At 37.5% G+C, this 57,671-nt stretch carries 51 protein-coding genes, 1 pseudogene and 1 riboswitch (1 of these 53 running past the window's edge); of the genes and pseudogenes, 13 read left to right on the top strand and 39 right to left on the bottom strand.

Features of this window, described 5'->3' with window-relative positions:
- Nucleotides 1-123 carry the beginning of a TetR/AcrR family transcriptional regulator gene (locus tag ACFCYJ_RS07605; RefSeq protein ID WP_376072851.1) on the bottom strand. It extends 711 nt beyond the left edge of the window, so the window shows 123 of its 834 coding nt (coding positions 1-123); its start codon is at nt 121-123; the stop codon falls past the left edge of the window.
- A gap of 99 nt (nt 124-222) precedes the next feature.
- Between ACFCYJ_RS07605 and ACFCYJ_RS07600 the strand changes: the two genes are divergently transcribed.
- Both ACFCYJ_RS07600 and ACFCYJ_RS07595 read left to right on the top strand, forming a co-directional pair.
- Nucleotides 223-3,312: an efflux RND transporter permease subunit gene (locus ACFCYJ_RS07600; protein WP_376072848.1), complete on the top strand. Its 3,090-nt coding sequence runs from the start codon at nt 223-225 to the stop codon at nt 3,310-3,312.
- A gap of 165 nt (nt 3,313-3,477) precedes the next feature.
- Nucleotides 3,478-4,038 (top strand): GNAT family N-acetyltransferase, encoded by a 561-nt coding sequence (locus ACFCYJ_RS07595; protein ID WP_376072845.1) that lies wholly within the window; start codon nt 3,478-3,480, stop codon nt 4,036-4,038.
- Nucleotides 4,039-4,079: 41 nt separating this feature from the next.
- Here ACFCYJ_RS07595 and ACFCYJ_RS07590 read toward each other — a convergent pair whose 3' ends face one another.
- From ACFCYJ_RS07590 to ACFCYJ_RS07565, 6 genes are all read right to left on the bottom strand, one after another.
- On the bottom strand, nt 4,080-5,075 hold the full coding sequence (locus ACFCYJ_RS07590; RefSeq protein ID WP_376072842.1) for a S66 family peptidase: 996 nt from the start codon (nt 5,073-5,075) through the stop codon (nt 4,080-4,082).
- Nucleotides 5,076-5,093: 18 nt separating this feature from the next.
- Nucleotides 5,094-5,591 carry a GNAT family N-acetyltransferase gene (locus ACFCYJ_RS07585; RefSeq protein ID WP_376072839.1) on the bottom strand — a complete coding sequence of 166 codons (498 nt, stop codon included), beginning with the start codon at nt 5,589-5,591 and terminating at the stop codon, nt 5,094-5,096.
- Nucleotides 5,592-5,657: 66 nt separating this feature from the next.
- Entirely contained in the window at nt 5,658-6,623 is a 966-nt protein-coding gene (locus ACFCYJ_RS07580; protein WP_376072836.1) for a S66 family peptidase, read from the bottom strand.
- A 574-nt stretch (nt 6,624-7,197) separates the two neighbouring features.
- Nucleotides 7,198-9,720: a bifunctional lysylphosphatidylglycerol flippase/synthetase MprF gene (mprF, locus tag ACFCYJ_RS07575; protein ID WP_376072833.1), complete on the bottom strand. Its 2,523-nt coding sequence runs from the start codon at nt 9,718-9,720 to the stop codon at nt 7,198-7,200.
- A 327-nt stretch (nt 9,721-10,047) separates the two neighbouring features.
- Nucleotides 10,048-10,752, bottom strand: a complete 705-nt coding sequence (locus ACFCYJ_RS07570) for a response regulator (protein WP_376072830.1) — start codon at nt 10,750-10,752, stop codon at nt 10,048-10,050.
- A complete protein-coding gene (locus tag ACFCYJ_RS07565) occupies nt 10,753-12,354 on the bottom strand; it encodes an ATP-binding protein (RefSeq protein WP_376072827.1) in 1,602 nt (533 codons plus the stop codon).
- Nucleotides 12,355-12,798: 444 nt separating this feature from the next.
- On the opposite strand from ACFCYJ_RS07565, the gene ACFCYJ_RS07560 reads away from it, so the two are divergent.
- A complete protein-coding gene (locus ACFCYJ_RS07560; protein WP_376072824.1) occupies nt 12,799-14,061 on the top strand; it encodes a dicarboxylate/amino acid:cation symporter in 1,263 nt (420 codons plus the stop codon).
- A gap of 78 nt (nt 14,062-14,139) precedes the next feature.
- Here ACFCYJ_RS07560 and ACFCYJ_RS07555 read toward each other — a convergent pair whose 3' ends face one another.
- The 4 genes from ACFCYJ_RS07555 to ACFCYJ_RS07540 form a co-directional block, all read right to left on the bottom strand.
- Entirely contained in the window at nt 14,140-14,619 is a 480-nt protein-coding gene (locus ACFCYJ_RS07555; protein WP_376072821.1) for a hypothetical protein, read from the bottom strand.
- 5 nt (nt 14,620-14,624) lie between these two features.
- Entirely contained in the window at nt 14,625-15,287 is a 663-nt protein-coding gene (locus ACFCYJ_RS07550; protein WP_376073193.1) for a potassium channel family protein, read from the bottom strand.
- Nucleotides 15,288-15,697: 410 nt separating this feature from the next.
- Entirely contained in the window at nt 15,698-16,150 is a 453-nt protein-coding gene (locus ACFCYJ_RS07545) for a TlpA family protein disulfide reductase (protein WP_053483465.1), read from the bottom strand.
- A 91-nt stretch (nt 16,151-16,241) separates the two neighbouring features.
- Nucleotides 16,242-16,784, bottom strand: coding sequence for a peroxiredoxin (locus tag ACFCYJ_RS07540; RefSeq protein WP_285397472.1), 543 nt, complete (start codon nt 16,782-16,784; stop codon nt 16,242-16,244).
- A 406-nt stretch (nt 16,785-17,190) separates the two neighbouring features.
- Between ACFCYJ_RS07540 and ACFCYJ_RS07535 the strand changes: the two genes are divergently transcribed.
- From ACFCYJ_RS07535 to thiW, 7 genes are all read left to right on the top strand, one after another.
- Nucleotides 17,191-17,733: a helix-turn-helix domain-containing protein gene (locus ACFCYJ_RS07535; RefSeq protein ID WP_079559677.1), complete on the top strand. Its 543-nt coding sequence runs from the start codon at nt 17,191-17,193 to the stop codon at nt 17,731-17,733.
- 17 nt (nt 17,734-17,750) lie between these two features.
- The gene (locus ACFCYJ_RS07530) at nt 17,751-18,857 is read left to right on the top strand and encodes an ABC transporter ATP-binding protein (protein ID WP_376072816.1); all 1,107 of its coding nucleotides are present in this window, start codon (nt 17,751-17,753) and stop codon (nt 18,855-18,857) included.
- The gene (locus tag ACFCYJ_RS07525) at nt 18,847-19,659 is read left to right on the top strand and encodes an ABC transporter permease (RefSeq protein WP_376072813.1); all 813 of its coding nucleotides are present in this window, start codon (nt 18,847-18,849) and stop codon (nt 19,657-19,659) included. The genes ACFCYJ_RS07530 and ACFCYJ_RS07525 overlap by 11 nt, the downstream gene beginning before the upstream one ends.
- Nucleotides 19,656-20,453 (top strand): ABC transporter permease, encoded by a 798-nt coding sequence (locus tag ACFCYJ_RS07520; protein ID WP_376072810.1) that lies wholly within the window; start codon nt 19,656-19,658, stop codon nt 20,451-20,453. The genes ACFCYJ_RS07525 and ACFCYJ_RS07520 overlap by 4 nt, the downstream gene beginning before the upstream one ends.
- A complete protein-coding gene (locus tag ACFCYJ_RS07515) occupies nt 20,450-21,523 on the top strand; it encodes an ABC transporter substrate-binding protein (RefSeq protein WP_376072807.1) in 1,074 nt (357 codons plus the stop codon). Before ACFCYJ_RS07520 ends, ACFCYJ_RS07515 begins: the two co-directional genes overlap by 4 nt.
- 223 nt (nt 21,524-21,746) lie before the next feature.
- Nucleotides 21,747-22,943: an MFS transporter gene (locus ACFCYJ_RS07510; RefSeq protein ID WP_376072804.1), complete on the top strand. Its 1,197-nt coding sequence runs from the start codon at nt 21,747-21,749 to the stop codon at nt 22,941-22,943.
- 67 nt (nt 22,944-23,010) lie between these two features.
- Nucleotides 23,011-23,118, top strand: a riboswitch (TPP riboswitch).
- Between the two features lie 101 nt (nt 23,119-23,219).
- The gene (thiW, locus tag ACFCYJ_RS07505; protein WP_376072801.1) at nt 23,220-23,720 is read left to right on the top strand and encodes an energy coupling factor transporter S component ThiW; all 501 of its coding nucleotides are present in this window, start codon (nt 23,220-23,222) and stop codon (nt 23,718-23,720) included.
- Nucleotides 23,721-23,785: 65 nt separating this feature from the next.
- Here thiW and ACFCYJ_RS07500 read toward each other — a convergent pair whose 3' ends face one another.
- The 20 genes from ACFCYJ_RS07500 to ACFCYJ_RS07405 form a co-directional block, all read right to left on the bottom strand.
- Nucleotides 23,786-24,265: an EVE domain-containing protein gene (locus ACFCYJ_RS07500; RefSeq protein WP_376072798.1), complete on the bottom strand. Its 480-nt coding sequence runs from the start codon at nt 24,263-24,265 to the stop codon at nt 23,786-23,788.
- A 15-nt stretch (nt 24,266-24,280) separates the two neighbouring features.
- Nucleotides 24,281-24,604 (bottom strand): hypothetical protein, encoded by a 324-nt coding sequence (locus ACFCYJ_RS07495; protein ID WP_376072795.1) that lies wholly within the window; start codon nt 24,602-24,604, stop codon nt 24,281-24,283.
- A 108-nt stretch (nt 24,605-24,712) separates the two neighbouring features.
- The gene (locus ACFCYJ_RS07490) at nt 24,713-25,123 is read right to left on the bottom strand and encodes a MarR family winged helix-turn-helix transcriptional regulator (protein ID WP_376072792.1); all 411 of its coding nucleotides are present in this window, start codon (nt 25,121-25,123) and stop codon (nt 24,713-24,715) included.
- A gap of 169 nt (nt 25,124-25,292) precedes the next feature.
- Nucleotides 25,293-27,890 (bottom strand): VWA domain-containing protein, encoded by a 2,598-nt coding sequence (locus tag ACFCYJ_RS07485; protein ID WP_376072789.1) that lies wholly within the window; start codon nt 27,888-27,890, stop codon nt 25,293-25,295.
- Nucleotides 27,874-29,622, bottom strand: coding sequence for a vWA domain-containing protein (locus ACFCYJ_RS07480; protein ID WP_376072786.1), 1,749 nt, complete (start codon nt 29,620-29,622; stop codon nt 27,874-27,876). Before ACFCYJ_RS07480 ends, ACFCYJ_RS07485 begins: the two co-directional genes overlap by 17 nt.
- A gap of 11 nt (nt 29,623-29,633) precedes the next feature.
- Nucleotides 29,634-30,509: a DUF58 domain-containing protein gene (locus ACFCYJ_RS07475; RefSeq protein ID WP_376072783.1), complete on the bottom strand. Its 876-nt coding sequence runs from the start codon at nt 30,507-30,509 to the stop codon at nt 29,634-29,636.
- The gene (locus tag ACFCYJ_RS07470; RefSeq protein WP_376072780.1) at nt 30,506-31,501 is read right to left on the bottom strand and encodes an AAA family ATPase; all 996 of its coding nucleotides are present in this window, start codon (nt 31,499-31,501) and stop codon (nt 30,506-30,508) included. Before ACFCYJ_RS07470 ends, ACFCYJ_RS07475 begins: the two co-directional genes overlap by 4 nt.
- 11 nt (nt 31,502-31,512) lie before the next feature.
- Entirely contained in the window at nt 31,513-32,940 is a 1,428-nt protein-coding gene (locus ACFCYJ_RS07465; protein WP_376072777.1) for a hypothetical protein, read from the bottom strand.
- 12 nt (nt 32,941-32,952) lie between these two features.
- Nucleotides 32,953-33,801: an ABC transporter permease gene (locus ACFCYJ_RS07460; RefSeq protein WP_376072774.1), complete on the bottom strand. Its 849-nt coding sequence runs from the start codon at nt 33,799-33,801 to the stop codon at nt 32,953-32,955.
- Complete coding sequence (locus ACFCYJ_RS07455) at nt 33,798-34,733, bottom strand: ABC transporter ATP-binding protein (RefSeq protein WP_376072771.1); 936 nt, start codon at nt 34,731-34,733, stop codon at nt 33,798-33,800. The genes ACFCYJ_RS07460 and ACFCYJ_RS07455 overlap by 4 nt, the downstream gene beginning before the upstream one ends.
- Nucleotides 34,733-37,126: a hypothetical protein gene (locus tag ACFCYJ_RS07450; RefSeq protein ID WP_376072768.1), complete on the bottom strand. Its 2,394-nt coding sequence runs from the start codon at nt 37,124-37,126 to the stop codon at nt 34,733-34,735. The genes ACFCYJ_RS07455 and ACFCYJ_RS07450 overlap by 1 nt, the downstream gene beginning before the upstream one ends.
- A gap of 422 nt (nt 37,127-37,548) precedes the next feature.
- Nucleotides 37,549-38,436 (bottom strand): transcriptional regulator CcpC, encoded by an 888-nt coding sequence (locus ACFCYJ_RS07445; protein ID WP_376073190.1) that lies wholly within the window; start codon nt 38,434-38,436, stop codon nt 37,549-37,551.
- A gap of 68 nt (nt 38,437-38,504) precedes the next feature.
- Nucleotides 38,505-38,945 carry a cyclic-di-AMP-binding protein CbpB gene (gene cbpB, locus ACFCYJ_RS07440; protein WP_376072765.1) on the bottom strand — a complete coding sequence of 147 codons (441 nt, stop codon included), beginning with the start codon at nt 38,943-38,945 and terminating at the stop codon, nt 38,505-38,507.
- Between the two features lie 250 nt (nt 38,946-39,195).
- A complete protein-coding gene (locus ACFCYJ_RS07435) occupies nt 39,196-39,435 on the bottom strand; it encodes a short-chain dehydrogenase (protein ID WP_376072762.1) in 240 nt (79 codons plus the stop codon).
- 68 nt (nt 39,436-39,503) lie between these two features.
- Complete coding sequence (gene fadH / locus ACFCYJ_RS07430) at nt 39,504-40,271, bottom strand: 2,4-dienoyl-CoA reductase (protein ID WP_376072759.1); 768 nt, start codon at nt 40,269-40,271, stop codon at nt 39,504-39,506.
- 68 nt (nt 40,272-40,339) lie between these two features.
- A complete protein-coding gene (locus tag ACFCYJ_RS07425; protein ID WP_376072756.1) occupies nt 40,340-40,552 on the bottom strand; it encodes a hypothetical protein in 213 nt (70 codons plus the stop codon).
- Nucleotides 40,530-40,823, bottom strand: a complete 294-nt coding sequence (locus tag ACFCYJ_RS07420) for a hypothetical protein (protein WP_376072753.1) — start codon at nt 40,821-40,823, stop codon at nt 40,530-40,532. Before ACFCYJ_RS07420 ends, ACFCYJ_RS07425 begins: the two co-directional genes overlap by 23 nt.
- A 103-nt stretch (nt 40,824-40,926) precedes the next feature.
- The gene (locus ACFCYJ_RS07415) at nt 40,927-42,111 is read right to left on the bottom strand and encodes an iron-containing alcohol dehydrogenase (protein WP_376072750.1); all 1,185 of its coding nucleotides are present in this window, start codon (nt 42,109-42,111) and stop codon (nt 40,927-40,929) included.
- Nucleotides 42,112-42,127: 16 nt separating this feature from the next.
- Nucleotides 42,128-42,889 carry a 3-hydroxybutyrate dehydrogenase gene (locus ACFCYJ_RS07410; protein WP_376072748.1) on the bottom strand — a complete coding sequence of 254 codons (762 nt, stop codon included), beginning with the start codon at nt 42,887-42,889 and terminating at the stop codon, nt 42,128-42,130.
- Between the two features lie 85 nt (nt 42,890-42,974).
- Entirely contained in the window at nt 42,975-44,495 is a 1,521-nt protein-coding gene (locus tag ACFCYJ_RS07405) for a CoA-acylating methylmalonate-semialdehyde dehydrogenase (RefSeq protein ID WP_376072746.1), read from the bottom strand.
- Between the two features lie 269 nt (nt 44,496-44,764).
- Between ACFCYJ_RS07405 and ACFCYJ_RS07400 the strand changes: the two genes are divergently transcribed.
- Nucleotides 44,765-45,379, top strand: coding sequence for a TetR/AcrR family transcriptional regulator (locus ACFCYJ_RS07400; protein ID WP_376072743.1), 615 nt, complete (start codon nt 44,765-44,767; stop codon nt 45,377-45,379).
- A 369-nt stretch (nt 45,380-45,748) separates the two neighbouring features.
- On the opposite strand, the gene ACFCYJ_RS07395 is transcribed toward ACFCYJ_RS07400, so the two are convergent.
- The 3 genes from ACFCYJ_RS07395 to ACFCYJ_RS07385 are packed head-to-tail and all read right to left on the bottom strand — an operon-like array spanning nt 45,749 to nt 51,480.
- A complete protein-coding gene (locus tag ACFCYJ_RS07395) occupies nt 45,749-47,752 on the bottom strand; it encodes a sensor domain-containing protein (protein ID WP_376072740.1) in 2,004 nt (667 codons plus the stop codon).
- Between the two features lie 29 nt (nt 47,753-47,781).
- Nucleotides 47,782-49,938 (bottom strand): RNA degradosome polyphosphate kinase, encoded by a 2,157-nt coding sequence (locus tag ACFCYJ_RS07390; RefSeq protein WP_376072737.1) that lies wholly within the window; start codon nt 49,936-49,938, stop codon nt 47,782-47,784.
- Nucleotides 49,939-49,944: 6 nt separating this feature from the next.
- Nucleotides 49,945-51,480, bottom strand: coding sequence for a Ppx/GppA phosphatase family protein (locus ACFCYJ_RS07385; protein WP_376072734.1), 1,536 nt, complete (start codon nt 51,478-51,480; stop codon nt 49,945-49,947).
- A 373-nt stretch (nt 51,481-51,853) separates the two neighbouring features.
- Here ACFCYJ_RS07385 and ACFCYJ_RS07380 point away from each other — a divergent pair, with 373 nt between their 5' ends.
- Complete coding sequence (locus ACFCYJ_RS07380) at nt 51,854-52,048, top strand: hypothetical protein (protein ID WP_376072732.1); 195 nt, start codon at nt 51,854-51,856, stop codon at nt 52,046-52,048.
- Between the two features lie 18 nt (nt 52,049-52,066).
- Here the strand turns inward: ACFCYJ_RS07380 and ACFCYJ_RS07375 are convergent, their stop codons facing one another.
- The 3 genes from ACFCYJ_RS07375 to ACFCYJ_RS07365 all read right to left on the bottom strand — a co-directional run bounded on the left by ACFCYJ_RS07375 (nt 52,067) and on the right by ACFCYJ_RS07365 (nt 55,017).
- Nucleotides 52,067-52,969 (bottom strand): chemotaxis protein, encoded by a 903-nt coding sequence (locus ACFCYJ_RS07375; RefSeq protein WP_376072729.1) that lies wholly within the window; start codon nt 52,967-52,969, stop codon nt 52,067-52,069.
- 245 nt (nt 52,970-53,214) lie between these two features.
- On the bottom strand, nt 53,215-54,540 hold the full coding sequence (locus ACFCYJ_RS07370; protein WP_376072726.1) for an MFS transporter: 1,326 nt from the start codon (nt 54,538-54,540) through the stop codon (nt 53,215-53,217).
- 159 nt (nt 54,541-54,699) lie between these two features.
- Nucleotides 54,700-55,017 (bottom strand): winged helix-turn-helix transcriptional regulator, encoded by a 318-nt coding sequence (locus tag ACFCYJ_RS07365; protein WP_376072724.1) that lies wholly within the window; start codon nt 55,015-55,017, stop codon nt 54,700-54,702.
- Nucleotides 55,018-55,174: 157 nt separating this feature from the next.
- On the opposite strand from ACFCYJ_RS07365, the gene ACFCYJ_RS07360 reads away from it, so the two are divergent.
- Complete coding sequence (locus tag ACFCYJ_RS07360; protein WP_376072721.1) at nt 55,175-55,567, top strand: DoxX family protein; 393 nt, start codon at nt 55,175-55,177, stop codon at nt 55,565-55,567.
- 288 nt (nt 55,568-55,855) lie between these two features.
- Here the strand turns inward: ACFCYJ_RS07360 and ACFCYJ_RS07355 are convergent, their stop codons facing one another.
- Both ACFCYJ_RS07355 and ACFCYJ_RS07350 read right to left on the bottom strand, forming a co-directional pair.
- On the bottom strand, nt 55,856-56,719 hold the full coding sequence (locus ACFCYJ_RS07355) for an NAD(P)-dependent oxidoreductase (protein ID WP_376072718.1): 864 nt from the start codon (nt 56,717-56,719) through the stop codon (nt 55,856-55,858).
- Nucleotides 56,720-57,404: 685 nt separating this feature from the next.
- Nucleotides 57,405-57,536: pseudogene (locus ACFCYJ_RS07350) on the bottom strand (MerR family transcriptional regulator); the annotation flags it as partial.
- Nucleotides 57,537-57,671 lie beyond the last annotated feature (135 nt).

Genomic DNA, 57,671 nt, shown 5'->3' with positions numbered 1-57,671 from the left:
TAAATAAAATGCACCTTTTGAAATCCCACATCGTTCTGTAATTTGCTGTACAGATGTAGCTTCAAAGCCTTGTTCTGAGAATAGCTCCAATGCTTTCTCCATAATAAGTTGCTTTTTTAACATACTTTTAATTCTCTCCTAATGTATTTCATTGACAAATGACCGAATAGTCATTAGTATAAATAAATGAATCAAGTTAGTCAATAAAGGGTAGGTGTGAAAGTGAAAGGTTTAGTTAATTTCGTATTGAAAAACAAATTGGCAGTGTGGTTATTAACAATTATCATCACTGTCTCTGGTATTTATTCAGGTACAAGAATGAAAATGGAATCCATACCTGATATATCCATACCATATTTAATTGTAATGGGTGTTTATCCTGGTGCAACACCTGAACAGGTTATGAATGAGCTTTCCATGCCATTTGAAAAGTCAATAGAAAGCTTAGAAGATGTAAAGGCTGTTTACTCAAATTCCTCTTCAAACGTAGCTCAAGTTCAAGTTGAATACGACTACGGCATTGATATGGATGAGAAAAAACGCCAGTTAGAGTCCGCTTTAGATACGATCAAATTACCTGAAGGTGCTCAAAAACCAACAGTTATGGCAATTAGCATGAATATGATGCCTGTTGTCGCTTTATCAGTTAGTAGCTCTAAGGAAGATATTGTTGAATTAACGTCAACAGTAGAAGACATTCTACTTCCTAAAATCGAAAAAATTGATGGCGTTGCTTCAGCAACTATCAACGGTCAGCACATTAATGAAATATCATTTAAATATGATCAAGCAAAAATGGCTGCTCTCGGCTTAACAGAGGATTCTGTCAAGCAAATGATTCAAGCAAGTGATATGTCACTATCACTTGGTTTATATCAATTTACTGTTGGCGAACAAGCCGTATCAGTAGACGGGAAAGTACAATCTATCGATCAGTTAAAAGAATTATTGATCCCAGTCACACCTTCATCTACAAATCCTTCACCATTCGTTCGCTTAGGCGATATTGCAACGATTGAAGTCGAAGGTAAAGTACAATCTGTATCACGTACAAATGGCAAAGATGCGATTGCGATTCAAATCGTTAAAGCTCAAGATGCAAATACGGTAAAAGTCGTAAATGCAGTGAAAGATTTAATGAAAGACGAAGAAAAATCATTAGCCGGCTTAAAAGTGGATATCTCACTTGACCAAGGTAAACCAATTGAAGATTCAGTCTTCACAATGATTGAAAAAGCAGTATTCGGTGGTGCCATTGCCGTATTAATTATTTTACTATTTTTACGTGATTTCAAATCAACAATTATTTCGATTATTTCTATCCCAGTTTCAGTATTCATGGCATTACTACTATTAAACTGGATGGATATCACATTAAACATTATGACTCTCGGTGCCATTACCGTGGCGATAGGTCGTGTTATCGATGACTCCATTGTAGTTGTTGAAAATATTTATCGACGTATCCATTTAAAAGGAGAAAAACTAACAGGTCGTGCTCTTATTCGTGAAGCGACAATTGAAATGTTCAAACCAATCCTTTCTTCTACATTAGTAACTGTGGCCGTATTCGCCCCACTAATGTTTGTAGGCGGTATGGTTGGTGAATTATTCATGCCGTTTGCGTTAACAATGTCATTTGCGCTAGGTGCTTCATTACTAGTGGCGATTACAATAGTTCCAGCTTTATCTCACTTCTTATTCCGTAAAAAAATATACGGCGAGAAAAAAGAAAGTCAACATAAAGAAGTTGGTAAACTAGCTCTTTGGTATAAAGGTGTATTAGAGAAAGCATTAAACCATAAAATCATTACATCAGTTATAGCGATTGTATTGCTTGTTGGTTCTCTTGCTTTAACACCACTTATCGGCTTCAGCTTCATGGGCTCTCAAGAAGATAAGGTTATGTACTTAACGTATACTCCTGGTACAGGCGAGCTAATGAAAGATACAGAAGCAAATGTTGCAAAAGTAGAAAAAGAATTAATGAAACGTAAAGACGTTAATATTTTACAAGTTTCTATCAATGACCCTACACATGTTGATCCTTCAGCAATGATGATGGGTGGCGGTGCTGGTGGTGCCTTAATGTACCTCATCTTCGATCCAGATATGAAGGACTTCCCTGAAGCACGTCAAGAAGTAGAAGACTATGTAACGAACATCAGTCAATCAGGAGAATGGAAATCTCAAAACTTCTCATCAATGTCGGGGTCTTCAAATGAAGTAAGTTACACATTATACAGTGAAGATCTAGATAAGCTTCGCAAAGCAGTGAAACAAGTGGAAGGCGCATTAAAAGAAGTTGATGGTTTAGAAGAAATTAAGTCTGATACTGAAGATCCATTTGTTGAAAATACCTTAAAAGTAGATCAAAAGAATGTTCTACAATATGGTTTAACTACTGCTCAAATTGTAATGGCTTTAAATGAAAATACATCACAAGAAGTTTTAACTAAAGTTCAGCATAATGGTGAAGATATTGATGTTATTGTACAACATGAAGAAAAAGCTGCGGCCAAATCTCTTGATGATGTATTAGCTACTAAAATCCAAACAGCTTTAGGCACAACAATGACAATCGGTGAGTTAGTAAAAGTAGAAGAAGGCACTACATTAAACACATTGTCTCGCTCAAAAGGTGAATATTTCGCAAAAGTTTCTGGTACGATTATCGGTGACGATATTTCAAAAGCAACTACAGCTGCTGATAAGAAAATCGATAAATTAGATTTACCTAAAGGTGTAACGACTGGCGTTGGAGGCGTTGCTGCAGACATGCAAGAAACGTTCACACAGCTTGGAATTGCTATGTTAGCTGCGATCGCGATTGTTTACTTCATCCTAGTAGTAACATTCGGTGAAGGTTTAGCACCATTTGCTATTCTGTTCTCACTACCATTCGCAGTAATTGGTGCATTTGTCGGCTTGTACGTTACAAATCAAACCATTTCTGTTTCTGTTATGATGGGACTATTAATGTTAATAGGTATCGTTGTAACAAACGCCATCGTATTAGTAGACCGCATTATTCATATGGAACGTGACGGACTTGCTATGCGCGAGGCCATTTTAGAGGCAGGTGCAACTCGTTTACGTCCAATCCTAATGACAGCCATCGCAACAATCGGTGCGATGATTCCAATGGCACTTGGTAATGGTGGCAGTGGTCTAATTTCAAAAGACCTAGCGATTACCGTAATTGGTGGTTTACTATCTTCAACATTATTAACATTAGTAGTTGTACCAATCGTGTATGAAATGCTATCTAAAATGTTAAAGAAAAACCGAAAAGATATGGAAGAAAATTAATAAATACATGTAAAAATGGGCTCTCCTTTAAAGGAGGCCCTTTTTTCTATATTTTGATGAAGCATTATCGTCTATACTCCTCTCAATCTCTAATAAAAAGCTTAACGAGAATTCACAAATCTTGTTATAATTAAATACACTTAAATGCTTTGAAGGGGGAGTTTTGTGAGCGACAAAATTTTCAAACAAGCACCACCTGTTTTAAAAACAGCAAGATTAACATTAAGGCCGATTTCATTAAATGATTTAGAGGCAATGTTTCATTATACGTCCAGTAAAAATGTAGCACGTTATGTCACATGGGATCCTCATAAAAGTTTAGAAGAAACAAAAATGTTTGTTGAATTAGTTTTAAATGGGTATACACAAGGTAATCATCTATTATGGGGCATTGAATATGAGCAGAAATTGATCGGCACTATCGACTTTGTATCTTTTAATGACCAGCAAAAATGTGCGGAAATTGGCTATGTTCTTTCTGAAGATTATTGGAATCAAGGGATTACGACCGAAGCAGTAAAAAAATTAATAGACTATGGATTTAACGAATTAAAAATAGTTCGAATACAAGCACGATGTTTTGAGGACAATATCGGTTCCCAAAAAGTAATGGAAAAATCGGGTATGCTTTTCGAAGGTACTTTACGAAAAAGTATGTTTGTTAAGGGTTATCATCGAAATGTGAAACTGTATGCCATCACGGACGATGACTATGTTAAATCATAATCGGACTAAGCCCTGCAAAAAATCAGCAGGGCTTATTTAACTTATAACCATTTCTCAATACAATAGACTTTTTTGGCCGTTGCATCTAACCTTACTCGTTTTCCTATAGCAATTGGATGCATTGGATGAGTATGACATATGTCAAATTCCGCTAGAATCGGAATATCAATACCATCTAACTGTTCAAGCAATACTTCATATGCGTTACGCCCAGTCCCTAAATCATCATAGCATTCATGCTTACCTAAAATAATGCCGCTTATTTTTTCAAATACACCATGCAATTTGAGCATCGCAAAATTTTTCTCAACGATAGCAGTATTTTTAGCACAATCTTCAATTAATAAGATATCTCCGTCTTTAATATTCGGAAAATAAGATGTACCAATGAATCCATACATAGCATTTACATTGCCACCGATTAACCTACCTTCAGCAACTCCTTCTTGAACCGTCACCCATTCATTCTTAAATAACTTCTTTTCCACCGTTTTTTCTAGCCAATTGACTGGTTCATCTGACCAATAAGTAGGCATTGGAATTTCATAAGGTATTGATTCTGATTTAAAGAAGTAGTTCTCGAAGAATTGATATGTATCATTAACTAAGGGCTCAAACTCACCAAAGGAAGGAACTAATGCTGGACCGTAATAAGTTGTAATTCCTGTTTTTGCGTAAAGTGCCAGTAAAATTGCCGTTGCATCAGAGTAACCAACCACGATTTTAGGATTGCTTCGAAACGCCTCAAAATCTATATATGGCAGCATACTATTTGAATTTGTACCACCTATTGTCGACATGATGATGTGGATATTTGGATCACGTAATAATTCATTCAATTCCTCTGCACGCTCTTTAGGAGTGCCTGAGCGATAGATATCAACTTTGCCCGTCAAACTACCTTCAATTAGATTAATATTTTTTTGTTCAAGAAAAGCTTTTGCACGCTTATATCGAGAAAGTGCATTGACGGATGCAGGGGAAGACGGTGAAAAAATACCGATATTAATACTTCTAGTGTTTCTTCTAGAATTCATATACATCCCCCCTTTGTATTACAATATTTTTGACATATAATATTCATCCATATATTCCCCATCAACATATAAGGAATGTCTTTTAGTCCCCTCAATTTCAAACCCCATTTTTTTATATAAAGCTATGCCTGCCTTGTTATTCGCCATTACTGTTAGTTCCAAGCGATGCATGCTCTTTTCTTTTACCCAATCGTCGAGGTGACTAAACAACGCAGTACCAATTTTCTGTCCTCTATATTCACTATGGATACCTACGACTATATAGGCTCGATGTGAAACACTGGATGGCATATGATTACCTTGAACTATTAAATAACCAACTACCGTCTTTTCAATTTCAGCTATAAATAAAGCTGAATGGCTGTTATTGTTCATATTCTCGATAAATTTAGTAAACTGTTCAGTCTCTAACTTTCGTTCACCTGGCCTGAATAACATAAAATTAGACTCTTCCGCATTTTTGATGACAGCTATTACCTGTTTAGCATCTTTACCTATTGCCTCTCTTACTAACATCTTGATTGTACTCCCTTCTTTATCAATTATGCCTTCAGCGGATGTTTGGACATCCGCTGAAAGAAGTTAAAATTTAGTGACATGGATTATCAAGTCTTCCGTGTTCATTTGAATTTCACCACCAATAGGAAACGTAAAGATCGGCTGTGTATGTCCAACATCAACATCATAGATAACTGGTATTCTTCTTAAATTTGGATGCTTATCTAAAATAAAATGTAGCTGCTCCTCTGTCATATTAGAAGCTCTTTGAAAACGCCCTATCGCTATGCCTTTAATATTGGTAGTGGCTTGTAATAATGAGGTGAAATCACGGGCAAATATTTCTGGATTAACTATTTCATCATCTTCTAAAAATAAAATACTATTCGTTAGATCAGGCATATACGGTGTCCCTTGAAGTAAATTTAACGTACATAAATTTCCACCAAATAATTGTCCACTTGCCTCTCCGTCAGAATACACCTTCCAGCTAGCTGCTTCAAAATGACGATTATGTTGATCTAAATACCATGCATCATCACTCCATACGCTTGATGCTTTAATCGTATATGATGTATTATTCATCAAACATTTTTGAAAATAGGATAGTTGATAGTCTTGTGCCTGTTCCATACGAAAGCTAGAAAAATGCGGACCCGAGTACGTAACAAATCCACACTTTTTTGTAATAGCGGTTGCTAAAGCTGTGATATCACTGAAGCCACAAAATATTTTTGGGTTATTTGCTATCATGTCGTAGTCCAAATAGGGTAATACCTCATTACAATTAAAGCCACCAATAACTGTTAATACAGCCTTTACATTGTTATCACGAAAGGCATCATGAATGTCTGCAACTCGATGCTCAATTGATGATGAATGTTGGAGATCACATTCAAAAATATGTCGACCAAAAGATACACGAAAGCCTAACTCTTCAAGCTTTTTCTTCGTTTGTTCAGCGCCTTCTGCTGTGATGATTGCCGCACTACGACTAGGTGCGATAACTCGTATCTCATCACCTACTGTTAATTTACTCGGAATACGCAAACTGCTCCCTCCCCTTATACAATTTTCACTATTAATCTTTCATCTTTAACATGAATCTCATAAAGTATAAACTAGTAAAGATTCTTACTTTCTCACTCATTCATCTAACTGTGTGTTTCTTTTTCAAATAGCATTTTTAATGAAGAATCGCCCTATTAGAATATAATAAATAAATATCGTTTATAACCCCGCTCCCCGTGAAGGTTCATCTCAGAACTAAAATTTTCTCTATTATTACAAAGCGTTTATGGAAAATCAAGTATAAAATTACAATTTTCTGAATTATCATCATTAAGGGTGGTTGATTACCGTTCCGACTGGGCGCTTTCACTTCTTCCGGAATGCTACATCGTTATTGTTTAGCGGCGATTTTGAGGTTCTATCGGTGTTGGTGTCCATTTTTCCGGCGATAAAAATCCATCAAAAAAGATGCATCGTAAAGTAATTTTACAATGCATCTTTTTTTGATTGGCCAAGCGAATACTTCCGTCTAAGTAATTATGCTGGCAGCACAGACTCTTTAAAAAGATTATTGAACTTCCTACTCTAGTCAATCAGAGTGAACCTTCGCTACCTATTTTCTCTTTTTGCCAATCAATAGCGTGACTTGTGCCATTGTAAATGGCAATGAAGATTTCTTTCGATACGCTATATACTTTGGCTCCCAAAAATCTGCATATTTTAATTTAAAGTTTTTTAAGCCTTTAAAATGATAGAAATGCTGCCCATGTAAAAATATTTGTGCTGCAATTTTTTCACTCAAAAAGGAATACCTAGACCGACCGACATTTGACAATGGCGACATCCCCATATTAAAAACACGATAGCCTTCTGTCTTTGTCCATTCAAAGAGCGATAGGAAAATGAAATCCATCGTTCCAGATGGTGCTCCCGGCTTAAAACGCATGAGATCTACTGAGACTCTTTCGCCATTATCGTACATGGGCATGATACTGGCAAAGCCAATAACTCCCTCTGCGCCACGTAAAACGGCAATGTTTGAAGTGTTTAAATAGTGTTCATCAAAAAAGCCAAGAGAAAAGCCTTTTTCTGCCCTTCCCTGCAACCATTTCGTTGATACTTCTTTCAATTCATTCATTAATTCCTGTGAGTAAGGAGGGCTTACTATATCAACAGTAAAATTTTCTCGTTCAAATTTATTTTTTACCGCTCGACGTCCCTTCATCCCCTTACCAGTAAGTGTAAACTTATCTAAGTCTACAAAAGCTTCCTCGCCTAGCTTAAAAAAACTATACCCATGCTCATGTAAGGAAGGGAAAATTTTATTGTTAATTTCATAAAAGACTGGTGTATAGCCATGCTTGTCCGCCAATTCCAAAAACTCCTGAATAGCAGATAAAAAATCAGCTTCATTTCCCACAGGATCTCCGAGTACAACGATCTTATCTGCATATATTTGATAAGAAAATAAAACTGTCCCTTCTTTATTCCAATGTACAAATTTGTCATGTAAAAAAATCAAATGTGAATACTCTGTCCCTTTATAGGTCATCAAATGATGTTTGATACTCTCTTCCTGGGCACTAGACAAAAGCTTTTCCATTTTCTTAGGTGCACGGATAAAATAACCTATATAAAAAATAACAATTGCTATTAGGATACCCATTACTGCACTATAAAATAGGTCTCGGTAATCTGTAATAATGTATTCCTGCAAAGTGGCCGGAATATGAATTATGGAAGTAGGTAAGTTCACATAACCAATCAATACATACATCGCTGTAATGATTGTCACTGCAGCAAGATCAACCAAAACGATCCCCCATGTCAAAACGTAACTTTCACGGTAAAATTGTTTTTTGGAGGCAATTAACAACACTGCAACAATCACTAAAAAAATCGCTTCTTCATAGTCGAAGCCTTTAAAAATCGAAAATAGTGCGGAACTACTGAGCACTATAAGGCAAAGCTGATATGCCCTTTTTACTTTATATTTAATTCCCCTACATAACCCTAAGAGAATAAAGCCAGCTGCAACAGTCAGTTGATGAGAGACATGCATGATTGGCGAAGATAAAAATTCCTGTGCTATTTTTAGTCGACTTAACACCCCCGGCACCGAAGCTGATAACAATAATACAATGCCAGAAAGAAATACCAATATCGTTAATAACGTGTGACTAAGCTTCTGAAAAATAACATTCGGCAAGTCATCCCACGATTGATTCCAACGATTCCAATATTCTTTTACAAATAAAAGAGCAGACACTAAAAACGGAAGCACAAAGTAGCCAATCCGGTACAAAATTAATAGAAAAAGTACTTTCTCATCAGCGATTCCTACACTTTGAGTCCCCCATAAAAAAACAAGGTCAAATGAGCCAACTCCACCAGGTATCATGCTGACAATTCCTGCACAAGAAGCAATTAAAAATATAGGAATTAAAGCGGATAATTCTATTGGGATCTTCAAAATAAACGTTAAAATCCAGATCACTAAAAAGACCGCAAGCCATTCAGTTACTGAAGTTACCATCAATTGAAGCGAGATCTTTGGACTTATAGAACCTGATTTTTTATAGCGAATGATGTGCATAGCAATAAATATCGGAACATATAAGCTAACAAGAATAACCGCTATCTTTAACCATCGCACCTCTTTCAGCAATGGGAAGTCCCAAAAGAATATATACATCATCCAGGCTAACAGTGAAATCCCTGTTAAATAAAAGAGTGTGACGGAGGCTATGCTTTTTAACAAGTCTTCCTTATCCTCTTTATATTTAGAATAGAAATAATTACGCAAAAATACACCAACTAAACCACCAAAGCCAATAAGATTAGAGAAGGTATTCACAATAAATGAATGATTCAGCAAAATACGTTTATTTATTTTGATTCCTACTATTTTCACTAAAATAACATCATAAAAAATCATCGGTGTAATGGCAAAGAAGGTGATGAAAAGAATAAATAAGAGCTCCCATATCTGCAGTTCATTCACTTCTTTCTTAAGTAAATGAACATCTATCCCACTTATCGATTGTAGAATTTCATAAATAGCTATCGCTAAAAGTACTATTGGAAATAGAACTTTCAAAAACTTCAATAGCGCCTCTTTTCGAACGTTGAACATGTGCTAAACCTACTCCCCATAAGCTTTCTTGAAACATCTAAGTTCATTGACAGCAGATTCTTTTTTTAAAAAATCTTCTGAAAACTAACACACCATTATTGTAGCGTATTCTCCGCTATATGTATCGTTCCCAGATACCCATAGTTACTATAATAAAAAGGTTTGCCCTATAAAAGATGTATTAAACAGCTTTATAAGACAACCGATGCAGAATCAATTTACCTCGGCATAATTACGTCCGGAATCGGCTTTGTGCTTAGGCCTGCAGATGTTTTTTGTGCGAAAGCGCAGTGCTTCAGCGGGTGTTTGGTCACTCACTGAAAGATGTTAAATATAATATCGATGGATAGGACGTCCCACACTTCCATATTGTATATCCACCTTTAATAAATTTTGTTTTTCTAAAAAGTCTAAGTAACGTCGAGCCGTTACACGCGCTGTTCCAATGTATGTAGACACTTCCTCTGCCGAGACCGCTTCGCTTCTTTCTTGAATATAGGCAAGCACTTTGTCTAATGTTGCTCGGTTAAAACCCTTTGGTAGCTCTTCTATTAAAATTGTCTCCACGATCGGAGGAACAGCTTCTTGCTCAAGGATACGTTGCTGCATTAGATGATCCACATCATGCTGTGTTAGATCTTGCATACCGCTTATTTCCTTTTTATATGTTTGATAATTCTTTAAAGTTTGCTCAATTCGTTCAAACGTAAAAGGTTTCATAATATAATCATAGACGCCTAGGTGTAAAATTCGCTGCACAGTAGGCATATCATTCGCAGCTGTTACAGCAATAACATCAACCGGGAGATGTTCTTCACGAATTTTCCCTAGCGTAGTGATACCATCCTGCTCAGGCATAAAAATATCCATAAAGACAAGCTCCGGGTTTAATTGTTTAATCCTCTCAATCCCTTCTATCCCATTACTAGCATAGCCTATTAGCGAAAATCCTTTGATTTGCTCAATAAATTGCCTGTTCACTTCTCGTACCATCGGATCGTCCTCAATTAATAACACATTTATTACATCCATCTACTCTTCTCCTAACTCCAATAAGATTAAGAAACTTGTCCCCTTCATAAACTCACTCACTACCTCAATATCACCATTACCTTTTCTTACAATTTCATGTATTAAATGCAAGCCAATACCGCGATTCTCATTTGCCTTTGTAGAAAATCCATTTTCAAACATACGAGCTTGCACCTCTTCTGACATCCCAATTCCATTATCAGAAACAGCAATTGCTAACACACCATCATGTTCATCTACAGAAATCGCTACATATTTATCATCCTTTGACAGCACATTTAGCGCTTCAAAGGCATTTTCAATTAAATTTCCTAACAAGACAACAAAATCGTGGTGATCTAATAATGGTGGAAAGCGTTTAAAATGACTTTTTCGATCGATTTCTACTTGTATGCCTAATTCCTTGCCGTAGCTAACTTTACTTAGCAATAATCCTGAAATATTTTCATTATGAAAGCGTTCATTCAAAAACTTCGTTAAAGAAGCTTCATTTTCGGTAGTAGCTGTAACGTATTCAAGTGCTTGCTTTGTATGTCCCAATTGCAGTAGTCCTGCAATCGTATGAAGCTTATTTTTATGCTCATGTGTTTGTACACGCAGCGCTTGAACAAAAGCTTTAACCCCTGTTACCTCTTCTGCAAGCTTTTTCACCGCGGTTAAATCTTTAAACATGGCAACTGCTCCGACTAACTCACCATTTACAATAATCGGGACACGATTACTCAAAATACTATGATGATTGATGTAAAGCTCTTGATCGTATACAGGATTTGCTGTTTCAACAATTTCTGGCAATCGTGTGTCAGGCAAAACATCATAAATATTTTCCCCGATACAATCCTCTATCTTTCTAGTAACACCTAATATATCAGCTGCTTTTTCATTAAAAATTGTAATATTCATTTCTTTATCGACCGCTATAATGCCTTCATGCATAGCATTGAACGTTTCTGTTCGTTCCACATACATCTTCGCAATCTCATGGGGTTCAAGCCCAAACATTTGCTTTTTAATATGTCGGCCAAGTGTATATGCCCCCCAAATACTAAAAACAAGCGATATAAGAATAGTGATAAAAATTTCATGCTCATAATTTTGCAGCATTTCTATAAAAGTTGGTAGTGAATACCCTACAACGACAATGCCTACTTGTTCCTTTTTCTCATCAATAATAGGGACAAACGCTCGAATCATTACACCGGCTTCCCCTTGCGCCTTCGATACATAATAATGCTCACTAAAGGCAGCATTTAAATCCTGTGATTCACTACGTTTCCCTATTTCTTTACTGACTGGGTGAGATAGTTTAATACGATTCTTATTCATCACAACAATATACTCTGCTTTATTAACAACACGAATTCCATCTACAATTTTATTGACATTTTTCGCCGCTTCTTTAATATTGTCATCTTTCAAATGTATACTGATTTCTGGCACATTTGATACAGTCCGCGCAACGAGCATAGCACGCTGACCAAACTCCTTTTCTTGCTCCGTTAAGAGGTTACCAAGTACAAAAATGCCCCCAAGTAAAAAGGAGAATGCAATGATTAAAAATGTCACTAACAGTATTTTGCCGTTTACAGGCATTTTCATCATTCGAAATCCTCCCCCTTTCCAAATCTGCATTTGCACTAATCATTTATGCCTCGGCATAATCTTATCAGTGGGATGTAACTCGGCTCACTTCTACAAATGATATGCTTTTAAGATTATCTTCAAAAAAATCTTTTGACAACACTTTTAGTTGACATAAATAGGAGAAAGTCATGAACTTAATGAACAATATTACGAAAAATTGGTATAAAACAAAATTTTCTATCACTAATTACTTTTGTATTATAACAATAGTAAATTCATCAAACAGTATCATAACAGCTTAAACTATTAAAAACACTACGTTTCACTTAAAATATTGATGAATGTACTTAATGAACGATATGTTTCTTATTTTCTAAACCTCTTTTTTTCAAAAGGATTCGCTATGATAATTCTAGTGAAAACGATATCAAAGAGAAAATTTTAGAAAAGAGGTAGCATAAAATGAAATTACTGAAAAATTTGACTGTTCAGGTTATAGCTGCGATCATTTTGGGGGTTATTGTTGGAGCCATCTTCCCTGAGTTTGGTGCCAGCCTTAAAATCCTGGCAGACTTATTCATCAAGCTAATTAAAATGTTAATCGCCCCTATTATCTTCTTAACAGTTGTAATCGGAATCGGTAGTATGGGGGATATGAAAAAGGTTGGAAAAATCGGAGGAAAGGCGTTACTGTATTTCGAAATTGTCTCTACCATTGCCTTAGCAATCGGTATTGCTGTTGCAATAATCGTTAGTCCTGGTACTGGATTAGATACATCAGGTGCTTCCGAAGCTGATATCTCAAAATATACAACTGCTGCTGCAGAAAGTGAGCAAGGTATAGGCGCTTTCATCTCTAGCATCATTCCTGAAAACGTTGTAGGTGCACTTGCAGCGGGGCAATTACTTCCTGTGTTATTCTCTGCAATATTGTTCGGCTTAGCAGCTGCTTCTATTGGCGCACCTGCGAAACCTGTCATTACATTTTTTGAACAAGTGGCAGAAATTTTCTTCAAAATCGTAAGTATGGTGATGAAAATTTCTCCAATAGGTGCATTTGGTGCAATGGCCTATACGATTGGTAATTTTGGTTTAAAATCTTTGGCCAACTTAGGTCTATTAATGGCTGCCGTCTATATTACAATGTTCTTATTCGTAGTCTTTGTTTTAGGCACAATTGCAAAATTCTTCGGCTTTAGTATTTTTAAATTTATCGCTTATATTAAGGATGAAATTTTCTTAGTCATTGGTACTTCATCATCTGAATCTGCCTTGCCATCTATGATGCGTAAATTGGAGAACTATGGTTGCTCTAAGCAAGTGGTTGGATTAGTAGTACCAACCGGTTATTCCTTCAATCTTGATGGAACTTCCATCTACCTATCCATGGCTGCCTTATTTATTGCACAAGCATACGGAATGGAATTGACGTGGATTCAAATCATTACACTGCTTGGGATTTTAATGATTACATCTAAAGGAGCCGCTGGGGTAACAGGTTCTGGTTTTATTACATTAGCAGCGACACTTGCTGCTTTCCCAATGATTCCAGTCGAAGGGATCGCGCTACTAATTGGTGTTGACCGATTCATGTCTGAGGCACGTGCCGTAACAAATTTAATTGGTAACGGTGTAGCTTGTGTAGTCGTATCGAAATCTGAAAAAGAGTTTGATGTGGAGATGCACGAACGTGCACTTCAGGGAAAAACTACGATAGTGTCCTAGAAATAAAAACGTTAAGTTAAAAATCTATAGTTTCTTAAAGGGTAGTGATGACAGCTTGTTGCTGTTTCACTACCCTTTTTATTTAACATATTGTTCAAGCAAACGTTGCGTATTTGTTGATTGCTCAAGTGCTTTTTTCTCTTTTGCCCAATAGTTCAAATATTGCTGATCTCCAACATTAAAAACCATCTGCTGTAATTCCTCATTTAGCTCAGAGCTAATAGCGACCTTTAAAATATCCACCTCATATAAAGGCTCTCCTTTTATTTCGTAGACAATATGATAGAGTGGTTTTTCTTCAAATATAGATCGCTCTTTTTTGCTTAATTTCTTAACATGGCTTAGAGGATAGTTTTCAATATAGGCAGTTGCATCCTGACCTGTTGCTTTAAATAAAGATTGCTCTCCTTTAAATAGCTCAATTGCATCAATTTCTGCTGCATGATCTAAAATGTGAGAAATAGCCTCTTCCTCATTTTTTTCGCGAAACTGCAATGTAAAAGCGATAATCAGAATAATTGCAGCAAATATAACTAGTTTCCATCTTCGTTTATTCATTTTCATTACCCATTCAATACCTTTTTAACAAAGCGATTAATATCTACATCAGCCCCAATGACAAGCATAATATCTCCTAGCAAAATTTTATCACTCGCCTGCGGAGATACGATGATATCTGAACCACGCTTAAGACCTACAATATTAATCCCATACTTTGCACGAATATCTAAATCCATAATGGAGTAGCCTGCAATCACATCATTGGCCTTAAGCTCCATAATTGAATGTTCATCAGAAAGCTCCAAATAATCAAGCACTGTATTAGACAGCATATTATTGGCAATGCGTATCCCCATATCACGCTCAGGATGCACGACAAAATCTGCACCAATTTTACGCAGAACTTTTTCATGGTAATCATTCTGTGCCTTTACAGTAATCTGCTGAACGCCTATTTCTTTTAAAATAATAGTCGTCAAAATACTAGCCTGAATATCTTCACCAATCGCTACGATCACATGCTCAAAATTACGAATACCTAATGAATTTAATACCGATTCATCCGTCGAATCTGCGATAACGGCCTGTGTGGCAATGGAAGCAAACTCGTCCACCCGCTCTGAGGAATGATCGATCGCCATAACTTGTGCACCTTGACTCATTAGTTCGCGGCAAATGCTTCCTCCAAAACGTCCAAGTCCAATGACAGCAAACTCTTTTTTCATCATTATAAATCCCTCCGAAAACTACTATACCATTATTGTAACGCATTCTCTGCTATATGTATCGTCAAAACAAGAGACTATTCGTCAATAAAAGACAATCATTGGACAGGACCGTTCTGCTTAGTGGCTTTTTTTGCTCGGTTGTCGTCAGGATTTAATCGGGTGAGAGACTAAACTGCTCGGGTTGCCTAGGAAGTGATCAGGTTAACCCAAAACTGCTCGGGTTGCTCGAGGAAGTGATCAGGTCAACCTCTTTTTCGCTCGGGTTACTTCTCCATCCGCTTGCTCTTGTTTCAATCAACTCGATTCCTTATTCGCTCAGGGTAAGTCACATTTGCCGAGCTCCAAAATAATCCCGTTTTCCATAAAAAAGACGAGGGAAAATATCCCTCGCCTCTTAATCTGTTATTTTATGCGTTACGCATTTCATCTAAAACACGATTTACACGTTTTTCCAACATTTTCATACCGCTGCCACCAGCTTGCATGTGACGAAGTTGACCATCTTTATCGAACACAAAATATGCAGGTACGTATTGGTTTTCAAATGCATCTGTAAGCTTTAATTCGCTATCAACAAAGATTGGTTGAACAATGTCATGCTCTGCTGCTACCGATTTGATCGTTTCTAAGTTTGTATCTTCCTCAGAACGTGGCATATGCACGGCAATAACGTTTAACTCATCTTTGTATTGGTCACGGAAATTGTTGACATCCGGCATTGCCTCTTTACATAAATGACAACTAACTGACCAGAAGTGAATTAACGTTGGTTTTTCGCCTACTAAATCCGCTTTTGTTACTTCACCATTTAACCAAGTTGTTGCGCCTACAAGTTCAGGCATTTGTTCACGAAGTTTCATAAAACATTCTCCTTTATATATCAAGTTTAAAAAAATCCCCACAAACTTACTGTGGGGACTCTTTATTTGTTGAATGATCTAAAACTCTAAATTATAGAGTTGCTTGACCTGGACGCCAGTTTGCTGGGCAAAGACCACCAGTTTGTAAAGCTTGAAGTACACGTAAAGTTTCGTCTACATCACGGCCGATGTTGTTATCGAATACTGTTTGGTATTTTAATTCGCCTTCTGGGTTGATGATGAATAAGCCGCGTAGTGCGATACCTTCTTCTTCAATTAATACGCCATATTCTTTTGAAATTTGGTGATTTGTATCCGCTGCTAATGGGTATTTTAACTCACCAAGACCGTTTTTAGTGCGGTCAGTGTTAATCCAAGCTAAGTGAGTGTGGATTGTATCAGTAGAAACACCGATTACTTCTGCATCTAAGTCTTCGAACTCATCGTAACGATCGCTCATTGCAGTGATTTCTGTTGGACATACGAAAGTGAAGTCCATTGGATAGAAGAAAAGTACTGTCCATTTGTCTTGTGCTTTAATGTCTTCTAATGATACTTTGCCAAATGATTTGTCTGCAAGTACCGCTTCCATTGTAAAGTCAGGTGCTTGTTTACCTACCATGCGTTCTGCCATTATAAATCCCTCCGATTATATATGTAGTGTATATATTCCATTCGCACCAGCGAACTCGTCTTCTACGATAGCAGAGTAATCGTAGTTTTTCAAACAAGTAAACTTCACAAAAGTGCACACTTTTAATTATCTGACAAATTTTCGTCAAATCACCAAATGGAATAGCTGCTACAGCCTATTTATTAGCTACTTTTAACAATTTTATTCTAGTTTAAACGAAATTTTTCTACACAAAATTTATGTATAATTTCTAAAAATTTCATCTACTTTTTTTTCATTAAAAATGATTGCAAATTCTTTATTATTATGTATAATTGTAATGGTTTTAGTAAACTAAAAGTTTCGTTAAAGTAAACTTCGTATTTCAAAAGTTTATGATTGCTAAACTTCTTCTAGGAGGGAAAAGATGCAAATAGGAGCAAAAATCAAAGCGCTTCGTTTAAAAAAAGGTCTTACCCAAGAGGAGCTTGGAGAACGTACAGATTTAAGTAAAGGGTATATTTCACAATTAGAACGTGATCTAAATTCACCTTCCATTGAAACACTATTTTCACTATTAGAAGTTTTAGGGTCAACACCTAAGGAATTTTTCGATGATGGAGCACCTGAACAAAAGGTTGTATATACAGAGGAAGATCAATCCACTTATACAGATGAAGAAAAGAAATATGAAATTCAGTGGCTGATTCCTACATCAAATGAAAAAGAAATGGAGCCCATTTTCTTAACACTTGCTGCTGATGGTGAATTTAAGCAGTTTGAACCCTCCCTTTCAGAAACATTTATTTATGTTGTCGAAGGGCGTATTCGTCTCGTTTTAGGAGATGAACAGTACATAGCGAGTGAAGGCAATGCTCTCTATTTTGAAGCGACAGATCATCATCAAATTTTTAATGCACATGCTGATGAAACCAAAATTTTACTTGTCGCAACGGATTCATATTTATAGCTTAAGGAGGCGCATCTATGACAACGAATTCGATTATCCGCTTTGAAAACGTTTCAAAGTCCTATAATGACGGCACGGTCGTCTTAAAAAACATTAACCTGGAGCTAGAAAAGGGAAAATTCTATACACTACTAGGTCCGTCCGGTTGTGGTAAAACAACTATTTTACGTATGATCGCTGGATTCACAGAACCAACAACAGGAAATATCTATTTTCATAATAAAAAAATCAACTCAGTGCCAGCAAATGAACGCCAAGTAAATACTGTTTTTCAAGATTATGCTTTGTTTCCTCATTTAAACGTCTTTGAAAACGTCGCATTTGGGCTTCGTATAAAAAAGCTTCCTGAAAGTGAAATTAAAAACCGTGTTGTTGAAGCATTAAAATTCGTTAACTTAGCAGGCTATGGCAATCGTGAAATTTCTGAAATGTCTGGTGGCCAACGTCAACGTGTTGCAATTGCTCGTGCGATTGTGAACGATCCTGAAGTAATTTTACTTGATGAACCTCTTTCAGCTTTAGATTTAAAGCTACGTACAGAAATGCAATATGAGTTACGTGAGTTACAACAACGACTTGGAAAAACATTTGTATTTGTCACACACGATCAAGAAGAAGCACTTGCCATGAGTGATGAAATCTTTGTCTTAAGTGAAGGTGAAATTCAACAATCTGGTACACCGGTAGATATTTATGATGAGCCAATTAACCGCTTCGTTGCTGATTTTATTGGTGAATCAAATATTGTTCCTGGCGTGATGATTGAAGATTTCAATGTAGAATTTGCTGGTAAAGTTTTTGAATGTGTTGACCAAGGTATGAAGCCAAACGAAAAAATCGATATTGTCATTCGCCCAGAGGATTTAGAAATGACAACAATCGATAAAGGCAAGCTTGTCGTTAAAGTTGATACTCAATTGTTCCGTGGGGTGCATTATGAATTATCTACGTACGACAAAGATGGGAATGAATGGCTCGTGCATTCATTGAAAAAAGCTGAGGTAGGGACAGAAATTGGTTTAGACTTTGATCCAGAAGCAATTCATGTAATGCGCTTAAATGAAACAGAAGAAGAATTCGACAAACGTTTAGAGGCGTATGGAGACGACGAAGATGCAAACTAAGACTTCGAAATCAGCCTTATTTCCATATGTTTTATGGATTGCGTTTTTCGTTATCGCGCCGATTGCACTCGTTGTTTACTATTCCCTACTAGATATACATGGCAATTTCACGCTCGATAACTATAAAGCATTCTTTTCTTCTGTCTATTTAAAAATGACATTAAGTTCATTCTGGTATGCGTTTTTAATTACGTTCTTTACGTTACTTGTTTCGTATCCAACAGCCTATTTTTTAACGAAGACGAAACATAAACAGCTTTGGCTTTTACTAATTATTATTCCTTCTTGGATTAATCTTTTGTTAAAAACATATGCCTTTATTGGGATTTTCGGCTTGTACGGTCCATTAAATGCATTTATCGAAGTATTTGGTTTTGATCCGAAGCAAATGCTATTCACTGACATTAGCTTTGTGTTCGTATCCGTTTATATTTTTATTCCATTTATGATTTTACCGATTTTCAACTCATTGGATCGTTTAAATCCGGCTCTTGTTTATGCCGCACGTGATTTGGGGGCATCTGCCTTTACTACATTCCGTCGCGTTATATTGCCTTTAACAATGGACGGTGTTAAATCAGGTATTCAAGTTGTATTTATTCCTGCATTATCACTCTTCATGATCACTCGTTTAATTGCAGGAAATCGTGTTATTACACTGGGTACAGCTATTGAACAACAATTCCTTGTAACCCAAAACTGGGGAATGGGTTCAACAATTGCTGTTTTCTTAATTTTATTCATGGTCATCGTTATGTTAATTACAGGACAGAAAAAGGATAAAGGAGGTCGCGTACGATGAAAAAACTATCTGCTACAGCAAGAGTGTATTTAGCGATTGTTTTTATCGTTTTGTATGCACCTATCTTCTATTTAATCTTCTATTCGTTCAATAGTGGCGGATCAATGAATAATTTTGAGTCTTTTACGTTAGAACATTATATAGCCGTATTTGAGGATTCACGTCTACTCGTAATTCTAATTAATACAGTTATCGTCGCATTACTCTCTGCATTGATTTCTACAATCATTGGGACACTAGGAGCTATTGGCATTGTCACTGTTAAAGATTCAAAAATGCGCAATACACTACTTTCTTTAAACAATGTGTTAATTGTTAGCCCGGATGTCATTATTGGTGCAAGCTTCTTAATTTTATTCACAATGATTGGTATTAAATTAGGATTTACTTCTGTGTTAATAGCACATGTAGCGTTCAGTGTCCCAATTGTTGTACTGATGGTCTTACCGAAACTATTAGAAATGAATAAATCATTAATCGATGCTGCATTAGATTTGGGAGCAACGAAAAAAGATGTCTTGATGCGTGTTATTTTACCGTATATTCAACCTGGTATTTTTGCGGGGTTCTTCCTTGCCTTAACGTATTCTCTAGATGATTTTGCGGTAACGTTTTTCGTGACAGGTAACGGCTTCAGTACATTATCTGTTGAAATTTACTCGATGGCACGTGCCGGTATTTCCTTAACGGTTAACGCTATATCTGGTTTAGTATTCTTTGTAACGGTTATCGTCGTAGTTGGCTATTACTTCATTACAAGCCGCGCTAGTAAAAGAACGGGGGGAACTCAATGAAGCAATTAATTCAAGCAACAATCGCCATACTTGTCGTTTCCGCCCTTTTATTCTATGCTGCTGACGCCCTAAGTGCTGGTGGTGGGAAAAGTGGTAAAGATACGTTAACTATCTTTAACTGGGGAGAATATATTGACCCGGATTTACTAAAGCAATTTGAAAAAGAAACAGGCATTCACGTCATTTATGAGACATTTGATTCAAATGAAGCAATGATGACAAAAATTCAACAAGGTGGTACGGCTTACGATATTGCAGTCCCTTCTGAATATATGATTGAAAAAATGAAGGAAGAAAACTTACTTATTCCTTTAGATAAAACGAAAATCCCTAATTTAAAAAATATCGATCCTTATTTTTTAGATTTACCATTTGATGACGACAATAAATATTCTGTTCCATATTTCTGGGGAACAGTCGGTATTGTCTATAATCCAAAGCTCGTTGGAAACCTAGACTTCTCATCTTGGAAGGACTTATGGGATCCTTCATTAAAACGTAAAGTCTTTTTAGTAGACGGTGCACGTGAGGTAATTGGCATGGGCTTAAACAGTCTTGGCTACTCACTCAACTCTTTAAATAACCAGGAGCTACGTAAAGCTACTGATAAACTAATCACATTAGCGCCAAATGTTAAAGCCATTATTGGAGATGAAATTACACCGCTGATGGTTAATAATGAAGCTACTGTAGCACTCACTTGGTCTGGTCAAGCAGCTGACATGTTGTCGGAAAATGAAGATTTAGACTTTGCTGTACCAAAGGAAGGCTCAAACTTATGGTTTGACAATATGGTCATCCCAAAAACGTCAAAAAATATAGACGGTGCACATGCCTTCATTAATTTTATGCTAAAAGCTGAATCAGGTGCTAAAAACGCTGATTATGTAGGCTACTCTACCCCTAATACTGCAGCGATGAAGTTAATGGATAAGGAAGTTGTATCTGATCAGCGCTTCTATCCTTCAGAAGAACAACGCAAAACATTGGAAGTTTATACGAACTTAGGCCCTGATTACTTAGGCAAATACAATGAGCTGTTTTTAGAATTTAAAATGAGTATTCGATAAACCATTTTAACCCACTTATAGCTGTTCTCACGTTACAAACGTTGAGAACAGCTTTTTTCGTTTAGCTGGAGGTAAACTTCTGTGGAAAAACTAGCAGGTCGTATTTATGTTAAATAAAAGAATCCCTATAACTTTACTAGTAAATCTCAGACTTATAGTCAATAGTAAACGTACAAACCTTGTGGTAGACTGTAGTATATTTGATTAAAGAAAGGGGTATTCGATGACCCAGCAGAAGTCTAACAAGGCGGCTTTGTATATTTTAATGTTTAATATGTTTATCGCAATGGGGAGTATCGGAATTATTATTCCTGTCATGCCTGATTATTTAAAACTATTTGGTGCTGCAGGACAAGTACTTGGTATGTTGATTGCAACGTTCGCCTTTGCACAATTCGTATTTTCTCCAATCGCTGGGAATCTTTCGGATCAATACGGTCGAAAAAATCTCATTATTTTCGGTCTTATCGTAACAGGACTTGCACAAATTGGTTTCGGGCTTTCTACAGATGTATGGATGCTCTTCTTGGCACGCTTTTTAGGTGGTCTTGGTTCTGCATTTGTAGCTCCTCCTATAATGGCTTTTGTGGCAGATGTCACAACGTATGAGGAACGAGGAAAAGGTATGGGTATGCTAGGGGCAGCAATGTCCTTGGGTTTCATGATCGGACCAGGTATCGGTGGATTCCTCTCAAAAGTTAGTTTGCATTTTCCATTCTATACTGCTGGATGTGCAGCTATCTTAGCAGCTATTTTATCGTTCTTTTTATTACCTGCTACAAAACCAAACACTGCGAAAAAAGCGCAGAAGCAGGATAATCTTGCAAAACAGATGGCCCGTTCAGTCCGAATGCCTTATTTTGTCATGCTAATCATCATGCTTGTATTCTCTTTTGGGATTGCTAACTTCCAAACAACATTATCATTATTTGTGACAGAGAAGTTTAATTACACACCTACTGATATCGCTATTATTTTAGTTATGGGCGGCGCTTTTGGTGTTGTTGTACAGATGTTTGTTATTACACCGCTGTTTAATCGCTTCGGCGAAATGAAAGTAGTGTTAGTCAATTTATTTATTGCAGCCGTTTCGATTTTCTTAATATTATTCGCATCTGGTTTTGCACTTATTTTAATTGTAGCGACAATCTTCTCTACAGCTACGACATTGATTCGCCCAGCTGTCAACACATTGATTTCAAAGCTTGCTGAGAATGAACAGGGCTATGCAGCTGGTCTAAACAATGCTTATATGAGTCTTGGTAATATGATTGGTCCAGCTTTAGCAGGTATATTATTCGATTGGAATATGAACAGTCCTTATATATTCGGGTCTATTATTTTAATGGCTTGTTTCTTCCTTGCCCTTATTTGGACAATGAAAAAAGCACCACATCTTATGCATCCTGATACTAAATAGTCTGAAAAGTTATTGACTATTTTTAGTAGTATGCTACATTAATATGTGAAAAACCAAAAGTTCTATTAATTACCACTAGGGGAGTCTTTAAAAGGCTGAGACGTATATTATCATATACGGACCCTTTGAACCTGATCTAGTTCACACTAGCGGAGGGAAGTGTCGACACTTGCTTTTTACTATTAAATGCAAGGCCGCTTCCTATTGTTTTAAGGAAGCGGCTTTTTTGTCTGGTTTATCAGCAATTCACTAAAATACTAAAAAGGAGTGGAGATTATGTCAATTCGAAAATTAACAATCATGGCCTTATTAGTAGCAATTGCCGTAGCAGGTTCTACCTTCGTATCCATACCAATGGGAATTGCGCGTGCCTATCCTGTACAGCATGCTATAAATGTTATTGGCGCTATCATTCTTGGACCAGTGCCTACTGTTATGGTCGCCTTTGTCACAGCTATTATTCGTATTTTAACAGGCACAGGCTCATTATTAGCTATACCTGGCAGTGTCATTGGTGCTTTATGTGCAGCTCTTGCCTATAAATACAGCGGCAAGCAATGGCTAGCAGGTGTCGGTGAAATGTTTGGAACAGGTATTATTGCCTCTCTCATTGCAGTACCTTACGCGCATTTAGTAATGGGAACATCCGTTGCTTCTTTATTTTTCATGCCAGCCTTTTTAACCTCAAGTACTATTGGTGCTATGTTAGGCATTGTCATTGCTAGCAATTTGCGTAAGACTGTATTTGTAACTAACCTAAACACTCTGCTTAAATAATATTTAAAAACGTTACTTCTTAATGATAATTAATTAAGAAAGTAACGTTTTTTGTCCAACCAAATTCATCCATACTTCAATGGTAATCCCATTTCATGAGCAATTAATAAAAAATCTTTTTTACTTATTTCAAAATGACCAAACCTGAATTTATAGCCATATTTCGATGTATCTTCTACAAATTCTAAATAATCTAAGATCCTTTTTATTGGTACAGCCTTTGCCTCTTTATAAAAGTCTATATCTCTTCTAAAAGGAATAAAATTTTCTGCCATTTGGAACTCGTATATTCGCTCGTCCTTTATCCTTCCAATTGCGGTAAATGCTCTTACAGGCTCGTTACCATCTAGACTGTTTTTAGGAGAATAATAAATGATCCAATCTCCTTTTTGCATTCGTTTCAAAGGTCTCTCTTTACCATGACATAACTGGCCGAATCCTCCCTCAACCCCTTTTTGAACATGATTAAGAGATACTACGCCAATCCAATATTTCGTGTCTCTTTCAGGCGTAGGAAGAGGATTTTTATTAGGATTTAATGACATAGCTACCTTCTCCTTTTATTTTGGATTCATCATAAATGATTTTATTTTTTCATTTTCAAGAATCAGCTTCTCTTCCAGAATCACTGGGTTTGGTAAACCATCCCAAGTTGTTGAAACAATTGCGCTACATTCTATATCATCGCCTTCAATATTTTGGATCGTTAATTTAAAGCCTTTCGGCATAGGTGACATGTAAAAGTTCTGTATTTCTTTTCTTCCTTTAAAAACTTCCCCTTTAAAATTTTTCAATTCTCCATGATCTGCATACATATCGGATAAATCTTGGCCCTCTTCTTGTGCTCTTCTTAAATACTCCTTCATAACCTCTACAGCTTTCATTTCTCATCACTCTTTCTTTTTTATTGATAAGGTTATCAATTATGCCTCGGCATAATTGCATCCGGAGGCTTTAACTTCTTTCAGCAGGTTGCTGAAAAAAGTTAAACCCTATTCACGATTTTCATATACTTTTGTCAAAATGTTTTTCAATTGCTCTTTTTCTTCCAATGAAAGTACGTTTAAAACTTCATTCTCAGAAATTGCAAGGGTCTTCATTAATTGTTCTACCAAATTTTCACCCTGCTCCGTAAGGCCTATTAAATTCTCTCTTCTATTTTCTTGATTTTTCTCCCTATAAACATAATCTCTTCTTTCTAGATCATCGATAAAAAAGCGGACACTGTTTTTATCCAACTTTAGCATCTGTCCTATTTGAATTTGGCTAAGTTTTTTTTCTTTTACCGCCATCATGATCCCGACTTCTCTGGATTTCATTTGAAATTTTTCACTAATATATTGCTCGAGATTTTCCTCTAAAGCCTCTGCTAATTTAAAACTTAGAAAACCAAATGAATTCATTATAGTGGTCATGTCTGATCCCCCAAATATGTAGTACTTAAAAATAATAGTAATATTTTATTACTATCATCAATTATTACATTAATATGTATTGTTTACAAGTTTTTTGTGAGAATGACAAAAAACGATGGCACATCTCTAAGAGCGATGCACCATCGTTTTAAATTTTTTAAGGTCGTTTTTTCATGCCCTTTAATAGCTGGGCAACATTTGTGTCCTCTGCATGTATTGGTTTTTCCTCTACACGCTGTTCTTTTTTCTTTGGTCTTGTTAGGAAGCTCCAACCAAAGCGTCGAATGGTAATATCAATGAAGAATAGCAGCATCCCTGCTAATAAAAGCCATGTTGCAATATTTTGGCGTTCCGCACCTTTTTTAGTAAATTCACGGAATACTTCGCTCGGTTCTTTTAAAACGGAGCCGTCTGTTTGCTTTGTTAGTTCTTCGACTAGCTTATCATTTACTGGGCGTAATTCATACTCAGCACTATAAGGTACACTTAAGCCTGCCTGGTAAATAGCCTGTTGTTCATCGGCAATGCGGAAGAAGATAAGTCCTGGTTCTGCTTGTACGACGGCTCGAATTTGTGATGCTGAAATTGTTTCAAGCTGGGTTTCAAGTTCTTCACCCGCTTCGTTGACAGCGACAATATCTAAGAACGCCGCTTCATTTGTTGGGTCAGTGATGACAAATGAGCCGTCTGATTCTAGACGTACATCGTAGGCAACGTCGTTATAGCTTGGTAGCATTTTTGAAATAAGCGTTTGCCAAAATGTGCCCCAATTTTGCCATCTTGCCCAGTCTCCTGTCCATTTTCCTGTCGAATCAGAAGTAAAGGCGAATGTTTTGCCAAGGCCATATTGCCACTCTGCTAGTACTGGATCTTCCTTTCCACTTTCTGCAATAACAGTAGCTCCCTGCTTTGCGGTCGTACCGATATAAGCGTTCATTTTAGGTACACCATTTGCAAATAACGTATTCCAGCCAGATGCATTATATATAGTTGGATAGAATGGGTTGTCCTCAATATATGTTCGTGAAATCATGGCAGTTTCACGAGATAAAATAGAGGGAATTGTCTGCTCATCAATAACATCGTAGAAACGCCCACTGCCCATCTCACTGAGCGCTTCAAGTAAGTTGGCGTCTGCATCTTGACCAATTGCAACCGTTGAAAGAGTCGTACCATTTTCTTTTCCTTGTGCAATTAAATCTTCATAGTTACCTGGCTGTGACTGTCCATCCGTTAATAAAATAATATGTTTACGCTGTAGCTTTAAATCAGCTAAATTTTCATAAGCTTTAGCAAGTGATCCATATATTTCGGTACCACCACCCGGCGTTACAGATAAAATCGTATCTACTGCTTCTTCCTTCTTGCCAAGTGGTCCTGTCTCAATAATTTCCCAAGGTCGATCATCAAAGGCAATAAATCCGAGCGTATCTTCATCTCGTAGCATTTCAACTGAACGAGCGGCTGCCTCCTTAGCGAGCTCTAGCTTTGCTCCAGACATACTTCCAGAGCGGTCAAGGACAATAACAAGCCCTAATGACGGTAATTGTTCCTTACCTTTAATCTCCATTTCAACAGGTAGTAAAGTTTCGATTGGTGTTTTAAAATAGCCTCCTAGGCCAAAGCTATTTTCGCCACCGACCATTGTAAAACCGACACCAAAATTTTTCACTGCCTGCTCAATGACATTCATTTTTGCCTCGCCTACTAAATGCCCTGGCACATTATCAAAAATGATGGCATTGTATTGTAAATAACTAGAAAGTTCATTTGGTAAACTTTTAGCATCTACGACATCATAGGAAATTGATTGTTTGCCAAGCGCTGCTGCAATAGGTGAGGCCGTATTATAGCCATTAACAATTAGTAAATGCGGTTCACTTTGCACCATCGTGACGCTTGTTAATTTATTATTTTCAAAAATGGCATCCTGTTCGACCTGCACGAGTGCCTCATATTTTACAAGTCCTTCAGCCGTTGCTGAATGTTTATATGTAAAAATATTTGACCCTTCTGCAAGCTCCACTGCCTCACGATGAATAAGCTTATCGTTTTCGTATAATAATAGCTCACCTCGTTCTGCTACGGTCGCATTTATTTCAGCGACTAACTGCTGCTGCTCACCTACATAGGCAACTTGTGGTGTGACAAAGCTTTTCATGGATACATCCTTAGCTACAGGTTGGTTAAACGGCACTACATCAACACTAATATTTGACCCTTTAAACTTCGATGCAAATTCTAAGGCATCTCCTTTTGTTTCATTGCCATCCGTTAAGAGCACAAGTCGTGTTGCTTTTTTCGGATCTACAATACCTGAAGCGAGCTGTAGGCTCTGTTCAATATTTGTTTGATCTGTTGCTTTTATAGCTGTAAACTTCGGCACTTCCTTTAAAGACTTCGATAAAATGGCTTCCGTTTGTAATGTCGATGAAAAAGAATAAATCCCTGCAAGCTGTTCATCTTTTTTCGACTGTAAACTTTCCGCCATAAAATTGGCCATCTTATCATCTGTACCATTCATTGAAGCAGAACGGTCAACTAAGAATAATACTTGTTCTTCCTTTACAGGCAATAAAATATAGGGCTCAGCAAGTGCAAAAACCAAACAGCCTATTGCCACAATACGAATACCTAGTACGACGATATGACTTTTTTTTAGTCGCTGACGTTCACGCCAATAGGTCCATCCAAAATACATAAGCAATGGAAGTAAAAGCAACAATGCTAATGGCATATCAATTCGTAAATCCACGACGTCGTTGCACCTCCCACTCTAAAACAAGTAATACTAAAATCATAAGGATCAGCCAAGGTACGAACGAGGTTTTCGAGATTTCTTTCTTACCATTGTCCGGAAGCTCTCCAAGCGTATAGCTAGTCCCTTTTTCAATTACACGCTCCTGCGCTTGAAGCTGTACGATGAAGCGCTTTTCTTCATCTTTTGAGCGAGCTCTATAAATTCCTGGCTTCATTGGTGCAGTTAATAGACCATTAGTAATGGACGATAAAAACTCATCTTCCTGCGAATATATACTCCAATCACCTTGTGCTAAAGCAACTGCACGTTGCTCATTTGGTGTAAAAATACCAAGTGAACCAAGTGATTCTGAAAGCTCCTGTTCAGCACTCCATAAAAATAATGGGAATGAAGGATGTAATGGCCAATCTGTATCTGCAATATCAGCTAATACGACAATATCTCCTTTAGGTGAACGCTGAATAAATGGCTGGTCTCCAACTGATGCAATCGTTTTATAGTCGTCGAATTCAGGATATATAGCACTGACGTAAATATCTTTTAGCTCACTAAATGCAAACAATGCATCACTTGTTGTTCCGACTTCCCCAGTAGCTTCAACCTTCTCAACGTCATCCCGTCCAAATAAAACTATTGGCTTGTCCATCTTTCCGAGTAGTGCCGTCTGATTTGTCACCACTGTGGCATCCTGAATGTCAGCCACTTGTGAGGAAGGAACTATTTTCACATTACTACTATTAATCGTTTGCAAACCTTTTTGAATGAGTTGATGCATACTTTGATCGACAGCTACTTTTGAAGTCGCTGTTTGTAGCAATACCGTTTGTGAATTATCAACAGCGTAATCGTCCTTAGCATCTATCTTGGCAGTCATAGTATCTTCTAATGGTAGGTCTTTAAATGTTTTTGTTACGGCTTCATTTGGAGGTAATGCAACACTCTCCGTAACGATCTCCTTACCTTTAACATTTTCTATCGAAAGTGTTATATTTTGCTCTTTGTCCGTATCATTTTGTAACTGTACAAGCGCCATAGCAGATTGTCCATCTGTAGTAGCAGCAAAACGTGTAATTGCGATATTTGTTAAGTCCTTTGCAGACCCTTTTACGATCCACTTCACCGTATCTTTTTCCATCGGTAATTGCTTTTTATCGAGCGAATCTGTAAAGACATAAATAGATGTTGGTGTATTACCGACAAAAGCCTGTGCCACATCTAAAGCTTTATTCATTTGAGCGGTTTCATATGTTACGTGTAATTCATGTATGGCTTTTTCTATATTTTTTGTATTTGTTTCTTGCTGTAATATAGCTTTTGGCGTATTGCCTGTTGTAATGAGTGTCACGGGTCTTCCATCAAGCTCATTGACCAATGACAGCATTTCTTTTTTATGTGTATCAAATGTTGATTGCTCTTTCCCTGCTAACATTGTTGCAGACGTATCTACGATGAAAATCGTCTGCGCGCCAACAATCGTCGACTTTTTAACGTACGGATTCATTAATGCCAGTACAAGTAAAAGAAGAGCTAGCAGTTGTAAATAAAGCAGTGCATTTTTTTGTAGATGTTTTAAGTATGGTGATACACGTGTTTCTTGCATTATTTCCGACCAAAAAAGTGTGGAGGATACGGTTTGATCGGTATATTTTTTTCGAAAGAAATAATATAGAAGGACAATGACCGGGATGATGGCCGTCCAGCTAAAAAGTATTTGACTAAAGCCCAATACGGCTCACCTCACCTAATCCAATGTGCTTTTAATAATTGTTGGAAGATAGCATGCTGTAATCCATCTTCTACTTTAAGCTGTAATTGTCGAACACCGAAGCGCCGACAAATTGCCTCAAATTCCTCTTCATGTAATAAACGTCTAGCTAAATATGTGTCCAAAACTTTAGAAGACATCGTAACATTTACATCTCTGCCCGTTTCACGATCAAGTAAGCGCACATCACCCGTATATTCTGGTGATAGTTCTTCTTGCGTAACTATTTGCAAAATACGTACATCCCCTGCAAAGCGTGGTAGCCTTTTTAAAAGTTGCTCCCATTCCTCGATCGGCTCAAGTCCGTCTGTGACAATAAATAATACTGTACTATCTTTAGGCAATGCTTTGAAAGCTCCCTGTGCGAAGCTATTTGTATAAGTTGCTTGTTCAATTTCTGTGACCACCTGTAAAAAGGCGCGACGATACATGGCACCTTTACGACGAAACGGTGGCTTCACTTCTTCCTGTAGAAAAGAAAATGATAAGCGATCATCGCGGCCAAGCACCATTAGGCCAAGTGAGGCAACAATTTGCCGGGCAAAAGTCCATTTTGCTTGATCGCCCATCGATTTCGTTGTATCTAGCAAAATGTGTACACGCATCTCTTGTTCATCTAAAAAACGTTTAATAAAGTATTTATCAGTTCTTGCAAAGACATTCCAATCCACCTGACGTACATCATCACCTAAATGATATTCACGAAAATCTGAAAAATCGAGCGATGCTCCGAAGCGTTGCGAACGGTGCGAGCCCTTGTGCTGCCCACGTAATTTGGAGGCCGTTGCCACTTGGAAGCGACTGATTTTCGCTAACCAATCCTCGGGCAATAATAATTTTTGTGTCACCTGCTAACACCTTGCTGTACTTTTTCTAAAATGACATCAATTACATCGTCTGCTGTTTTACCTGAAGCCTCCCCTTCATAATTCAACAGCATACGATGGCGTAACACTGGCTTAGTCACAGATTTAATATCCGCTACAGAAACGTGGAAACGTCCATTCATAAGCGCCCTTGCCTTCGCTAATTTGATTAAGCTTTGTAAACCTCGAGGGCCGCTACCGTACATGGCATATTGCCTGACCTCATCAATAGCATCGACTCTCTCAGGATGTGTAGCCACTACAAGGTCCGTCGCAAATTCGAGCATTTCATCAGCAACTAGTACTTCCTTGACCATTTGCTGCGCTTCAATCAGTGCTTCTGTATCCATGATCTTTTGTAAATCAATTTCCTTAGCGCCTGTTGTACGCTTCATAATTTCCATTAGCTCACTTTTCTCAGGATACGGCACAAGAATTTTACATAGGAAACGGTCCATTTGTGCTTCTGGCAAAGGATACGTTCCTTCCATTTCAATCGGGTTTTGTGTTGCTAACACGAAAAATGGTCTTGCCATCTTCTTTGTATCTCCTAAAATTGTTACAGTTTTTTCACCCATTGCTTCAAGCAGTGCACTTTGTGTTTTTGGTGTTGCTCGGTTAATCTCATCCGCTAATACCATTTGGCTAAAAATCGGCCCTGGCTGGAACGTAAACTGCTGCTTGCCATCAGGTGTGCGCTCAATCATACTTGTCCCTGTAATATCCGCTGGCATTAAATCTGGTGTAAATTGAATTCGCGAAAATGATAAATCTAGTACTTCAGAAATTGTACGGATTAACATCGTTTTCCCTAAACCTGGTAGGCCCTCTAATAATGCATGCCCATCAGCAAGGACTGCGTATAATGTATAATCAATTGCTTCCTCTTGTCCGACAATAAAGCGATGGATTTCTTCTTTTACTTGTTGTAATTTCGTACTCATTTCAACATATTGCTGCTCTGTAAATGCCATTCCTTTTCCTCCTACTGAGACTCAATTGACGTGAAATAAGATTGCACGACATTTTGTAAATCCTTCGGTAATTGTAAACGCTCTGAGCTTTCTAAATAGCTATCTTTATAGGAGCCTATTACTTCCTCATACGGACGGATAGAACCTTTAGTAATCGGACCATTTCCTTGTTGCTCTGAAACATGTGAGCCATCTCCTAATGCTCCACCATCAACTGAAGTCTGACTAGAGCCACCAATTCGTTTCGGTGTTGTTAATAAATCGCGGCCGCCCTGTCCTGTTCCTGCACCGTTTCCATTTCCATTTCCATTTCCATTTCCATTGCCGTTGCCCTGACCTTGTCCGTTCCCTTGACCATTACCTTGTCCTTGTTGATTGCTTTGACTCGATCCTTGTCCCTGACCTTTACCACTAGCCTGTTGAGAACCGTTTTGGGAATTAGGTTGGCCTTGTTGTCCTGTTTGACTTTGCTGATTGCTCGGCTGTGAATTCGCTGTTGCATGTTGATTTTGATTTGAATTAGCATTGTTTTGCTGATTGTTATTTGCACTATTGGCACTCGCTATAGCATTTTGTAGCGTATTACTTGCGGGTTTCCCAAGCTTGCTCATAGCTGTTTGAGTAGCATTTGCATTTTCCGTTAGCTCCTGCTGCATTTGGGCAAGCTCTTTCAATTGCTCCACTTCTTCCTTCGATAAGCCTTTCTCGTCAGAAGCACCGTCCTTACTAGCCGTTTGCTTATCTTTTAATTGTTGTTCCTTTAAAGTAAGCTCCTTTTGCTTTTTCACGACTTCACGCAATGCTTCTTCTGCTGTTTCTGCCTCTTTTAACGTATTTTGCAATTCTTTTAATTGCTCTTTCACTTCTTTTGTTTCTGCTGTTTTCTCTAATTTAGCAACTTCCTTCTTAACGTCCTCAATAACAGCTTTTTCTTTTTCCACTTCAATTGCTTCCATTTGTGTAGCTGCTGGGAACATATAAAGAATCGCTAGTACGACAGCTGTTCCAAATAGTCCAATCAATGCTTTTGGCCGGAACAGATTTTTCTTTCGAGCTTTAAAATCAGCAAACGCCTTTTCAACGTTTTCTACTGCTTTCGTTAGTAAAGATTGCACGAGTGGGTCCTGATCATCCTCGAGCGATAAGGCTGTCACTAGCTCATTGTGAGAAAAATAATCATCCAGTGTATGCAATGCTGCCTTTTCCTTTACACGCTTCCACCATATAAATAGCACGGTTGCTAGGATGACAACTATAAAGGTGGCAAGAGCCGTTTGGCGATAATACGGCCAAATAAAGAGTCTTGAAACAAGGAAGAGGGAAGCACTCGAAAGCAATGCCAAAAACAAGCCGTACTGTGCAATTGGAATACTTCTTTCTACTGTTAAACTCTTCTTAGCACGTTGAATATATTTTCGTAATTGCTTACGATGCTCCATAAGATTTCCTCCTTATCGGTTGCTTTTCATATTGGCACGTAATTTTTTAATCGCAATCGTTAAACAAAAAACAATAATCAATGAGTAAGCTATTAAGTAACTAATCCATACAGGTAATTCCACTCCCGAAACCTGTGCTAATGCATCGCCCATAGACGGCGAAGTAAGTGTAAGCATTAATGCACCTGGGTTAATAGAAGCCCAAAAGTAAGCCATATAAGAAGTCGTCGTACCTACAGCTGTATTACCCGTTTGATGGAAGGCAATTGTTATAAAGAAGAAAAACGCTGTAATGCCACCTAAAAAGATAATCGAACCATACGTAGAAATCATCGCAACAATCGTTCGCTTAGTAATGGTTGAAAACATAACACCAATACTTCCAATTGCTACAACTGTTAATAAATAAAATAAAAATATCGAGATTAATTGAGACGGTGATACACCACCAAATAAAAATACTAAACTATATAATGGTAACCCTGCGATCAGCATTAATACTAAAAATGCTACCGAAGATAATAATTTTCCAATGATGATTTGAGTAGAGCTTTGTGTCGTTGTTAGTAAAATATTTAATGTTTGCTTTTCCCTTTCGCTACTAATTGCACCGGCAGTTAAGCTAGGTGTAATGAAAAGAACTAGAGCCATTTGTAATATTGTTAATACCGCAAACATCATAAAGCTCATTTCTGGTCTAAAGAAACCCTTGCCTGTGAATCCAGTCGTTATAAGCAAAAACCCTGCGATAAAAATACAAATAACCGCTAAATAAAACATTAGACCTGAAAAGCTTTTAAAAGAACGGAAGCGTAACTTCAATTCTTTTACGAACACCGGATTATAAAATCGTTCCATCATTGATTATCCGCTCCCTTCGTAATAGCCATAAAGACATCTTCTAAATCTTTTTCCTCTTCACTTAACGCATAAATAGGTAAATTCGCAAGTATTGCTTTTTTCAACAGTGCTACCTGATCAGCATCTGTTCCACGGTAATTAAAGGCTATCTCTAAGCGATTCTCCATTACATTTATAGAAGAAATTAGTGGATCCTCCTCCAAGAATGCACGTACCTCGTTTAAACGATCCGTTACTTTTACTACGATACGTTTCTCCCCCTGTAGCTGTGCTTGAATGGAAGCCACATTGCCATGAGCGATAAGCTTACCATTATCAATCACACCGATTTCATCGCACATTTCTGCAAGTTCAGGCAAAATATGTGAGGAGATTAAAATCGTTTTTCCCATGGATTTTAAATTCCGTAAAATATCACGCATTTCTACTCGTGCACGTGGATCCAAACCTGATGCAGGTTCATCTAAAATTAATACTTTAGGATCGTGAATAAGAGCACGTGCTAAACATAGACGCTGCTTCATCCCACGTGACAGTAAATCAACATAGTCAAACCGTTTATTTGTTAAATTTACTAGCTCTAGCAGCTGTGGAATAAGTACTTTTCGTTCAGCTACCCCAATGCCGTAGCTGGCACCGTAAAAGTCTAAGTATTCGTCTACTTTTAGTTGATCATAGACGCCAAAGAAATCTGGCATATAACCAATTAGTTTTCGTACTTCTTTTGGTTCCTTAATAACGCTCTTTCCATTAATAAAGGCATCACCTGAAGTTGGCGACAGCAATGTTGCTAAAATCGAGAATGTAGTCGATTTACCTGCCCCATTGGCACCTACAAAGCCAAAGACAACCCCTTCCTCCAAAGATAGATTCAAATGATCTAGTGCTGTAAAGGAGCCATATCTTTTCGTTAAATCACGAATTTCAATCATTATTTCGCCACTCCCTTCAGCTCTACATCTGGTAATTTTGTTAGCTCACCCGTTTGATCTGGTCCGAATTTAACCTCAATTAACAATTCATCATTATCATTGAAGTATTTTTTTATGTTATCTGTAAACACCTGTTTCTTATCTACTAACGGCTCATAAGTTTTCGTCTCATTATTCCAAACCGATAGCTGCATACGATTACTATCCTTATTCGAAATCGTCAGTTCGTTAAATGTTTGAACTGCATTCATAAAATGATCTGGCATTGCGATGGACACTTCATATAAACCATCAGACAACTGCCAACTATTTAACTGTTCATCAATTTTGTCATAATTCGAATTAGGAGATAGTGGGCTTACCGCATACGTAAAGTTGTTTCGCTTCATCACAAATGGACCTGATAGCTCTATTTTCCCATCAAATGGCTGAACCAAATAAGTAATCGGAGACATATTGGCACCTTTTTCTAGCTCAACTCCAACAATAGCTTGATCGGCCCATGCTGTAATGACAGGCTTTTTATCCTTTTCTACAAGTGATAATGCCATAGTTTTCATAGACTCGATACGTGAAGGATTCACTTCTTCCTTCTTCGTTGGATAGTTATTGTAATTATAATTAGTAAAATCAGATGGTTTTTGAAGAACTGTTGCTTTTAGCTCCTTATCTACTTGAAGTGTACCGTTCGCTTCAATGTCGCCAAGTTTAACTTCTTTAATGCCAGAGATTAACGTAACGTCCTTTAGGGCAAACGGGAAATTGTTCTTAATTGTCCCAGTTAGCTTTTCATTGTTTAACGTAATATCGATATCCATCTTGCCAATATTTTGTGCCGCAGTCTTCCCTGCAAACGACTGAACAGACCAATAACTTAAATCACGTAGTGTTAACGTTGAACCATTAGCATTTTCCTTAATATAGGATGTTTCATGTAAATCCTCCCTTGTCCCCGCGAAATTATTGGAATTTCGCAGCGCTAATGCACTTGTATCCTTATCTGCATTAACAACAAAATCACCGCTACGATTTGTTAAAATGGACTCCACATAATAACCATTTAAACTACTATCTTCATTTACTTTATAAAATGCAGATTGTTGAATTTGCGGTTGCCCAATTCGATCTTTTGCACCAAAAATAAATAGAACAATAGATAACACAATGGATATCGCAGGAATGATCCACCATGCATGCTCACGCTTGTCTATTTTCTTTAAAATAAAATATAAAATAGGTCCGATAATTAAAATATATAAAATTATTACAATGAGCATATAGCTAACAGATACTTCAAACGAAGGGAATAATTCATTTATACTACGCAGGTCATATGAAATTTGATCCACCGGCGACTGTCCATTAATGATCATCCCTTGTTGTGACACCTTTTGAACATCTAGCATTTTTTCAACTAACGCTGGATAGCCATCCATAGATGCAAGTGGTTGATCTCCTAAAGAAAAGGCTGTTTGAATAATTTCCCCACTGCCAACTTTTTTCTTAGACGCTAAAATCTTATTGTTATCTGTTAATACAGGAATACTTCCTTGATTTTCAATTGCCCCATAAATAGAAATAGGTTGTGTAAAAGTTCCGCCGCCTGATAATTTTGATAGACTATCTGCCGAAACGGATGTCATTTGGTTGGATAATGCTAGAGGTAAATAATCCTTGAAAAGACCTGCTGTTGCATTTACTTGATCAGCAGCCCCTACTAATAAAGTTCCGCCATTCTGTACCCATTTTAGTAAAGACTCTTGTTGCTTTTGCGATAAATCAGCAATAGCAATTTCATCGATGACGATAACATTCGCCATTGCAAATCCTTCTGTATCCTCCGGCAATGAATATTCCTTAATTTGATTTAAGTTAAAAACTTCAACATTATTTTGAGGAGCTAATTGAGATAAACGCAAAAATGCTGATAAACGATCACTTTTATCCGTTAATGTATAAATAAAAACTGATGAAGGATCTAAAAGGTTACCTTGTAGCTGTGTTGTTCCTTTATAAGCAACCTTTTTTCCTTTTTCAATGCTTCCTTCATAAAATGCAAACACATCTGCACTCCAGGAATCGATACCTTCTAGATAAAGATCATATGTTTTTTCTTCTCCTGCTGCTATATCTATTGGAAGCACTTTAGCTGATGCAGCTTGATAGGAACTGGAGGCATTGATGACCATATCTCCAGAAAAATCTTCACCTATATTTTTTACTGTTATTTGAATTGGCACAACTGATTGGTATTTAGCTTTACCCGCAATCCCTGCCTTAGCCTGTACCTCTAACGTAGCTGTAGCAGTAGCACTTGCCTGCTCTACAGGCAGAATAAGGCTAATAACAAGCATAAATAGTAGTATGAGTGCCGCTATTTTCGTTTTCTTCAAAAACTCATCCCCTTTTATGTAAATTGATAGTTAAATAATTATACGTTTTAAACTGCACTTTGTTCCATTTCTTATGATATCTTCATGAATATTCATAAACTCTTAAGAATTACCTAATTACCAATTTCAGGGATGATATTTATTAAAACTTAGATTGGAGGCTGGATGACACCTAGGGATTAACGTCACAGATTAGACCCTGAGGCGAAGAGGCTCATCTTACGCCCCCAGGAAGCTTTGCTCTGCGCAAAAGCGTAGCGGCAGCGGCAAATGTTTTATCTGTGCGAAAGCGTAGCGGCAGCAACAAAGCGCCAGTCGGAACGGAAATCAACCCCACGTAATGATGATTAGCCTAAGAATTTGTTAATCGATAAAAAAAGACAACCCCTAGTGAATCACTTGGGACTGCCTTGATAGTATTCTTATTTCGTATAATCAAACAAACATCGTGCATGGTCTTGCACTACCTCTACAAAAGCCTCTACTTGTCGTAACTCAAATGAAGATTCATAGCCAATTAACCAAGTATCACGTGTTAAACCAAATTCTTTTTCATTATTAGTTAATGCTATTTTATTAATACCATCATTATCATTTAACGTGATTGAAGGTAAAATAGCATAACCAATACCATTCAATGCCATTTGCTTACAAATTTCAATCTGATCAACTAAAATTTGTTTTCGTGGATTTGATGCGAAATGCTGCCGCCACCATTGTTGAATTTCCTGATAATAGTTGGAATCACTTTTAAATTGAATAAAAGGTCGGTCTGACGTCAGGACATCTTCTATCGTTTTTAACTCTTTATCTACTAAATAAAGGGTGTCACGAAAAAGATGAATTTTTTCCCCTCTCCAATCAACCTGCCCACGCACAATCCCTACATGAGCCTCACCCTCATAAAGTGCTTTTACAATTTCAGAGCTCCAGCCGGTCATAAGAGAAATTTTTGCCTCAGGATATTTCGTTACAAAATCCTTTAATATTATCGGAAGCCAGTTTTGTCCGACAATCGATGCACAGGCGATTTTCAATGTCCCGTTTACTTTCGTCGTTAATGATTGGATTGTTTCATAAATCTCTTCTTTTTTGCTGAGCATTTCTGTTGCATAGGCAATAATAAGCTCTCCAGCAGGTGTCGCCGTAAGTCCTTTTTGCGAACGAATAAATAACTGCGCTCCCCAGTCTTTTTCAATAGTTTGAAGCCTTTGAGAAAGTGCTGGTTGCGATAAAAATAAACGTTCTGCTGCTTTACGCATATTACGTTCCTCTGCTAGTACTTTTAAAATTTCAGCCTCCGTTGCCATCAATCAGTAAACCTCCGATACAAGCAAAGAGGACCTCATGATTTTCATCTGAGTCCCCTCTTAAACTACTACTCTTTTTGATAAATATATTTTTTCAATTGCTTTAGAATAACACGTCTCGTTAAAATTCCTGCAAATGTTCCTTCTTCGTCCACAACACATAAAAAGGCGTGGTTAATAACTAAGTCCAGAGCTCGCTGAAAAGTATCCGTCAACTTTAATACAGCGATATCTTTATCCATTATCGTATCCACTTTAATATCTGGTAACTTTTCATATTCAATATGTTCTAGTCCAAGAATGGATTCAGTAATCATCTTCATACTTAGTAAACCTTGAAGTCGGTATTTCAAATCTAAAACAGGTATCGAAGAATACCCTGTACGTGTAAGTACTAGGAGTGCATGTTCCGCACTATTTCCACTTTGAACATGTGCAACCTTTTCAGATGAAATAATAAATTCACTAATTGGCATTGCTAATAAGTCTTTGCTGTTAGTTGAAATCATGAACTTCTTCTCCTTTTCTGTCCTCGCTTTGCAGAACAGGATGCTTCCCTTTTATCATATCATAACTATTCCTTTTATGACCACGACAAGGCCGAGAAGAGTTTTTTATTACCACGAATTATTTTAGCAATTTGAAACAAAACTAAGTATCAAAAGTGCATATATAAGAGGGTTTCACCTGATAGGAATGGAAATATCTTCATTCAGTTTATATTTAGAAAATATGAACTGAATGAAGAAAAAAATCTTTTTAATAGCCGTACTTACTCCAATAATAAAAAATCATTATCCCTAAAAAAAGCAAAAAAATGATATATACCCATACTATTGGGTTGAGCATAGTCGCATACTCTTCAACGGTTTCTGAAATCGGCGTATCGTTTTCTGATTTCCGCTGAGACGTCATTTTAGCAATTTTCAGCGTCGACACAAGCGAAATGGCAGAAATAATCGTAATGGCAATAAGAGCCGGTATTAACCACATACCCATCGGCAAAACTCCTTTCTTTACCCTTAGTATGCGTCAACCCAGCTCTTCATTATGCAAAGATTTTTATTTTAGAACGGATACTGATTGAGCCATTGCCCACCATCAAGTGTCACACATTCTCCGTTCATATATCTTGCCTTATCAGATATCATAAATGTTGCTAAATCAGCAATTTCTTCAGGCGTGCCTGTACGGCCTAATGGAACCGAGTCCAATGTACGAGCAGCAGCAGCCTCTGACTCCCAAAGCTTTTCTGCACCACCTGTACGCTCAATTGGACCTGGAGCAATTGCATTTACTCGAATTCCATATTGTTTTCCCCATTCAACAGCTAACGTTCGAGTCAATGACAATACACCTGCTTTCGCTGCTGCAGAATGAATAACACCAGGACCTGCATTCCATGCGTAAGTCGCGACCATATTAAGAATAGATCCTTTAATATTATTTTGAATCCAGTACTTACCGACTGCGGAAGAACAATAGAATGTTCCATTTAAAACAATATCAACAACAGCCTTCCAACCATTAGGTGATAAATCCTCTGCACGCACTATAAAATTACCAGCTGCATTATTCACAAGCCCATCAACCTGTCCAAACTTTTCAACAGCAAATGCTAGCATTGCCTCTGCATGCTCAGGCACTCGAACATCCATTTGGAATGTTTCAATCGTTTTTCCAGCTTCTAAAATAAAGGCTTTCGCCTCTGCCAATCGCTCCTCATTACGACCTGTAATAACAACATTTGCTCCTTCAGCAACGAATTGCTTCGCCATATAAAGCCCCATTCCACTTGATCCACCTGTAATAATAATTGTTTTCCCCTGCAACATACGATTTCCCCCTCCGCAAAAAATGAATGATGATTCACTTAAAATATTACTATATTTTCTCGAATATGTCATATTAATTCTACAAACACATGGAGAGATTGAAAGGTTCTGCTAGCTGGGATTCTAATGTTGCTGGGTATTCGCGGGTATTTCACTGCTGCGCGCGGGTATTTGCTTCTCTTCCGCGGGTATTTCACTGCTGCGCGCGGGTATTTGCTTCTCTTCCGCGGGTATTTCCTTGCATATAGTTTCAAAACATTAATATAAATAAATTGGATCACCGCCATAACGTGTGGTTGATTTCCGTTCCGACTGTGCGCTTTCTTGGGGGCGTCGGGCCAACACGATGTTGGTCACTAAGGCGTTATCACAGGATGTGTTGCTTTTAGCCTTCGCTCTATTACTAATCCCCAAGGAGTCGCCCAGCCTCCACTCCCACCAACTTATATCAATTTCTCTTTGGCATAATTGTTGCTGTCGCTTCGCTTTCGCACAGATAAACAATGCGTCCGGGTTTTGAAAAAGATAAATGGCATACGTAATGTCATACACACCTTTTGGCGATGAGCCAATAAATTGGTTTAATTAATAAAAAATAGAGTTACAAATTAAATATGATTTGTAACTCTATTTTAGACAGCTTCTTATCGAAACCCTAAAACTCATAATGATAGGCAATTTTGTAAAGTTCCATAAGCTCTGCCTGTGTCGGAACTTTAGGATTATTTCCGGGGCTACCACTGGCAATTGCATCCGCTGTCATTTTTGGAATAGCATCGTAAAAGGCTCGTTCATCAATTCCCCATTGTTTTAAATTTCCTATTTCCATCTTCTTGCACATTTCCTTAATCGAATCAATAGCTAAATCGGCAAGCTCTTCTTGAGATAACTGCTCATTATCTTTATTGAAAAACTTACCTAGATCCGCTAGCCGATCGATACAAGCATCCTTTGAAAATTCTAATACTGCTGGCAAGAGCATGGCATTTGAAATACCATGGGGCACATGGAATAACGCTCCTATTGGACGAGACATACCATGTACTAAAGCGACAGAAGCATTTGAGAATGAGAGACCTGCTTGCATGGAGCCTAGCGACATCGCTTCCCGAGCATCAATATCATGACCTTGCTCGTAAGCTTTTAAAATATTATGAACGATTAACTCCATGGCTGATAGTGCAAGTACATTCGAGTAAGGATGTGCTAAACGAGATAAATAACTTTCAATAGCATGACTTAATGCATCGATACCAGTCGCTGCAGTGATGGAGGGTGGAGAGGTAACCGTTAAAATCGGATCTACAATAGCGATGTTTGGCATAAATGCAGGCTGCTTAATCATCATTTTCACTTCATTTTTCGTATTAGTAATAACTGTTACATCCGTCGCTTCTGAGCCAGTCCCCGCAGTTGTCGGTATCGCAATATGTGGAATCGGTGCTTGCTCTGCGATTTTTGCCAGTTTCATATAATCGCCAATATAACCACCATTCGTTGCAACTACTGCAATTGCTTTTCCTGTATCGATACAGCTCCCGCCACCGACAGAAATAATAAGATCACAGCCCTCAGATTGTAAAATATGAAGCCCCTCTGCTACATACGTATCCACTGGTTCCGTTGTTACGCCTAAATATGAAAACGATTCTAATCCATTTGCTCTTAATAAAGTGCTACATTGATTAACAAAGCCTAAACTATCCATGATCGGATCACTAATGATAAGAGCCTTAGTCCCTATTTTTTTTGCGTATTCGCCTACTTCTTGAAAAGAATCTCGTCCATAAACGATCGTTCCTGGCGAATGAACCGTATAGATTGTTTTTGTTTGAATCATATTTCACCCTCCTAAGCTATTGTGCTGTATAACCGCCATCCAAAATAATTGCTTGACCTGTTAAACCCTTTGCCAGATCACTAGCTAAATAAAGCGCAAGTCCTGTAATTTCTGAGACATCTAGTAAGCGTTTTTGAGGAACAAGTGGATAAAGAACCTGCTCAAGCACTTCCTCTACTCGGATTCCCCTTGTTTTTGCTAAATCCGTAAACTGATTACGCACTAATTCTGTATCGACATACCCTGGACAAATGGCATTCACGGTTATCCCCTCAGTTGCAACCTCTAGTGCCGCTACTTTCGTTAGACCGATAAGTCCATGCTTTGCCGCATTGTATCCAGCCTTACCTGCAAACCCGATAACGCCATTAATGGATGCCATATTAATAATGCGTCCGAACTTATTGTTCTTCATATGTGGTAACACATATTTCATTGCTATAAAAGGTGCAACAAGCATCACTTTTTGCATAGATTCGAAGATTTCTGTCGCGAAATCCTCTATAAGAGAAACATGTTGAAACCCTGCATTGTTAATGACAATATCTATTGTCTTAAACTTTTTAACAGTAAAGTCAATCGCATCACATATTGCCTGTTCATCCGTAACATCACATGTGTATGCTGTTAATTGTGGATTGTGTTTAATTGCCTCCGCTAAAAGCTGTTCATTCATGTCTGTTATCACTACATTCGCTCCCTGTTCAGCAAACGCTAGTGCCATGGATAACCCAATTCCACGTGCTGCTCCAGTAATAAAAACTGTTTTTCCTTTCACGCAAACCCTCCTGAGAATAAAGTATCCTACCTATAATTTGTGCCATTTAAAAAGAGCTGTAAAAGAATACAGCTCTTCATTTGTATTAGTCGTTATTACTTGGGAATGCAAACGTAGATGCTGTCGATGCTTGACCTGTCATCCAACGCTCTGATATTGTTTTTGTTTTTGTGAAGAAGCGTGCTTGATCTGGACCAAACATATGACCTTCTCCGAAACGAGAACCTTTAAATCCAGCAAAGTTATGGTAACCAACAGGAATAGGTATTGGTACATTCACGCCAACCATACCAACATCGATTTCTGTTGTAAATTTACGAGCTGCTAAACCGTCATTCGTAAAGATTGTGACCCCATTTCCAAGCTCATGTTTATTAATAAGTTGAATGGCTTCGTCCAATGAATCAACACGTACAACATTTCGAGCTGGACCGAATATTTCTTGTTCATAAATTTCCATGCCTGGTTTAACATTATCTAGCAATGTCGGCCCTACAAAGAATCCTTTTGACTCTTTGACAATAGCAAGTTCACGACCATCACAAACAACTGTTGCGCCTTCAGACTCTCCTCGATTGATCGCCGCAATAATCGCTTCCTTCGATTGCTGTGAAATGACAGGGCCAAAGTCTGTTTCTGGATTTGTATATGAGCCTACCTTCAAATTAGTGATTTTCTCCTTTAAGATTTCAACAAGACGATCTGCGGTATCCTTGCCAACAGGCATAATCGTAGAAATGGCCATACAACGCTGAGAGGCCGCTCCATAAGCTGCTCCGATAAATGCATTTGCTACCTGGTCAAGATCTGCATCAGGCATCACAACCATATTGTTTTTTCCTCCACCAAGCGCTGTAACACGTTTACCGTATTTCGAGCCCGTTTCATAAATATATTGGGCAACTGGTGTCGATCCTACAAATGAAATTGCTTGCACAATTGGGTTTTCTAATAGTTCATTTACTGCATCTTTATCCCCGTTTACTACCGTCCAAATACCATCTGGTAACCCAGCCTTTTTCCAAAGTTCGCTCACATACAAGGCAGTCATAGGAACACGTTCAGAAGCTTTTAAAATAACTGCATTGCCGACAGCAATTGCCATGCTTGTTTGTGCTAAAGGCACCATGATTGGAAAGTTAAATGGTGAAATAGCCGCGACTACACCTAATGGATATTTTGCAGAGTAAGCATTAATTTGACCACCGACATTAACAGAATACTCCCCCTTCATTAAATGAGGTGCACCGATAGCTAAGTCAACAGACTCCAAACCACGGGTAATTTCACCTCTCGCATCTTCAATTGTTTTACCGCTCTCTGTACAAATAATTTGTAAGAGTTCCTCCATATTTTCAGTAATAAGATTACGGAACTTTAATACAACCTCAGCACGTTTAGCTACTGACGTATCTCTCCATTGTGGAAACGCTGCCTGTGCCTTATCAATTGCTTCCCGAGTTTCTTCTACAGTTGCAAGTGGCACCTTGGCAATCACCTCACCCGTCGTAGGATTGTAAACAGAACCAAAGCGACTACTTTTTCCTTCCACAAGCTCTCCACCAATGAAATGTGTTAATGTTTTAACCTCATGTGCCGTTGTCATATTTATTGTCCTCCTTTAAAATTGTTCAATTTCTTTAAACTTAAATAAACTGCAGACATATCATTCTTTCTTGAAAATCCAATGCACCCTAGCCAACTTCAGTCTTTTATCGTAACATTAGTACGAGAAAATCTGAATGACCATAGTCATTGACTTCGGTCACTTAAATCATAATCAAATTAATTCCATATCGTCAATCAAAATTTTTATATTTTCAGAATTTTTCACAAAAACATCTTAATATACTTAATTCGGAGGAATATGAGAATATGAATTCATTAACGAGCCGTCAAAAAAAGGCATTAGAAACACGGGAAAAATTACTCAAAGCATCATTAGATTTATTTAATAAACATGGATTTGAGCATGTGTCTGTTGAACAAATTACGAAAGCATGTCATGTATCGAAGGGAACGTTTTACACCCATTTCCCGTCTAAGTACGATGTTATTTTAGATAAATTTAAGGAACTTGATAGTTTTTATAGTACTGTGGAAAAAAATATTGACTCTACCTTACCAGCAAGCGAAAAAATTCTAACGCTTTATAAAGAGCAAATGAAGTATTTAACAAATGTTGTGGGCAAGGATTTAATGCGAACAGTCTATACCGCTGCGATGACAAGTCAAGTGGAACAAGATCATTATTTAATTAGTCCACAAAGGAAAATATTCCAAATCATCAATACTTATTTAGAGGAAGGCGTTCGACTTGGAGAATTTCGCCAAGATTTGCAGGTTACTCAAGTGCAGGCTATTATTCAGCGTTGTATGCGTGCAAATGTCTATGATTGGTTAATTCATCATGAAGACTTCAATTTATCAGCGGAAATGGCGCTATTTACAACTATTGTGTTAGATGGATTGAAAGTAGAAAATAAATAGCTAACTTTTAGAAGGGGTTGCATAGATGGAAACTGCATGAGCTCAGATGAAGCGATTTTCTGATCCGGTTGTATCTCCATTCGCTCAGGCTACCGGGAGAACTGATCAGGTAGCTCGGAGATATGATCAGATTATGTCTTAATTTGATCGGGTAACCGGAAGTAGTGATCAGCTCAAGCCTTTATTTGATCGGGTAATCGGAAGTGGTGATCAGCCTAGCCTTTATTTGATCGGGTTACCGGAAGTAGTGATCGGGTTAAGCCACCTTGAATTGTACATTCGTTCACCTAGATCCTCCCCTTCCCAAAGCTCTACAAAAAAGTAGCACTTCATCCCATTCATGATGAAGTGCTACTTTGTTTGTTGGCTTTAGCTAACAAAATATTTATTAACAATGGTTTCTACGGGTAATGGCTTGTTATATAAATAGCCTTGCCCTTTTTGGCATCGGTGGCGTTTTAGGAAATCAACCTGTGATGGTTCCTCGATCCCTTCAGCAACGACCTCCAACCCCAAATTATGGGACATTGAAATAATGGCCTTAATAATGGCCTCATTTTTATCATCTTTTGTAATATCTGCTATAAACGATTGATCAATTTTTATAATATCTATCGGATAACGCTTTAAATAGCTTAGAGATGAATAGCCCGTTCCAAAATCATCCACGGAAACATAAACACCTAGCTGCTTCAATTCGGTTAGAATTGAAAATGTTTCATGGACATTCGTCATGGAGCTTTCGGTAATTTCCACCTCTAACAATTCAGGCGGCACATTGTATTTTTTCAAGGCCGCTTTAATTTTCCGAGCAAAGTTTTCTTTTCTAAATTGTTTTGGCGAAATATTGATGGCAATTCGTACTGGTCGATAGCCATTCATCTGCCACTCTTTTTGATAGCGACACACCTCGTCAATAATCCAATCACCGATTTCAATGATTAAGCCTGATGCCTCTGCAATAGGTATAAACTGTGCAGGAGACACGAAGCCAAATTTCCGGTTATTCCATCGTAATAATGCCTCAAAGCTATTAATACTGTTATCCATTAAATCCATTTGCGGCTGTAAATGAATACTTAGTTCATTAAATTCGATAGCACGACGTAAATGCGCCTCCATCAGTGCCTCATTTTGAAAAATAGTTGTCGTATCCTCACGATAGTAACGGTAGTGCGAACGACCATGCTCTTTTACAGAAAATAATGCTTTATCTGCTTTACGTATAAGCGTTTCTAAATCTTTGCCATCCGCTGGACTAAGGGAGATACCAATTGACACGCTAATAAAATATTCCTGCCCATCAATCATGAATGGCTGTTTTAATGCATCTAAAATAGCGGTAGCCGTCTGTTCAATTTTGTTGACCGTTGCATCTTTTAGAACAAAAATAAATTCATCGCTATTATAACGATAAAGCGAGCATTTGGAGTAACAGAGCTCATGAAGTCTTTGACTAAACATTCGTATAAGTTCATCACCCTTACTTTCACCAAGGGATTCATTAAACTTTTTAAAACGATCAATATCCATTAAAATAATAGCTGCTTGCTGATTATGCTTTTTATCATTTAAATGCTGAAGCCACTGTTCTTTTAAAGCCTTACGATTCCAAATACCCGTTAATTCATCCATTAATGCTAGGTAATAAAAGGCCTGATGATCATTCATAAATGAAGTGGCATCTTTCACAAATAAATGTACACCTATAATTTCACCATTCAAGTATGTTGGATGTGTTCTTAAATAAAATGGTTCTTTACTTAACAATTGGTGTTCAAACATGCATTGGGGCATACCCAATGCTGAGCCCTCAATAGTTTTGGCAAATAATAATTTAAATTCGTTGATATACTTACTCTCTAATAATGAAAAAATATTTTGTCCTATCAAGCTTTGTTGTTCTTTTGACAAAAGAGAAGTGGCAGCAACGTTTTGATGAATAATGCGACCTTGCAAATCAGTTGTTAACACCGGACATACGTGTTGTTCCACAAATTGCAAATAGGGTTCTACTTCATTCTGCTTCTCACGTAGAATAACTGCTACAACTGAATTTTCTAAGTGCTGTACACGAACAACAAATGTTTTTACTTTGTGCTCCGTACATACTTCTAGCTTTTGGTCTATATTGAATTCTTGTTGTAATATATTCGATAATTGCAGCCAGCATTGCTCCGTAAAAAACTGTTCTGCGTTGGTGGCTTTCACATCTTGTAGCTTCATAAATGACGGTAGCTTTTCGTTGAAATTAACGACTTCAAACGCTTTTGTATCAACTTTTCTCAAACATACGACAGCATCAAATGGATTAAGTTGTATGATTTGATGATAGTCTGCAAATTGCGCTACATTCTCTTTATATTTTTTCATGATATCCCTCACTAAGTAGCGTGTTTGCTTTATTCTTCGTCTAGCGTAGGTTTTAGTGCATCCTTTAGGAAAATTTCCTGACTATTAATTGGATCTTCACCACGATCAAATTCTTTGTAATGATATTTTCCATTGGAGTCTTGAATACGAGCTTTTGCTGTATCCTCAAGTTGTGTATTCATAATGTTAATAATACGAGCTTTTGCTTCACTTGCATATACTGGGAATAAAATTTCCACACGTTTAATCATATTACGAGTCATCATATCTGCAGAAGACAAGTATACTTTATTTTCCCCATTATGATGGAACCAATAAATACGCGAATGCTCAAGGAAGCGACCAACAATACTCGTTACTGTTATGTTTTCACTAATTCCAGGGATGCCTGGTCTAATGCAACAAATACCACGAATGATCAGCTCTACTTTCACACCTGCAATGGATGCCTCATATAGCTTCATCATTAAGTCTTTATCCGTTAGTGAATTCATTTTAGCTCGAATAAAACCATTACCATGCTTCTTATGACATGCAATTTCCTCATCCATTAAGCGGATAAATTCATCTCGAATATCAAACGGTGCCACAACTAAATGATTAAAAGCTGGTTTCTCTGTATAACCACTTAAATAGTTAAAGAAGTTAGTGGCATCAATACCAAATTCCTTATCTGTTGTTATGATACCCATATCTGTATAAATTTTTGCAGTTGCATCATTATAATTTCCTGTGCCTAGATGTACAAAACGTTCAATTTTTCCATTTCGACGACTCACAACAAGCGTTATTTTCGAGTGTGTTTTTAAGTTATTCATACCGTAAATAACAAGGCAGCCGGCTTGCTCAAGTTGCTTTGCCCAAAGCACATTATTTTCTTCATCAAAACGCGCTTTCAACTCAACTAAAACTGTTACCTGTTTACCATTTTCTGCTGCAAGCTTTAAGGCTTGTATAATGGGAGAATTACCACTTACACGATATAATGTTTGTTTGATGGCTAACACGTTCGGATTAACGGCCGCTTCTGCAATAAAATCTACAATTGGCACAAACGACTCATATGGGTGATGGAAAAAAATATCTTGTTGCAGAGCTTTTTCAAAAATATTTTCATCCGACTGCAAATCTAATGGTGGCTGTGGAATAAAGCTTTCATATTCTAAATGTTCTCGACCAACAGATATGCCTTTTACAAAAGAGAACATAAATGTTAAATCTAGCGGTCCATCTATATGAAAAACATCCGTTTCTTCAATTTCAAATTCATCTAGTAAATATGTAAGAACTTCCTCGCTCATCTCGCCCTCTCGAACTTCGAGACGACTGCCAACACCCCATTTACGTTTTTTCAGCTCTTTTTCGATTTCTACAAGTAAATCTCTTGCACCTTCTTCATGAATCGTTAAATCAGCATTACGTGTTAAACGGAAAGCCTGAGCTGATTTGACACTGTAACCATAAAAGAGTTTTTCTATATGCGCTACAATCACGTCTTCTAATAAGACAATAACGGTCTCTCCGTCTGCTGATGGTACTTTAATATAACGATCTAAGACAGATGGAACTTGTACAATGGCTACCTTTTCACGATTCTCTAAGTCAGCTTCATCTTGCTCTAATAAAACAAGTAAATTTAATGTTTTACCAAGCAAAATTGGGAAAGGACGATACGCATCTACAGCTACGGGTGTTAAAACAGGGAAGATGGTTTCTGCAAACATTTCATTGACAAATGCTTTCTGTGTACTAGTTAAGTCTTTCATGTCTGCAATATGTACATTATGTTGTGGTAATAAATCATATATTAAGTGTCTGTAAACTTCAGTTTGTCGGCGCACTAATGCCTGAGTTCGCTCTGCAATTTTCGCTAATTGCTCTTTTGGTGTTAAGCCTGACTTATTTTCGGGCTTATGGAAACCTGCACGTACTTGATCCTGAAGACCTGCAACACGCACCATGAAAAATTCATCCAAATTCGAGCTAAATATGGCTAAAAATTTCAATCGTTCTAGCAGAGGATTATCGACATCCTCTGCTTCCTCTAAAACTCGTTCATTAAAGGCGAGCCAGCTTAATTCACGATTATTATAGTATTGCGGTTTAGCGATTTCCTCTAGTAATCGACCTTGTATTTCTGATGATTCTTTGTCACTTAACTGATTATTCGTAACTTCAGTTGTCATAATTGTTCAACCCTCTTCCACAAAGTTTATTTTTATCGGTATCTTTAGTGCGCGTTCTAGATGTTTTTTTTGTCGGTTTGCTTGGTATATTTCAGCGGCCGCATTGTGTTTCACATAGATGCTAAGCTGTACATAATCCTCTTTAGTTTGCATCTTAATGGCCTTGACAATTCTTCTTTTAGACACATTTAACGCATAGACAAATTTCAAAAAAGCACCAAAATCTCGTATTTTACGATACTCCTCACGACTCATCCATTCTGTAAACGGAGTAGCAAATCGCTGATAATAATCTTTATTTTTATATGAGGCTAAAAGTGCTAATTTTACACGTTCCTTATGATTTAGCCCATCGATAGATTGGTTCGCAATTAAATAAAAGGTATGCTGGCTAGCAGAGCTTAACTCAATATACTCCCCTATATTAAACACCCTCGCCGCTTTCTCCAATAATTGCAAATCTTTTGGATGATGTTGTAAATAACCGAAGTGGCAACATTCACGGTACAATTGATCTGTTAAATGCATTAAATAATCCGCTTCTTCTTCGGAACGACCATACTGACGAGCCAATCTTTTAGCGTTTCCCTCAAACACATTGTACTTATCGAACACACTTTTATCTGTTTGCAAAATACGCTGTATAATGAGCCCTTCTCGTAAACCCTTCTTTGTTATCTGGAACAATTTACTGCCAACAACTTCCATTAACACATTGAAAACCTCTAATGCAGGGACAATGATATCCGCACGATCTGCCGAAAGCCCATCTAACTGTTTCAAATCATGAAAGCTTAAATTACCTAAAAATACACTGAGCTCCTCTAAATTTCCTTTCGTCATTTCGTAGCCATGTACACTTGCTAGTGGATATGCATGTTTTTGTTGGTGGATTTGGGCAATATTTCGAGCACTACCACCAATAGCGATAATCGGTAAACCGATATCCTGAATCCATGAAAGTGATTTGAACTGTTCCTTCACAAAAGTAATAAGTTCCTTTTTTTCACTTCCATTCATAATTTCGCCCTTTACAAAACGTTGCTTTAAAGAAACTGTACCAAAAGGAAAACTATGAGATTTCTGTAGCTCTTTATTTTCAAAAAGCGTTATTTCAGTACTACCGCCACCAATATCGATCGTTACAGCGGACTTCGTGCCTATAGAATGAGCTACAGCAATAAAGCCATAATATGCCTCTTCATCTTCAGATAAAAGCTCTATTTGAATGCCTGTCCGTTTTTTCATTAAGGTCATAATTTTTTCTCTATTGGTCGCCTGACGGATTGCAGCTGTTGCAGCAGCTTTAACATCAGTCACTTCATAATCATCAAGTATTGCTTTAAAAGTCAATAATGTTTCTGTTAATACTTGTATACCTTCTTCAGACATTTCACCAGAGGACTGTAAATATGTACGTAAACGGGCAACCGTTTTAATATTGCCAATCTCACGAAGTCCCTCTTCTTTATCGTATTGATACAATACTAATCGAACAGTGTTTGAGCCAATATCGATGATAGCGGTTTTTAATTCATTCAAATAATCACTTCCTTAGCGCATGCATGCAGAGTATTAATGGTTCTACCTCAAATATTGAGCTGAGCCATTATGTGTAGGTACTCAAACAATCAGGAACTCCCTTTTTTCGATAGAAGTGTCAGGATATTTACCTTCCTATCAAAATTGTATAGACACCCCAACAAAAAGAACATTATTATTTTGTTCCTAGCCTCATGGATCTATACAAAAAAGCCGGAGCCTAAAAGAGGCATCCGACTTTCTTTAACTTCTTTCAGCAAGTGTTTTATGTAACGTAAGTGAAACGGCAGTTACAAGTGTTTTATGTAACGTAAGTGAAACGGCAGTTACAAGTGTTTTATGTAACGTAAGTGAAACGGCAGTTACAAATGTTTTGGTAGCGAAAGCGAAGCGTCAGCTACAAATGTCTTTTGTACCGAAAGTGCAGCGGCAGGTACAGAAGTCTCCCACCTCTATAGATGTTGAGATGAATGCGAATTTAAGTTACTTTTCAGCTGGTATCCAAACATCCGCTGAAATAAAGGAACTCAGTCTAAGTTACCTTTTCCAACTTTATCTTTTTTTGTAAAACCTTGATAAAAATTTTTTATATGATAAGTTGATCGATTCGTAAAATAAGCTCCGCAATTTCTGGCTTACTAATTTGATCCTCTGCACCTACTTTGTCACCTTTATGACGAAGATCATCCGTAATTAAGCTTGAGAAAATAATGACAGGAAGCTTTTGGAGATCTGGATGCTCCTTTATTTTACGCGTTAAATGATGCCCATCCATTTGTGGCATTTCAATGTCCGTCACAACTAATTGAATATGCTCGGATACATCGCTACCACTCTTGACGATAGATTCGAGGTATTCATAAGCATCATGGCCGTTTTCAAAGAATTCAACATTCTCATAACCTGCTTCTTTCATAGTATCGAATAAGAGCTTACGTAGTAATGGTGAATCTTCTGCAATTAAAATTCGTTTTTCAGAGCGCTCACGTTTACCAAGCTTTTTAACGGCTTCTACACTAATACCAGAGTCTGGATTTATGTCTACCATAATTCTTTCGAAATCAAGCAATAAAATCATTTGCTCATTTTGCTTAATAACCCCAATTACTTGGGATGTTCCTCCCTGATACATATCAGAAGGTTTTTCGATCTGATTCCATGAAATACGGTGAATCTGTGTTACATTATCTACATGGAATACTACACGCTGTTTATTAAACTCAGCTACAATATATTTTTGCTGAGAACTACGCTCTTGACTTTGAATACCTAATACTCGGAGCATATCAACTACTGGTAAAACCTCACCTCGTAATTGAATAATCCCTTCTACATGCGGGTGCGCGTGTGGAATAAATGTTACTGGAATCGGTTGAATAATTTCCTTTACTTTAATAACGTTAATACCAAATTTATTATTAGCTACTTCAAATTCAACAATTTCTAGCTCATTTGTGCCACTTTCTAATAATATACCTTTATGTTCCAAAGCAACCCCGCTCCTTTCTATCCAACTTCTATTTATAATTCAATTGTATCATAGGCAATACATTTCTCCTACTTGCTTTTTCCAATTTTATCATTAACATGGCTCGCTATCCATAACGCGGGTTGATTTCCATACAAAAAAACAGTTAGTGCTGTCGCTTCGCTTTTGCAATTGGTCCAAGTGGCTTATATGACACCCTCAGGAAAGTGCTCAGCCTGATATACATGGCATACGTATATGTTTTATCAACTATCATCTCCAACTTTTGAGCCATTGACTTTTAGATGGACCAATAGGCCAATTATCGTCATCACAATTAATGTCGATAACGCAACACGACTTGCTAGCGTTCCGTAGTCTTTCATCCATAATGTAACCGTTCCGTAGACTGCTGGCCCGATAATGGAGGATACTTTACCCGAAAATGCAAATAGGCCAAAAAACTGACCCCGTTTTTCTTCTGGAGACAATTCAATAATATATGTTCTAGATGTTACCCACATGGATCCTAGCGATACGCCAAACATACTACCCGCAAGCCAGAACATCCATTGCTGTGTCGCAAAGACAGCAAATGTTAAAGCAACAATCATTAATATCGCCACCACGGTTATCGCACGCTTGGCTCCAATTGCTTTTGTAATATAACCAAATGCAAAAGAGCCAATAATAGTTGACACCGTAGACACTAAATAAAGCACGATAAATTGACCTGAAGTAAAGCCTACGATTGTTGTTGCATATACAGCCATCATTGCAATGGTTGTTGCAATTGCATCGTTTAAAAAGAAGTAAGCAATCATAAAGGTGAAAATAGCTTTATATTGCTTCATATCCTTAAATGTTTGAACAATTTCCTTATAACCATCTAAAAATTTAATAGGCTTTCGTTGAGACGTTGGTATCGGTGTATCTTTATTAATAAAAAATAATGGCAAAGAAAATAATAAATATAAAATGGCAGTTGGAATAAATGCTCGATGGAAATCACTATTTCCTACGTACAAATAAACAAGTAGTCCCAAAATTGTACCCAGATAACCAATCGCTACCCCATAGCCAGAAATAAGGGGCATTTCCTCTTTCGTCCCTAAATCACCCATCATGGAATCATAAAATACTAGACTGGAATTAAAGAAAAATTTTGCGATGATAAAACTAGCTACAACTAAAAATAAACTAAGTGGCACACCTGAATAATTTGTTGGTGTCTGTAGATTCGCAAAAACCCCCATCATAAAGGTAAAGAAGATGGAAATAGATGCAAACCATACTATAAATCTCTTTTTATAGCCTGTATTATCAATCCATACACCAAAAAGTGGCGAAAAAATAACGAGGAAAAAGCTAGCAATAGCATTCGCATAAGAAATAAACGTGCTTGCCACCTGCTGCATTACCTCATTCGTCCCTAAAACCTCATCCATATAAAACGGAAAAAATATCGTATTAATATTTGAAGAAAATATTGTATTCGCAAAATCATAAAATGCCCACGACAAAATTGGCAGTGATAAATAAAGAGCTAACTGACTCCGATGCTGCACGTCTACTGTTGAATTTCGCTTCATAAAACCCTCCTCCCATTCTCTATACTATTAAATAAATTCCCCCATGTAATAAAAAATACCTTTTATTTAAAGAAAATTAACACTATTTACAATATACATTCAGTTTCATTGACCATAATAAAAAAATATCCAAGCCCCCTCGCTTGGATATCCATTGTACTATTCTTCTATATTCACCCACATAGAAGACCATTGTTCAATTGCTTTAAGGACCGGTGCAAGTGCATGTCCTTTTTCTGTTAGCTTATATTCAATCACTACTGGTGTTGATGGAATAACTGTGCGCTCCACAATGTTCTCAATCTCTAATTCTTTTAATCTCTCCGTTAACACACGACTGCTAATACCCACCTGATTTTTTATTGTTGAGTATCGTTGAGGACCTTCTAATAACTGATAAATAAGCAGGGTGTTCCAGCTATGATTTACTATTTTTAATGCCTTTTCAAATCGTGGACAAATTTTTTTTCGATCCAATTTTCCTGCCTCCAAAGTATTTTGTTCTTATATAAGAGTATATCATTTTTTCGAAAATCAGTTTAAAAAATAAAATTTAGTTACTTGACAAAAGTTGTTTTTAAAAATAAACTAAGTTACGAAATGTAAGCTAAAAACAAAAGGAGTTTATTTAACTATGCAAAATATCGGTTCAACTATTTTACGTGTGGTGCTTGGCATTATTTTTGCAACTCACGGTTTCCAAAAGTTTCAGGGAGGTATCAGCTTCACAGCTGATTATTTTGATGCCATTGGTATTCCAGGCTTCATGGCTTATATTGTTGCCATTATAGAACTAGTCGGTGGTGTAGCAATTATTTTAGGCTTAGGCACAAGACTTTTCGGGGCTTTATTGACAGTGACAATGATCGTTGCCATTTTTACAGCGAAGCTTAGCGTTGGCTTTATCGGAGAAAACGGCTTAGCTGGATATGAATTAGATTTAGCTTTAGCTGCAATGGCTTTATACTTTGCACTTGCAGGAGCATCTAGTTTTTCTTTAGACGCAAAACTTTTTGATAAAGAGTGATGCTTCCGTAGTTAACTATTTTCTGTGTGGTAGTGAGCTACAATATCAATTTCACCTTGGCGTACTTATAGCTGTCGTTACAGCTAAATTGCCACAGGACGTGGGTTCGTGGGTTCATTCCTCTATTTGTATGTACGCCCATTGAAAAGGAATCACATACGCATTAATCTCCCACCTATCAGCGGTGAGCGTCTTCTACTGAATAAGATATATATGAAACCCGAAGTATCTAAAATTGATACTTCGGGTTTCATAAAATTTTAAATTCTATTTTCTAGTAGGTTAACTTTATTGATATGCCTTTAAAAGTGCCTGAGTACCGTTTTCACCATAGCCCTCTTCCATTAGCCTTTCATACATATCATAAGCAAGTGTTAGACCTGGTAATGTAATCCCCATTTTTTTAGATTCATCTAACGCTATTTTCATATCCTTTACAAAATGCTTTATATAAAAGCCAGGTGCATAATCTTCTTTGATCATACGGGGGGCTAAATTACTTAACGACCAAGAGCCTGCTGCACCAGATGAAATGGATTGCAATACTGTCGGTAAATCAAGTCCAGCCTTTAAACCGTAAGCCAGTGACTCACACACACCAATCATTCCGGAAGCAATAACGACCTGATTACACATTTTAGCATGTTGCCCTGCACCTGCTTCACCTTGATAAACAATATTTTCACCGAAATGTTGCATGACTGATAAAACTTGATTGAATGTAGCTTGGCTACCTCCAACCATAATTGATAATGTCCCATTTTGAGCACCAATATCTCCTCCAGAAACAGGTGCATCAAGCGCTTCTACTCCTAGTTTTTGGGCATGCTCGAAAATTTTCTTTGCCAATGTTGGCTCAGAAGTGGTCATATCAATAACGATATTGCCAGATTCAGCTGTTTGAAATAAACCGTGATCTCCAAAATAAACTTCCTCAACATCCGCAGGGTATCCAACCATTGTAAAGGCAATTTCCTTGTTTTTAAATGCTTCAGCTGGTGTACTTGCCCAAGTTGCACCTAACGCCAACAGCGGCTCCGATTTCTCCTTTGTACGTGTATAAACTGTTACCTCATGACCATTGTTTAATAAATGTTTAATAATACTACCACCGATACGAAAAACATATACATATTTAAAAAATGTAGACATTTCTACTGTGACACAACTTATATCTTCCGACTTTCGTATTTGTGTCTTCCTTATTCACTGAGTCTGGTTTCGCAAAAAGCTACTGCCATTTAGCATGACTCTCCAAAGGCTTAAATTCCGCAGTATCGTTGCGTACACATCTAAGGTTTAGTGTCAGATCAATTATGCCTCGGCATAATTGCGTCCGAAATCGGCTTTGTGCTTAGGCCTGCACGAGGGCCGACACGATGTCGGTCATTTCGGTAATGCCACAGGACGTGGCGTTTTTACCGATGCAGGTCAGTTAGCCGTTATCGCATGGATGCGATGATTTTAGGCTAACATCCCCTAAGCACTCCTTTCCGATTCCGTGACATCCGCCGGAGGCTTTGGGCCAACGTGATGTTGGTCACTCAGTCGTTGCCACAGGACGTGGCGTTCTTAGACTGAGTTCCTCTATTTCAGCAGGTGTTTGGACACCCGTTGAAAAGTAACTTTAATCCGCATTCATCTCACCATCTATAGAGGTGGGAGACTTCTGTACCTGCCGCTGCACTTTCGGTACAAAAGACATTTGTAGCTGACGCTTCGCTTTCGCTACCAAAACACTTGCTGAAAGAAGTTAAATTCCTTAGATTGAGTAATTTGCTAAGTTAATGCTTGCGTTCAAATCTCTATCCAACTTTAATCCACAAGAGCAGATATTTAATTGTTCAACAGAGTAATATCCCGTACCACTAGAAGATACATGGGCAGGCATAAACTCGCCCTTTGTTTCCATTCTTCTTAGCGTTACAGCATTTACACCAACACGTTTAGCAAATTTCCCAATGGACATTCATTCCATGCGTACCGCCTCTCTTTCACTATGATAAAATCACATTACCCTATTTAGAGAGGTTGTTAACATTTTTATATTTGTATATATTTTTCTTGTTCACACGAAGGCGCAACCCTTCATGCAGTCTTTCTC

The organism is Lysinibacillus sp. NPDC056232 (genome assembly GCF_042267565.1).
In the GTDB taxonomy this organism is placed as follows: Bacteria; Bacillota; Bacilli; order Bacillales_A; family Planococcaceae; genus Lysinibacillus.
Note: the sequence above shows the minus strand (reverse complement) of the source record. Positions and strands in the feature narration are given on the sequence as shown.

Bases quoted from the DNA above. Each gene is read 5' to 3' on its own strand.
- ACFCYJ_RS07590 (WP_376072842.1), bottom strand. From the start codon at position 5,075: ATGAATTCTAGAAGAAACACTAGAAGTATTAATATCGGTATTTTTTCA.
- ACFCYJ_RS07585 (WP_376072839.1), bottom strand. From the start codon at position 5,591: ATGTTAGTAAGAGAGGCAATAGGTAAAGATGCTAAACAGGTAATAGCT.
- mprF (WP_376072833.1), bottom strand. From the start codon at position 9,720: ATGTTCAACGTTCGAAAAGAGGCGCTATTGAAGTTTTTGAAAGTTCTA.
- ACFCYJ_RS07570 (WP_376072830.1), bottom strand. From the start codon at position 10,752: ATGGATGTAATAAATGTGTTATTAATTGAGGACGATCCGATGGTACGA.
- ACFCYJ_RS07565 (WP_376072827.1), bottom strand. From the start codon at position 12,354: ATGATGAAAATGCCTGTAAACGGCAAAATACTGTTAGTGACATTTTTA.
- ACFCYJ_RS07560 (WP_376072824.1), top strand. From the start codon at position 12,799: ATGAAATTACTGAAAAATTTGACTGTTCAGGTTATAGCTGCGATCATT.
- ACFCYJ_RS07555 (WP_376072821.1), bottom strand. From the start codon at position 14,619: ATGAATAAACGAAGATGGAAACTAGTTATATTTGCTGCAATTATTCTG.
- ACFCYJ_RS07550 (WP_376073193.1), bottom strand. From the start codon at position 15,287: ATGAAAAAAGAGTTTGCTGTCATTGGACTTGGACGTTTTGGAGGAAGC.
- ACFCYJ_RS07545 (WP_053483465.1), bottom strand. From the start codon at position 16,150: ATGAAACTTCGTGAACAAATGCCTGAACTTGTAGGCGCAACAACTTGG.
- ACFCYJ_RS07540 (WP_285397472.1), bottom strand. From the start codon at position 16,784: ATGGCAGAACGCATGGTAGGTAAACAAGCACCTGACTTTACAATGGAA.
- ACFCYJ_RS07535 (WP_079559677.1), top strand. From the start codon at position 17,191: ATGCAAATAGGAGCAAAAATCAAAGCGCTTCGTTTAAAAAAAGGTCTT.
- ACFCYJ_RS07530 (WP_376072816.1), top strand. From the start codon at position 17,751: ATGACAACGAATTCGATTATCCGCTTTGAAAACGTTTCAAAGTCCTAT.
- ACFCYJ_RS07525 (WP_376072813.1), top strand. From the start codon at position 18,847: ATGCAAACTAAGACTTCGAAATCAGCCTTATTTCCATATGTTTTATGG.
- ACFCYJ_RS07520 (WP_376072810.1), top strand. From the start codon at position 19,656: ATGAAAAAACTATCTGCTACAGCAAGAGTGTATTTAGCGATTGTTTTT.
- ACFCYJ_RS07515 (WP_376072807.1), top strand. From the start codon at position 20,450: ATGAAGCAATTAATTCAAGCAACAATCGCCATACTTGTCGTTTCCGCC.
- ACFCYJ_RS07510 (WP_376072804.1), top strand. From the start codon at position 21,747: ATGACCCAGCAGAAGTCTAACAAGGCGGCTTTGTATATTTTAATGTTT.
- thiW (WP_376072801.1), top strand. From the start codon at position 23,220: ATGTCAATTCGAAAATTAACAATCATGGCCTTATTAGTAGCAATTGCC.
- ACFCYJ_RS07500 (WP_376072798.1), bottom strand. From the start codon at position 24,265: ATGTCATTAAATCCTAATAAAAATCCTCTTCCTACGCCTGAAAGAGAC.
- ACFCYJ_RS07495 (WP_376072795.1), bottom strand. From the start codon at position 24,604: ATGAAAGCTGTAGAGGTTATGAAGGAGTATTTAAGAAGAGCACAAGAA.
- ACFCYJ_RS07490 (WP_376072792.1), bottom strand. From the start codon at position 25,123: ATGAATTCATTTGGTTTTCTAAGTTTTAAATTAGCAGAGGCTTTAGAG.
- ACFCYJ_RS07470 (WP_376072780.1), bottom strand. From the start codon at position 31,501: ATGGCATTTACAGAGCAGCAATATGTTGAAATGAGTACGAAATTACAA.
- ACFCYJ_RS07465 (WP_376072777.1), bottom strand. From the start codon at position 32,940: ATGGAGCATCGTAAGCAATTACGAAAATATATTCAACGTGCTAAGAAG.
- ACFCYJ_RS07460 (WP_376072774.1), bottom strand. From the start codon at position 33,801: ATGATGGAACGATTTTATAATCCGGTGTTCGTAAAAGAATTGAAGTTA.
- ACFCYJ_RS07455 (WP_376072771.1), bottom strand. From the start codon at position 34,733: ATGATTGAAATTCGTGATTTAACGAAAAGATATGGCTCCTTTACAGCA.
- ACFCYJ_RS07445 (WP_376073190.1), bottom strand. From the start codon at position 38,436: ATGGCAACGGAGGCTGAAATTTTAAAAGTACTAGCAGAGGAACGTAAT.
- cbpB (WP_376072765.1), bottom strand. From the start codon at position 38,945: ATGATTTCAACTAACAGCAAAGACTTATTAGCAATGCCAATTAGTGAA.
- ACFCYJ_RS07435 (WP_376072762.1), bottom strand. From the start codon at position 39,435: ATGGGTATGTGGTTAATACCGGCTCTTATTGCCATTACGATTATTTCT.
- fadH (WP_376072759.1), bottom strand. From the start codon at position 40,271: ATGTTGCAGGGGAAAACAATTATTATTACAGGTGGATCAAGTGGAATG.
- ACFCYJ_RS07415 (WP_376072750.1), bottom strand. From the start codon at position 42,111: ATGATTCAAACAAAAACAATCTATACGGTTCATTCGCCAGGAACGATC.
- ACFCYJ_RS07405 (WP_376072746.1), bottom strand. From the start codon at position 44,495: ATGACAACGGCACATGAGGTTAAAACATTAACACATTTCATTGGTGGA.
- ACFCYJ_RS07400 (WP_376072743.1), top strand. From the start codon at position 44,765: ATGAATTCATTAACGAGCCGTCAAAAAAAGGCATTAGAAACACGGGAA.
- ACFCYJ_RS07395 (WP_376072740.1), bottom strand. From the start codon at position 47,752: ATGAAAAAATATAAAGAGAATGTAGCGCAATTTGCAGACTATCATCAA.
- ACFCYJ_RS07390 (WP_376072737.1), bottom strand. From the start codon at position 49,938: ATGACAACTGAAGTTACGAATAATCAGTTAAGTGACAAAGAATCATCA.
- ACFCYJ_RS07370 (WP_376072726.1), bottom strand. From the start codon at position 54,540: ATGAAGCGAAATTCAACAGTAGACGTGCAGCATCGGAGTCAGTTAGCT.
- ACFCYJ_RS07360 (WP_376072721.1), top strand. From the start codon at position 55,175: ATGCAAAATATCGGTTCAACTATTTTACGTGTGGTGCTTGGCATTATT.
- ACFCYJ_RS07355 (WP_376072718.1), bottom strand. From the start codon at position 56,719: ATGTCTACATTTTTTAAATATGTATATGTTTTTCGTATCGGTGGTAGT.